This is a genomic window from Micromonospora sp. WMMD987, assembly GCF_029581435.1.
Lineage (GTDB): Bacteria > Actinomycetota > Actinomycetes > Mycobacteriales > Micromonosporaceae > Micromonospora > Micromonospora rifamycinica.
On record NZ_CP120861.1, the window covers coordinates 4599071 to 4656741 of the forward strand.

A 57671-nucleotide genomic window follows, 5' to 3' on the forward strand; every position below is an offset into this window, starting at 1 on the left:
CTGGCCGTGCCGCAACCCCCACGACACCAGCAACCGCGCATACCGCCACAGCACCTGAGGGCGCTCGGTGGCCTCCGGCACCAACCAGCCGCCAACCGGCCCGACCGACAGGGACTCCGCCACCAGCGACGACAGCACATCGAGGTCCACCTCCGACGCCCGGCACACCACGACCCGCGTCACGGCACATCCCCCGCCCGACGATCCTCCCCGGCCTCGCCGCCGGCCACTTCAGCGACCACCGTGTCAGCGTGACGTTGCCGCGACGCCCACGACACCACGTCGAAGCCATGCCGGAACGTCACCGCCAGACGCAGATCCTCAGAGGCCACCCCACCGACCAGCAACCAGGTACGGGCTTCCTCGATCAACTGCGGCGGACCACACACCACCACGGCCCGACCCGGCTCATAGTGGAGCAACACCGCACCCAACAAACCACCCGCCGCCAACGGATCAACACCCTCATCACCGGACACCAACACCACCGACAACCAACCGCCATACGCCCGCCGCAACCCCTCCAACCCCGCCATCTCACATAAAGCCGACAGGTCACGGGCACCGACCACCAACGTCACCCGCCGCCGCACCCGCGACGCGGCGAGCTGCTCCACGACCGCCCGCAACGGCGCAAGCCCCGTACCCCCGGCAACGAGCAGCAGATCCGCGTCACCGACGGTCGCCGCCGACAGGCCCACCTCACACGGCGGCCCCAACCACAGCGACTCCCCCACCGCCACCTGCCCGACCAGCACCGGTGAGACGGCACCACCGGGAATGGCACGAACATGGAACTCGACCGTCCCGTCCACACGCGGCGCGTTCGCCGGAGACAACCACCGCCACCGACCCGGCAACCGCGGCGAACACACCGGCAACGCCTCCCCTGCCACGAAGTGCAGCCGCCGCACCGGACGCACCGACACCACCGCAAGATCCGCACCCGCCGACACCACCGACTCCACCACACCGAACGTCACCTGCGGACCATCGCCCAGCATCTCGGCGGACTGCTCGGCCAAACCCAGCACCCGGAGACAGCCCTGCTCCCACACCCGGGCCGACTCCGACCCCCACGACTCCCCCGCGAACCGCCGCACCGTATCCACCACCGCCGCCGCGACCACCGCCCCATCACCCGGAAGCAGGTCGAACCGCTGGTACAGCCGGCCCAACACCACCAGCCCAGCCCGATACGCAGCAGGATCACCCCCACGCGCAATCAACTCCACCACCGTCGAGAAGAACACCGCCGCAAGCCGCCGCGGAAGAAACCGCACACCCCGAAGCAGCAGGAACGACCAGAAGTACGCCGCTGCTCGCTCATGATCAGCGGCAGCACCGGTCAGCGACTGGGCAAGATCAGGCGCGGGCATGAACCACTTCCTTCGGTGGATCGTCACGTCCACCCCTTTCGACGCTGGCATCGGACAACACCTCCCGCACCACCGCAGGTCCGCCTCCTTCGCAATGCACAGAAGGCGCGGAACCACGGTCGCTCGGCAACGGCATCCACGATCATTTACGTGGTCCCCATGCCGCCACCTGTGATCGTGGGGAGATTTCCTTACCGCCGATTCCCCGTGTCGCGGGGAAGTTACATAGACGGCCCGAATTGCGTACGGTGGTGCAGCAGCATCGACGGGCACGGCTGACGCGGAAGGGCCGCACATGACCGACGGGAATCCCGAAAGCCTGCGGCAGCAACAAACGCGCCTCGCCGCCGAACTACGGTCAGCGGGAAGAACATGGGTCGAGACCGCCGACGTCTTCCGCGACAGGTTCCGCCTCAACCCCCGCGTCGCGCTGCGCGTCGTTCGCGGATGGAGCCAGGCGAAAGCCGCCGAGGAATGGAACCAGCGCTGGCCCAACGAACCCAAGTCGTTCAAGAGCTTCTCGTACTGGGAGATCTGGCCCGGCAAGGGCGGCTACTCACCCTCCCAGGACAACCTGGCCCGCCTCGCCGAACTCTACGAATGCAGCGTCGCCGACCTCCTGGCCGACCTACCGAGCTTCCGCCACCTCGACTCCGCCACCGCATCGACTCCCGTCACGACCGAGGGGGTGAAACCCGGGCTCGCAGGTGAAATCATGGTGCCCAGCGAGGCAGAGATCCTGCTTCGTGACCTGCTCGGTCGACGCCCCAACGCCGACGCGGACGCCCCGCCACAAGCGGAAGCCGCCGGCCTGTACCGCCGACCCGAGGAGGTCAACTTCGCAGAGTTGGCGCAGGTCATCACCATGTGGATGCAACGAGTACCCCACCCCCAGACCCGACGCGACCTCCTCGGCAAACTCACCGCCGCACTGGCCGTCGCCGCGACAGCGCCCCTGACCGAGTTGACAGGCTTCACCGACAGCGCCACCGCCGCACCCACGCTCACCGATCCCGCACGGTTCGAGCCGGCCACCCTCGCGCACTGCGAAGCCATGATGCCCAACCTGCGTAAACAGGGCGACGTCCTCGGCGCTGCCGCCACCCTCCCCACCGCCCTGGCCTACCGACGCCTCGCCGAACAACAGGCCAAAGCCGCACCCCACGGCCCCCACCGCGACCACGCCATCGCCACCTACGCCGAACTCACCCAACTCGCCGGGTGGCTCTGCTTCAACACCGGCGACTACCACACCGCCCAACGCCTCTACGACGACGCACGCACCGCCGCCCACGACGCCCGCGCCGTCGAACTCGTCACCTACATCCTCTGCACCATGAGCCACCTCGCCACCTGGCAAGGCAAACCCCGCATCGGCATCGACCACGCCGCAGCCGCCTCTGCCTGGGCCGACCAGACCAGCAGCCCCTACGCCCGCGCCTACGCCGCCGACGTCACCGTCCGCGCCCTCACCGCCGACAACCAAAACCACCAATCCAAACAAGCCCTCGACCGCGAGTACGCCGCCCTGCAAGCAGCGTTGGCCGACCAGAGCCCCAGCCAGTCCTGGTGGTACTTCTACGACGAGTCCTTCTACTGGGCCACCAATGCCCAGAACGCACTGAAGTTCGACGGAGCTGATCGAATCATGGCAGCAACCGAGAAAGCCCTCAAGATCAGCGACCAAGGCAATCTCCACGAGCGCTCGTTCCGCCTGCTGTATCGCGCGGAGGCGTTCGCGCAACAGCAGAACATCGGTGTCGCCTGCCAGACCATCTCCGAAGTCGTGGAGCTGACCTCGGTGAACTCGACCCGCCGTATCGAACAGCGAGTGCAGCAACTGCGGCGCGGACTCGACCCGTGGAAGCGCACCCGAGCGGTACGGGAACTCGACCAGGCAATCAACGCCTACCGCTCGCCACCCCTCACCTAACGCAGGGGGCGCACAAACTTGACGTACTCCCGGTAATAAGCACCGGGACCTCCAGGAACGACACCAACCCGCTGCCAGCCCCACCCCTCATAGAGCGCATGAGTACCGGTCGCGGCAGGGTTGGCCGACAGCGTGGCGCGTTCCTCACGCCGTCCCCTCAGGAACGAATCATGCAGGCCGCGCCCGATCCCCCGACCCTGCCATGCCTTACGTACCTCGATCTCGGCCAGGACCACCGTGCGTTCGCCACCCCGCTCGTCGGTGAACCCCTCCTCCGGAGCCGGCTGAAGCCCCGCGAACCAGTCCCGGTCCTGCCGCAGGCTGTACCCGAAGACGAACCCCACCAGCTCGTCCCCCGCCCGCGCGGTGACCAGCTCGTAGTTCCGCGCACCCAGCGCCGCCGTGGCCCGCCCCCGGAACGCGTCAACCTTGACCGTCGCGTCCTCGCCAGGAACCTGCCCGTAGGCGTCCGCGTAGACCTCACACAGCTCATCCATCAACCCGCCAGCAGCCTCCGCACCGAGGCGGGCAAACGTCACATCGCTCACGCCCACCACCCTACGGATACCCCCGCACGCCGTCCTTCCCCGCGCCACGGGGAACTACGCTGAGCAAGCGCCGACGATTCTCGCCGGTCTTTGCGCCGTGCCGGGCTTTTCGACAGACGTCGCTATGAATTCCTACCTCGTCGAGGGTTGGAGTCGAAGCAGAAACAACCGTCACCCTGGGTCCGCGCCACCGCCGGTAGCCGCGTCGAGCTGCTGGCGCAGTTCTGCGGCCTCGTCGGCCCGGCCCAGTCCGTCCAGGATATCGGCGAGGGTCTGGTAGGCGGCGAACAGCCGCTCGGCGAACACGGCCGGCAGCTGTTCGGCCAGAGGCCCGTAGATGGTGATCGCCTCGGTGGTCGCTTCCAGCGCCTCGACGAAGTTGGCCTTCACGTTCACGTACACCCACCCGTACGCCCATAACGACGTCGCGAGGTCAGGTAGGTAGGCGGCAGGATTAACCTCCGCCAACCGCCGACGGATCGTGACAGCCTCCTCGCTGGAAACCAGCGCCTCCTCCCGCCGACCCAACTCAGACAGCAGAACGCCGAGGTTGTTCAACGACCCCGCGAGGTCAGGCAGGTAGGCGGCAGGATTAACCTCCGCCAACCGCCGACGGATCGTGACAGCCTCCTCGCTGGGAATCAGCGCCTCCTCCCGCCGACCCAACTCAGACAGCCAGATGCCGAGGTTGTTCAACGACCCCGCGAGGTCAGGCAGGTAGGCGGCAGGATTCACCTCCGCCAACCGCCGACGGATCGTGACAGCCTCCTCGGCGGGAGCCAGCGCCTCCTCCCGCCGACCCAACCCGGACAGCCGAACGCCGAGGCTGTTCAACGACATCGCAAGGTCAGGCAGGTAGGCGGCAGGATTCACCTCCGCCAACCGCCGACGGATCGTGACAGCCTCCTCGCTGGAAACCAGCGCCTCCTCCCGCCGACCCAACTCAGACAGCAGAACGCCGAGGCTGTTCAACGACCCCGCAAGGTCAGGCAGGTAGGCGGCAGGATTCACCTCCGCCAACCGCCGATAGATACCGGCGGCTTCCTCGGCGGGGGGTAGGGCTTGGTCGCGGAGGCCGGCGTTGGCCAGTCGCCACGCGTGGGTGGCGTGTAGGCGGGCGTGCGCAGCGGGGTCGGTAGTGGCGGCCAGCCGGTGCGGGGTGAGGGCGGTGGTGATGGCGGCGGCGGCGATGTCCAGGTCGACGTGCCGGTCAGTGGGCAGAACCCCGGCGATGGCGTCAAGGACATCGCGGTCGACACCCGGGATGGTGGCCAGTCGGGTGATGGAGGTGCCGCCGGCGGCCAGAGCCAGGTGTGGGTGTGTGCGCAGGACGGGGTACAGGATGTCGGTGGCCACGTGGTCCCAGCGGCGGGCAGTCTCCACCAGCACCGTGACGGCGTGCGCTGCCCACGGCGGCGGATCGGTGTCGAAGCGCAGCAGCTGCTCGACGGCGGCAGCGGCCCAGTCGTCGCTGTCCCAGCCGTCTTCGTCTCCGGTGTGCCGGTGGCCGGGTGTGGACAGGGCGATCAGGTCTTCGCCGAGCCGGTCGGGCTGCAACGCCTGGAAGACGGTGCGATCGTCCTCGGGTGGGTAGGAGAACCGGTGGTCGTCGATGATCGTGGTGGCGGCGGGTGCGGTGAGCCCGACCCGGTGCAGCAGGTCGGTGGCGGTGTCGCGGGGCACGGCGGCGGTGAGGGTGGCCAGATACACCGTGCGGCCCATCACCTCTGGTGGTGTCTGGCGCGGCTCGACCGGGCGGTGGTGCAGCGCGTACCAGTGGTCACGCTCGCGGTCCAACAGATACGACGACAACGCGTGCGGCCCGGTCGGCGCTGTCGTGTTGCGGCGGTGAGCGTCGACGGCGACCAGGGCCGCCATGTGCACGGACAGCACCTGCCGGAACGCGTCTTCGGCCAGGTTCGGCGGCGGTCGGAGCCGGTCGGCGTCGGTGACGTCCATTGCGGTGGCGAACCGGTCACGGGCCTGCCGGAACAACACCCCCCGGTCGACCTGTTCCCCCAATGGCGGCAGCGGCTGGCTGGTGGCCTCGACCTGGTGGTCGCTGCGCAGCCGGTTGCGCAGCGCCGGCCACCATGCCGTGGTGGAGCGGGCCAGCAGCAACACCCGCACCGTGACGCCGGCCTGCACGTTCATGCTCTTCAGGTGGGTCAGCAGGCTCTGTAGATGGGACACCGGCCACCGGTCGGCGTAGTCGGCGACGACCAGCAGCCCACCGCCGGCAGGCAGGTCCATCCGGTAGCCGCCGGTGAACTCCGGCTCGTGCAGCACCCGCCACACCGTCCACCCGGCCTGCGCGCACGCGTCGGCGACATGCCCCGCCATCCGGGTCTTTCCCTGCCCTCCGGCAGCGTGGAGCAGCCGCACCAGCACCCCACCCGGCCGACCCATCCACTGCGCCACCTCGGCGAGATCGCTGTCACGTCCGACGAACGGCACCACGCGATGCTGGGCCAACAACAGCTGGCTCGGACGCTGCCGCGCCTGCTCCACGGCCACCGTCTCCACCGTCGTGGGGAACGCCTCCGCCCGGTACGGCGGCCGAGCAGTGGTAATCGTGACGTCGCCGCCCACCCCCGACACCATGATCACATCACCGAACACGACCACGTTGTCGAGCCGCTGACCACCCGTCGACCCCGACCCGCTCGCCGGCTCAGGCGCCGCCCCCGCCGACCCCGGCGGCCCTGGCCACATGGGCAGGGTCACGAGCTGATGTCCGCGTCGCCGTCGACCCCGCGAATGATCCGGATCGCGCCGGTGGCGCGCACATCACGTACCTCCTGCTCGCCCGGCACCACCGGCGGCACCGATCCCGGCATCTGTCCGGCCGGGCCAGCCGGTGGGGTGGTCACCGACGGCGGCGCGGTTCCCACCCGCAGGTTGCCGCGCACCGTGTCAACCACATCCACGTCACGGCCGGCGTCCAACCGTTCGACTCGCTGCGGCCCCGCCACCGGTGCCTGCGGCGATGGCGGGCCAGGGGCGGGTCGGCCGGACACGATTCCCCACACCGTCGCGGACAGCGCGGCGATACCGACGAACAGCCCGATCACACTGGCGTACTTGTCCGCGTCGTCCAGTCCGGCCACCACCAGGAACACCGCCAGGCCACCCAGGACCACTCCTACCCCGACCCCGCCGAGCACCCTCACCCAGTTCCAACCCGTCACCCTCTCATCATCAACTGCCACTCCCACCACGGCACCCCCGCACCCGGTCGCCTACCCGACACCGGCAGGCCGGTGGGCAGTCGGGTGACCGGTCCGACGATCGGTGGTGGGATGGCCCAGCTTCGTGGGGTGAGCGGCGGTGCTGGGTGCCCTGCGCCGCCCCAGGGGTCGGCGGGTCGTGGGGCAGACGTGGGCTTGCGCGGTAGATGGCTTCCTGGGCGCAGGCGCGAGCGGCTTCATGCGGTGGTCAGGTGCCGGTACGGGGCGGTCATTCGCCGGCTGACTCTCGGGCGGCCTGGTACGCGGCGATGGCGGCCTGCCGGCGAACGCTGGCCTCCGCGATGGCCTGGGCGACCCGGTCGGATCGACGCAGCGGGTTGCGGGGCGGCGGGGGCACGTTTGCCGGGTGGACGCTGCGGGTGCCGTCCGGCTCGGGCCGGGTGGGGTCGCTTTCGATCACCCGCAGGTGGTCCGGTCGGCTTGGGTCGTCGAGGGTGGAGTCGGGGTCATGGAATCGACTTTCCGTTCCGGTGTCCGTACGCCAGCAGCGGTCATGAGTGCCCGACGGGCGGATCTTCTCGATCTCATGCTGTCCGCTCTCTACCGTTATGCGCCGCCCTGGATCTGAGTCGCCTCCGGATCGGCGGGTTCGGTTATGGTCGGTGACAGAGGGCTCGGCACGGCTTTGGTGGGGGTGGTGGCATGGCGAGAACGGTGCAGATCCGTATCTATACTGTCCGGGCGGGGCTGCTCGACGAGTGGGTGGACCAATGGCAGCGCCTGGTCGTGCCGCTGCGGCGTGATCTTGGTTTCGGCATCCACGGTTCCTGGAAGGACGCTACGCGGAGTCAGCACATCTGGGTGATCTCCCATGACGGGCCCGAGTCGTTCGAGGAGGCCAATGCCGCTTACTGGGCCTCGGACCGCCGCAAGACGCTGGGGCTGGACCCGGGCGACTACCTGGTGGATGAAGAAGCCCGTGAGGTCGAGCAGACGCTATGAGTTCCCGCTGCCCGGAAGCAGGTGGGTTCGCCGCTCGTCGTCGGTGAGCGCGCGGAACACCCGGGTGCGGGCTCGGGTGGTCAGCTCGTCCGGGTCGACGGAGTCGGCCCATACACGGGCGGTCCCGTCGGCCGAGCCGGTGACGACGTGGGCTCCGTCGGGTAGCCATGCCAGGCTGGTCACGCCGTCGCGGTGGACACCGATCACCTCACCCTGGTTGTCGTCGACGTCCCAGACCTGGACGGTACGGTCGTCGGAGCCGGAGGCCAGCCGTTGGCCGTCCGGTGCCCAGGCCACCGCGCGGACCCGCTTCTCATGACCGCTGAGCACGAGGGGACGGTCGGTGCCGGTGAGGTCCCAGACGCGGATGGTCCAGTCGGCGGAGCAGGTGGCGAGTCGGTGTTCGTCCGGTGCCCAGCTGAGTCCGTCGACGTAGTTCTGGTGCCCGGAATGGACGGTGCTGTCGCCGGGGTGTTCGATGTCCCAGACACGCACGGTCCGGTCGTCGGAGCCGGACGCGAGATAACGACCGCTCGGTGACCATGCCAAGGCACTCACCCAGTCGGCGTGGCCGCGCAGCACGCCTGCGGAACTGCGGGTGTGGATGTCCCACACCCGCACGGAGTTGTCCTTGCAGCCGGCCGCCAACCGCGATCCGTCCGGGGACCAGGCCAGCGACTCGGCCTCGCCGTCGAGACGTACGTCGTCGTCGGTGCCGATCAGGTGAACCGCACCGTCGCGCAGGGCGACGGCCAGTGTGTCAGCCGTCGGTGAGCAGGCCAGTGCCACCACCGGCTCGGACCAGCTCGACACCACGGCGGTGCCGTCCGGCTGCCAGACCCGCACGGTACCGTCGGCGCCCCCGGTGACGATCCGCGCCGTGCGGTCGAGCACCAGGGCGGTGACCGGCCCTTCGTGGCCGGTGAGCACCTGCTGTTCGGCCCCGCGTGGTTGGATCGTCCATATCCGGGCGGTGCCGTCACCCGAGCCGCTGGCCACCCGTCGCCCGTCGGGCGACAGGGCGACGGACCAGGCCACCTGCGCGTGTCCGCGTAGTGCGGCCACCTCCCGCAACCGTCGTACGTCCCAGACGTGGATGTTGCCGTCGCCGGTGGCGAGCACGATCGTGCGGTCGTCCGGTGCCCAGGCGACCGACCACACCGGTGCGCCCTGACTACCGATCACGTGCCGGGTCTCGCCGGTCGTCACGTCCCACACCCGGACGGTCTGGTCACCGGACCCGGTGACGAGCCAAGTACCGTCGGGAGACCAGGCGACGGCCTCGACGAAGTCGCCGTGTCCCGTCAGCCGCTGCTCGGGGCGGCCGGTCGTGAGGTCCCAGACGATGACGGACCGGTCGTGGGAGGCGGACGCCAGCCGTTGCGAATCGGGAGCGAACCGCAGACCCCACACGTCACCCTCGTGGCCGAGTAGACGGGTGGTGAGCTGCCAGGTCGTGGTGTCCCACACCTGCACCGCCTGGTCCCGGCTCGACCCGCCCAGAAGCGAGCCGTCCGGTGACCACGCGACCCCACGGGCCACCTCACCGCAGGGCAGCACAACGACCGTAGCCGCTGTGGCGGCGTCCCACACCCGGACCGTGCCGTCCCGGGAGGCGGTGGCCAGCCGGCGGGCATCCGGCGACCAGTCGACGGCCTCCACCATCCCGGAGTGCCCCCGCAGCACTCGCACCACCGTGCCCGTGTCGGCATGCCAGATCCGGGCGGTGCCGTCCCGCGACCCGGTGGCCACGTGCGCGCCGTCCGGCGACCACGCGACCCCTCGGACAGCGTCTGTGTGTCCGGCCAGCACCGCCTCGGTGTGGCTGAACGCCAGCGCAGCCATCAACGCGCGACGCGCGACCGGTGTGGGCGGGCATTCCCGCAGCGCGGCCGACGTCAACAACACCGCCAACTCCGGGAACCGGTCCACGTTGCCGAGCGCGAACCGGCCGATCGTTTCCGACACCCGATGTAGGAACGCCGTGTCCCTGCTCCGCGACGCGTCCACCAGCGCACGAGCGGCCGGGCTGTCTTGGCCGGCCGACTCCATCGCCTCCAGCCAATGGCCGGCCAACGCCAACCGATCCCCGGTCAACAGGTAGTCGCCGCTACGACCGGCATGCACCCAGTCCGCCGCCCACCGCTCCAACTCGGTACGCCGCCGCAACTGCTCCGCCCGCGCTTGCACCTGCTGCCGCAGCGGCACCCACCGACGGAACAACGCCTCATGCGCCACCTGCACATACGGTTCACCGTCAAGCACATCGGTGGTCAGCAGCCGCGCATCAGTGAAGACATCGAGCACTCGCCGTTGCTCAGCGGACAACTCCCGCAACGGCACCCGACGACGGGTCGGCTCGACACCGTCCATCGCCACCAGCCGCAACAGGGTGGCCAGGACATCGTCGGTGCTGCTGTCACGACGTACCTCCGCCAGCACCACGTCGGCCTGCCGGCCCAACGCCCCCGCTACTCCCCCGAGCGCCTGGTATGCCTGACGCGTGGCCACCCGGCCCGGACCGGCCGCGAGGTACAGCTCCTGGAGGAGGTACGCCAGCAGCGGCAACGCATCCGGCGTGGCCGTATCGGCGACGATCTGATCGACAAGGCCGTCCTCGAACCGCATTCCGGCGAGTTGGGCAGGCTGCTCAACGACCGTGACGAGATCCGCCGGGCGCATGGTGCCCAACGCCACCGGGTTCGCGAACAGCTCCGGATGCGACCCCGCAAGCAGGTCGGCGAGGAACTCGACCCGGATCGTCGCCAGAACCCAGACCCGACGGTCGGCCTCCAAAAGGGCGGCGACCTGCCCCAGGAAGGCGGCCCGCTCGGCGGCACTGGACAAGGTGACGAGTTCTTCGAGCTGGTCAAGAGTCAGCAGGACACGTCCACGCCGATGCCCCGTTCGGGTCCGCCACGCCGCCACCTGACGGGCGAGGCCATCGGGACGGGTCCGCACCTCACGCAACGCGGAAGCCCGGTCCGCGGCGCCCAGCGTGACCGCCAGGTCAGCGAGACCACCCAGCGGCTCACCCGCCGGGGTGACCGCCGGCAACACCTGCCACCGGTCCCCACGTAGGCGAGGAACGACCCCCGCATGTACCAACGACGACTTGCCACTGCCAGACGCCCCCGTGACACAGCGGAACCGGTCAGCCCCCTCCACACCCAACTCGTGCAGCCGTCGCACCAGCTCCGTGACCTGCTCGCCTCGGCCGAAGAACACCGACGCGTCCTGCTCGGTGAACGCGGACAGCCCGGGATAGGGACTGCGATCCGCCCGCCACACCGGCCGAGGGCTACGCGGCGCCTGCCACCACAACACCAGGCCGTTACCGACAATCAGCACCACCAACAAGATGATCAACGCCGGACCGGCGGCCCCACGGATGCCGGCAGCCAGCGGCGACGACTCATCGTTGGCGAAGAAGTTCGCCGTGATCTCCAGCAGGACCGCGATGATCAGGAGCGACAGCTGGAGGAAGATCGGTGGACGTCGACTCGGCCGCACCAACCCACCCCCAGCGATGATCTGATGACACCACGTTAACCGGTGCGTGCTCCCGTCAGCAGACCGGCATCGTCCACATCAATGCCATACGGACACTCCGATGTGTATGAGTTTGTCGAGGCGTGAGGACGCCCAGTCCGGCATCGCACACCTGCCTGTCCGGCTCACCGCAGGCCAGGCCAAGAAACGTCTGCCCCGAGTCCCGCCAGGTGAACCTTAACGATCTATACATACGTCGGTGCACTTCGATGTCCAGGTCAGCGTGTGCCGTCACGGCTACGGGCGGGGAGACGGTTCCACGGTCCGGCCAATACGCCGCCGCTTTGCTGGCGGGCCGGCAGCAACGGCACGACCGGAAAAGCAGTCGGCGGCGGCCCGCTCGCCCGGCAGGCGATGTTACTGCCGATGCCGTGGTCCGGAGATGGAACGCAGATCCCGCGCGCTGCGGGGTCGCCGCCACCGGACCCGCAGTCGTCTACTCGACAGACGCCCGTCTAAACGGACCATCCCGCCACCTCGACCACCACCAGCACACTCGGCCGGCAACGAAAGCACTCACCACCAAACAAACCATCGGCATCACCCTCGCCGGACTACTCGGCGTGTGCTGCTGCGGCAGCAGCCTTATGGGCGCATTCAGCGACAACGACGAAACGAAGCCGGTGTCAGCGCCGACCGTGTCCGCGACGGTGGAGGTACGGAAGCTCGGCGGGGCACTCGCCACCGTCAGCCCCACCCCTGCCGACACGCCAACCCCAACCCCGAGCCCGACCCCGAAGAAGACCAGCAAGCCGAAGCCTGCTCTCTACTACAAGAACTGCGACGCGGTCAGGGCGGCCGATGACGCCCCGTTGTTCGAGGGGGATCCCGGCTACCGGCCCGAGTTAGACCGGGACGGCGACGGGGAAGCCTGCGAACCGGGCGGCGGCAACGGCGACCTGGGCGGCTACGACGACACCAACGGCAACGTGTACTACGCCAACTGCACGGCGGTACGAGCGGCAGGTGCGGCCCCGATCCGACGCGGCGACCCCGGGTACTCACGGAAACTGGACCGGGACGGCGACGGGATTGGCTGCGAATAGTCCCAGGCCGGTTGCAGAGGATGGTGTTCGCCAACTCAGAACCCGTCAGCGACCGCAACGCAGTCCCTCCGCCTTCAGTGCCCAGTCCACCCCCTGAGCGAACTGGCCACCGTCGTCACCTCCACGCGCACCTGCCGAGACCGCCCCGCTCTCCCCTTCGGACTCAGGCGGAGGGGTTCCACGAGCCGGACCAGCCTTGATTCTCGTGCGTGATCAGGAGGTGACTTGAATGGGCATTCATGTTTGACTACGTGCATGGGGGCGGGGGGAGCGCGGCTGTCGATCGACTGCGGTAGCGCGAGCACCGTGGCCGTGTTGGCGTGGGCTGATAGTGGGGCTTCGGTGTTGCCGTTCGATGGCCTGCCGTATCTGCCCAGTGGCCTGTTCCTGGCCGAGGGCGGGCAGGTGTGGACGGGGCGGAGGGCGTGGCAGGCCGCCGAGGCGCAGCCGCACCGGTTCGTATCGAATCCAGGTCGTACCGGCGATGGCGAGTCGGTCGTCGACGGCGCTGAGGCGGTGGAGTTGGCGGCGGCGCCGTTGCGGCGGGCTGCTGCGGAGGCCGAGGGTGTTGTTGGTGAGCCGGTGCGGGATGTGCGGTTGGTGGTGCCGGCCGGGTGGGGGCCGCGTCGGCGTACCTGGATGCGACAGGTCGCGCACCAGGCAGGTCTCGGGCAGCCGCGCCTGGTGGAGGCTCCGGTGGCCGTCGCGGAGCACCTGGTGGCCACCGGTGTACGGCTGACGGTCGGATCCTTCGTTGTCGTGTGTGATGTCGGCGCGGGTGCCGAGGTGACGGTGCTGCGCCGAGGCCCGGCAGGGTTCGAGGTCCTCGCCACGCTCGCCGACCCTGCAGCCGGTGGTGCTGCCGTCGACCTGGCATTGACCTCTGCTGTGCTCCACGGCCGGGAGGTACCTGCCGGCGGTATGGGCCAGTGGACGATGGCGGAAACCGTCCGGGTCGCGAAGGAAACCCTAGGATCGCACCCGGCGGTAACCGTGCCGGTCGCCGGCCACCACCCGGTGATCGCGGGCCGCGCCATGCTCGACGCCGCCGCCCAGCCGGTTGTACGACGGGTCGCGGAGTTGACCCAGCAGTGCATCGCCGCCGCCGAACTGACCCCCGGCGACCTCGCGGGAATCTACTGCGTCGGGGGCAGCGCCCAACTTCCACGCTTGGACACCGCCATCGCCGAGCACACAGGGATCGCTCCAGTGCTGGTGGCGGAGCCTCAACTCGTCGGAGCGCGGGGCGCCGCCGAGGTGGGCGCTCCCGCAGCGGGGGTGACCGCGGTGGAGGTGCCGGTGCCGCCGATCCAGCGGGCCGTCGCTATCGCGGTGCCCGGCCTCGCGTCCCTGGCGCTGCTGTGGCAGGCGCTGCTGACCGCCGAACGCAACAACACCCTGAGCGTGCACTACTACGTCCTGTTCAACCTGGGCGAGTTGACGATGGCAGCGGTGTTCGCGCTGGTGGCCTGCATCGCAGCCGGCACCGTCCTCGGCTCGTTGATCGCCGCCCGCAGCCCCACCCCCGAACTACGCACCGAAGGCGGGAAGGTCAGCATCGGCATCCTCGCCGGGGTCTCCCTCGGCGTCGCCATCGCCGCCCTCTACGCCGTCGTCATCAGCCAGTACTTCGGCCTACCCCTGCGCGGCTTCCTGACCTGGGCACTCTGGCCGATTGCCCCCACCGCCATCCTCGCGGTGGTCATGGCGATGATGGCCGCCCGACAATGGCGTACACCCTCCGGCGGCTGGTCCGCGCTCCTGGCCACACCGACCGGCTCGGTCGTCACCGCCGCTGTGGGCATGGGACTCATCCAGTACGCGCGCACCGCCGACCGATGGCCGCACCTGGTGGTGTGGATCGACCTCACCGCCCGCATCGGCGGGCTCCTCCTCGGTATCGGCATCGTCATGGCGCTCGTGACACCACTGATGTTCCGGATCGTGCTCGCCGCCCCGGTAGCGGTGATCAGCGCCGCGATCGTCACCGGACAATCCACCGGCATCCTCGGCGTCAGCTACGCCATAGCCATCACCGTCTGGTGGGCAGCACGCGTGTGGACCCGCCTCCTCCACCCCGCCACCGGCCCCACCGCCCTCAGCCCACCAGGTCGAGGCGGATGACATGCGCTGGCCACGACAGTTGATGTCGCTGCTGCTCGTCCTGGCGTTCCTGGTCGGCCCGCCGGTGGTGCTCCTGACCGTGATCGGCCCGCCCCTTCGCGGCTGGCCCACCACGGACCAGTTACGAGCCTGGTTGCAGCAGCCGTTGACCGAAGAGACCCTGACCGCCGGACTCGCCATCGGCGCGTGGTTGATCTGGCTGCTCGTCGCCTACACCGTCGCGGTCCGGACCATCGTCCGCCTCCGCGCGACCACGGCATGGCTACGGCGGGTACCCCTTCCTACCCCTCTGCAGGCGACGGCCAGCGGGATGGCCGGTGCAGCCGTCTTCGGCGTCACCACCAACACCGTCACCACCACGCCACCGCAACCGCCACAGCCCACAGCAACAGGCACCGCTACCTTCCACGACGAGAGCACCCCGGACGACCATCGCGACCAGGCCGTACGCGAGGAGGGGGTCACGGTTGCCGGTGGCTGGCTGCCCCGGAACGTCGCCGAGCAGGTCACCGCCGCCGCAGCACTGATCTGGCTACGCCGCCGCCGCGACTACCAACCCCACCCCACCCACCCCGACGACACCGACCTCACCCCACTACCGCCCACCGTCACCGCCGTCCAAGCCGCCCTCGCCGACACTCCCCCAGCACCGCCGTCGGACGGAAGCACGGCCCCCTTCGCAGCCCTGCCGGCTGGCGGCGTGGGCCTAACCGGACCGGGCGCACTGCCCGTCGGACGAGGACTGCTGGTCACCGCCATCCTGGCCGGGCGAGACCCTAGCGCGAGCTCGTTGATCATCACCAAGGCAACGCTGGCACACCTTCTCGGACCGGCCGCGGAGACGCTCGGGCCACGCCTGCCGCTGACGATCGTCGACACCGTTGACGAAGCAGCATACCTACTCCAACCAGACGGCCCTGCCACTGAGGAGTCCTCCCCTGGTCAGCGTCCAGACGAGCTGTCGAGTGGGCCTAACCATCGGACGATCGTGCTTCTCAACGAACACGACGGCGACGAAGAGCAGTTGACACAACTCGCCGCGACAGGCACCGCCACCGCTGCCCTCTTGGTCGTTCTGGGGAAACGGCCGGATGGGCCGAACTGGCACGCCGACTCCACCGGTCACCTGCACGGCCCATACCACCCCGGTAAGCCGAGCCCGCGGCTGTGCGTCCTGGACCAGACGGCAACCACCGACCTCCTCACCGTCATCGCCGGTCCCGACTCGACACCACCCCACCCCGACAGCGGACGCTCACCACTCCCCTACGCGAGACCACCAGAGCTGCCACTGTCACGACAGGTCGCCCGGCACGGAACTTCACGCCTGTCCCCGACGTCCCGGCAGCGGCTCTATCTGCGCGTCCTGGGTGACCCGCAACTGCTCATCGACAGCGAACCCCTGACCATCCGCCGCAGCGCCGGCCTCCAAATCCTCGTCTACCTCGCTGTCCACCCCAACGGGGCCGACACCGCACAACTCACCGACGCCATCTGGCCGGGACTGCCGCGCCACTCCCTCACCGGCCGCCTCTACACCGCCCTCAGCGACCTCCGCCGCACCATCCGAAGCACAAACGACCTACCCGTCATCGACCACTCCGATAACCACTACCGCCTCAACCCCGCGCACATCGACGTCGACCTGTGGCAACTTCACGCCACCATCCACCAGGCTGCCGCCACCCTCACCCTCACCCACACCGCCACTGCCTGGCAGACCGTGCTCGACGCCTATCCCGCGGACCTCGCCACCACCCGCACCTGGCCATGGCTCGACCCTCACCGCGAAGCAACCCGCCGCCGTATCATCGACCTGTGCGCCACCCTCGCCGCCAAGGAACCCGATCCGCACCGCTTTCTACAGTTGCTGCAGGACGGCATCCACATCGACCCGTACAACGCCGACCTACATGGGCTCGCCGGCCGTGCCCTCATCGACTTGGGTGAGCTGGAAGCAGCCGTCGAGCTGCAGCAACGGCATCAGCAGTCCCTCTCACGAGTTGGGCTCGACAGCGAGTTCTCTCCCCGCGTCTCGTTCACCGCACCAGACGCCGGTAGGTGATGCTGTCGCAAGCCATGACCGGCTGGCCGCGCTACAGATCTTGAATGGTCAGGTTCGTCCGATGTGGCCTGTGTGGCGACGTTGGGTTGGGGTAGTTCGATGGGATGAGGTATCCCGATGGAGGTGGGTTGTCTGCGCGGGGGCGGGCGAAGCGTGAGGCGGTACGGCGGCAGGCTGCCGGGTGGTTCGCCGAGGATGTGTCGGTGCCGGAGATCGCGCGGAGGCTGCGGGTGTCGCGGACCGCGGTGTACGGGTGGCGTAAGCGGTGGCGGGCCGGTGGTGAACAGGCTCTGGCGTCGAAAGGGCCTGGCGGGTCGCGGTGTCGGCTGGACGAGGGGCGGCTGCGGCGGCTGGCTGACGCCCTGGACGAGGGGCCGGCGGCGCACGGGTTCGGCGTCGATCAGCGGTGGACCCTGGCCCGGGTGTCGGACCTGATCGCCCGGAAGTTCCACACCCGGTACACGTTGCGCGGGACGGCGAACATCATGTACCGGCTGGGCTGGTCGGTGCAGGTCCCCGCGCATCGTGCGGTCGAGCGTGACGAGGCCGCGATCATCACGTGGCGGCGGGAGACGTGGCCGGCGGGAAAACGGTAGCGGCGCAGCGGCAGGCGTGGCTGGTCTTCGAGGACGAGGCCGGTCAGACGTTGCGCCCACCGAAGGCCCGCACCTGGGGACCACGCGGGCACACACCCGTGGTCCCGGTGTCGGGCAAGGGCTCCGGCCGGGTCTCGATCGCCGGCCTGACCTGCTACCGGCCCGGCCAGCGGTCGCGGTTCATCTACCGCACGATCGTGCACCGCCGCCGCAAGAACGAGCGGCGCAGCTTCAGCGAACGCGACTACATCGCCCTCCTCGACGCCGCCCACCAACAACTCGACGGCCCGATCGTGCTGATCTGGGACAACCTCAACACCCACGTCAGCGCCGCCATGCGGCAGATGATCGACGCCCGGGACTGGCTGACCGTCATCCGACTACCCGCTTACGCCCCGGACCTGAATCCCACCGAGGCCGTGTGGTCCCACCTCAAACGCAGCATCGGCAACCTCGCCGTCACTGGCGTCGATCACCTCCAGGCGATCATCAAGAACCGTCTCAAGAGCATCCAGTACCGCACCGACCTACTCGACGGCTTCCTCGCTCACACCGGCCTGACACTCGAACCCGACACAACCTGACCATTCAAGATCTGTAACAGCCTCTTCCGCAGGGAGCGGCTGTCGTAGCGACTGCCTGCGGGGGACTCGATTACCGCTGGGCACCGGTGTTGGCGTCGCCACCTTCCCCGGTCGCCTTCGCCGTACCGGTCTTTCTGATCTTGATCGGCCGTCTCGTGCCCGGATCACCGGACAGGCCGGTGTTGGCCCTTCCGCCGTCGCGTGCCTCGGCGTCGCCGGTGCCGGACACTTCGATCGCGGAGTCGTCGCGCCTGGCGTCGAGGGCCGCCCATACCGCTACGCCGACGGCGGCGACTGCGGCCAATGCCGATACCGCCGAGGCCATCCGGCCGGTCTCGTCCCAGCCGACGATCGCGAAGGTCGCCGCGAGGCCGGCCACGGCCAGGCAGGTGATCAGCAGCGCCAGACGACGTGGACTCATGCCTCCAGTGTCCACCTTTGACGGGCCGAATCTAACCACCTGAATCGACACTTCAGACGCCTTGCCCGCTGTGCCACGATGGATAGCGTGTGGGAGTGGCTGCGGCGACCGCGGGTGATCGTCCGCGACACCGGGAAAGCCACCGCCGACAGCGGTGGAGTTGCAGTCACCGGAGCTGTGTTCGGTGACATCTCGATCAACGTGCTCACTCCACCGGTGCGATCGGCCTACCTCGAACAGGTCCGGCGTATCGCACCTGACAGCCTGACGGGCCGCGACGGCGACCTGGCCGATCTGGCAGCCTTCTGCACCGCCGATGGCCCTGCCTACCTGAGGCTGAACGGCGACGCCTGGGCCGGAAAGTCGGCCCTGATGTCCTGGTTCGTGCTGCACCCGCCGCCGGGCGTACGCGTGCTGTCGTTCTTCCTCACCGCACGGTTCGCCGGCCAGAGCGATCGCCGCGCCTTCACCGATGTCCTGCTCGAACAATTAGCGGACCTCCTCGACCGACCGATACCCGCCTTCCTGACCAACGCCACCAGAGAGGTCCACCTGCTCGCGATGCTGCGCGACGCAGTCGACGTGCACACCGAACAGCGACAGCGCCTCGTGCTCGTCGTCGACGGTCTCGACGAGGACCGGGGAGTGACTCCGGAAGCCGACTCCTACAGCGTCGCCGCGCTGCTGCCGTCCCACCCGCCACCGGCGCTGCGCATCATCGTGACCAGCCGGCCCGATCCTCCGCTGCCCGACGACCTGCCCGAAGATCATCCACTGCGTGACCCGGCGGTCACCCGCACGCTGGCCCCCTCCCCCGAGGCCCAGGTGATCCGCGAGGACGCCCTGCGCGAGTTGCGCAGGCTGATCCACGGCACCGAGCGGGAACGGGATCTGCTGGCGCTGGTGGCCAGCGCCGGAGGCGGTCTGAGCGGCCGAGACCTTGCGGAGCTGATGGGTGTTCCCGCCGTCGACGTGCTCGACCAGCTCAACACGGCGTCAGGGCGGACGTTCACCCGCCGACCGACACGCCGCTCCGTTGACGTCTATCTGCTCGCCCACGAAGAGCTACAGGCAGAGGCCCTGACCCGGCTCGGGGACGAACGGCTGATCGCGTGCCGGAGCCGGTTGCACCGCTGGGCGGAAGGCTATGCTTCGCTCGGCTGGCCGGACGACACACCCGAATACCTGTTCACCACCTATTTCCGGATGCTGAGCGACACCGGTGATCAGCAACGACTGATCCACCTGGCCGGTGACCAGCAACGGCAGGACCGCATGCTCACCGTGCTCGGCAGCGACGCGGCCGCGCTGGCCGAGATCCGATCGGCCCTGCAGGCCGCTCTCGCCGCCGCGGAGCCCGACCTGACCCGCATGGCGCAACTGGCCCTGCGGCGCGGCGAACTGGTCAGACGTAACGTCGCGCTGCCCGGGTCACTGGCCGTGGCCTGGGCCGAACTGGGCGACCTCGACCGCGCACAGGCAATGGGCATCACCCTCCGAGCGGACGAAACCCTGGCGCAGGTCGCCGCCGAGGCAGCCCGGCAAGGACAACTCGGCCGGGCTGGCGACATCTGCCGCGACATCGCCACCCCGCACCATCTCGCCACGGCACTCAGCGCGATCGCTGCAGCCTGCGATCGCGGCTCCCCCGCGACCGGGGAGGCCGTCGAACAGATCACCCGGATCGCCGACCAGGTGACCGACGGACACGACCGGGCCGTCATCCAGACCGCACTGGCCGTGGCAACCGACGCTCACGGCGAGCAGGAACAGGCACGCTCACTACTGAACACGGCCTGCCACACCGCCGATGCAGTCGAGGACGCACTCCTCCGCGAGGCCGCGCTGAGGACGGTCGCCGCAGCCGGTGCCGCCATCAGCGATCTGGACCAGGCGATGAACGCCGCACACTCGATGCGGTTCCTCGCCGAAGAAGCCCTTGTCACCCTGGTTCGACCACTGATCACCGCCGGGCGGACACCTACCGCCCAAGCCATCGTCGACCGCACGATCGGCGTCGGCGCCCGGATCCTCGGAGCCGCCGCGCTGGCCCACGGCCTCGCCGAAGGCGGTCGGCCGGAGCAGGCCGCGCTGGCGCTCGACGACGCCGAGACAAGGGCACGCGCGTTCGCTGAGCGCGGCGCCGCCGAACTGGCGACGCCGTTTCTCATCGCTGTCGCGGAGGCCGCGACCACCGTGGACCACGACCGCGCCGCAGTGCTACTCGACATCGCCGAGCAGACCGCCCGCCGGGCAGACACCGCCCGCCACCGCGCCGAGGCCCTCGTCGTCGTCGCCCGTTCCATCGGCCGCCTCGGCGACCGCGATCGCGCCGGCACCCTGCTGCGCGACGCCGAGACGGCCACCCGGGCGGAGTCGTCCGCGATGGACCTCGCAACCCTGAGCAGTCTCGCCACGGCGGTTGCCGTGATCGACTTCGACCGTGCGGTCGAACTCGCCAGGCTGCCCACCGGCCCCTACGACCGGTTGCAGGTCCTGAACTCCATACTCGCGGTCGCCGGACCCGACGATGCCGGCCGCGACCGGCTGATCGAGCACGTGGCCCTGGCACAGGCGGAGACATCCGGCACCAACGTCGCCGACTACGCGGCGGGCCTGGCAGCCCGCATCGCCTTGCGGCTCGACGTACCCGATGCGGTCACCCGGGCGATCGACGCGGCCACGCAGACCGCCCGCGACGGGATCGTCACCGATCTCGCCGTCCTCGCCGCGGAACTGGGCCGAGTCGACCAGGCGCGACGATTCCTCGATCAGATCGACGCACCGATGTACCGGGGCAAAGCGTTGGGGGCTCTCGTCACCGCGACCGGTCCCGGTGAGCAGGCCACGGCGCTGGCCGGTGAACTCGTCCGCCTCGCCGAAACCGGTGCCGGGTCATGGCCCACACTGCTGGCGCTACCCGCCGTGGACGCCCTCACCGATGCCGGGGACTTGACCGGAGCGCTGAGCTTCGCCGAATCCCTAGGCTATCCGCCGGATCGCGACAAGGCTCTGCGTGTCGTGGCCCGGGCCACAGCCGTCCACGGGGACATCAAGGCAGCGATCTCCCTCATCGAACGCATCGATGATCCACAGGAACGCATGACGGCGCTGGCAGAACTGGTCGGCCCTGCCGCCGCTGCGGGCGAATGGTCGCTGGCAGTCCAACTCGCCACCGGCGAAGCGGTACCCGCGTGGCTCAAGGCCCACGCCCTGGCCGACCTGGTGGAAATTCTCGCCGACGCTGGGAACGAAGAACTCGCCGGATCCATCACTGCTGCCATCGGCGACGACATCCCATGGCAGCGAGCTATGCGGGCACGCATCCGGCACTCCGGTTCGCTGCAGCAGTCCCGGCGGCTGATCGCCGAACTGCTGACCCAGGCACCCGTAACGGTAGGGCTGAGCCTGCTCGGCGCTACCGAGCCCGCGGCACTGCTCTCCCTGCTACCCGATTGACCAACTCGATCATCACCTTAGGTTATTGCAATGTGACGTCATGTCGGCTCTCGGCGCAGAACACGCCGGACGGAGGCGACAGCCGGGGAACAAACCGGCGCGGCTTCCTCGCTCACACCGGACTGACCCTCGAACCCGACACAACCCGACCATTCAAGATCTGCATCGCTCCTGTTCAGGTAGGCGGCGGGCAACACGCCATCGTCAACGCAGGCTCTGGCTTCCAATCCGAGGTCCAGATTTGTAATCCCTTGGTGTCAGCGCTCGTCGGCGGACGTGGCCCACACGCCATGCCTGAACCCAGCTCCACCGCTCCCGGTGACCGGCCTCAGCCGGTACCGGTTGGGTTGCTCATCCCCCACACCCGCACACCGCGAACGCACGGCCTGGAAGTGCCGGACTGGCACGGACTGTCCCCGAACCATCTCGCCTACCTCATCCGCCGGTACACCGACGCCGGAGATGTGGTTCTCGACCTCGGCACGCACCCCACCGCCCTCGCCGCGACCACCTACCTGCACCGGATACCAGCCCAGCTGCTCACCGACTCCCACGGTCTACGCCTGCAGCTCCCACCTACCGCACGCCCGAACTCCGATGTGCCTCATCAGCCCGATCGGGATGTCGACCTGATCCTGGCGGCGCTACCACAGGCGATCGAGAGGCTTCCCCACGACGACCTGACCACCGCAATGAGCACCTGGCGGGAACTGCTGCGCCCCGGCGGGTTCCTGATCGCCGGACTCACCACCACACCACCCCCACCCGGTGGGTTCAGCTACCGCGCGACGGTCATCGCCGCCGCCCGCGCCGCCGGCCTCTTCTACCACCAGCACATCCCCGCCGTCCTCGTTCCGCTACCCGAGCACGAACCGCGCACCACCCCGGAACCCCCCGACGAAGGCGATGACGGGAGGCGCCTGCTCGCCGGCCGTCACCTTCCGGCATTTCGGAACCTGCTCGTGTTCGGGACCACCGCCACCGGTGAGGAGAACACCCATGCCTGAGCCGCATTGGTCGGCGCAGACCCCCGGTCTGCACGACTCCGCGCCACACCCCGACGGGTCCGATCTGCCGGCACTGCTCGCCGAGGGCTATCTCGGCTCGGTGTGGCTCACCGGCCAGCATCCGTCCCGCGACCTCCGTCGCGGCCGATACACCCCGGAGTCGCTGGCCCACCCCGGCAAGATGCTGCCCACCATCGCCCGGTACGCCATCCGCACCTACACCAACCCCGGCGACGTGGTCCTCGACCCCATGGCCGGCATCGGCACCACCATCATCGAGGCCATGCACCTCGGCCGGCACGGCGTCGGGGCCGAGTACGAACCCGAATGGGTCGCCAGCGCAGCCGCCAACATCCACCACGCCGGCCAGACGGGTGCGTCAGGTCGGGGCGAGATCTACCAGGGGGACTCGACCGCGCTGCCGGCACTGCTGCCGGCCAGCCTGCACGGCCGGGCCTCCCTCGTGATCACGTCCCCGCCCTACGGGTCGTCCACCCACGGCCACGTCCGCACCCCCGGCCCGAGACGCGGCAAAGTCCGCAAGATCAACCACAAGTACGGCAGCAGCGACAACCTCGCCTACTGCAGCCACGGCCAACTCGCCGACGGGTTCACCGCGATCCTCGCCGGCTGCCGCACGCTGCTCCGTCCTGGCGGACACGTCATCGTCACCGCCCGGCCCTACCGCCGCCACGGCGAACTCATCGACATCCCCGGCATGGTCACCGCCGCCGGCATCAACGCCGGCCTCGAACTCGTCGAGGAATGCATCGCCCTGGTCTGCGGCGTCCGCAACGGCTCGATCATCCCCCGCGCCTCGTTCTTCCAGCAGAAGAACACCCGTGACGCGATCACCACCGGCGACCCCCAATGGCTCTTGCAGCACGAAGACGTGGTTGTACTCCGCGCCCCGCTTCTGCCTCACGCGGGCTCCAGGGTCCAGCCGGGTTCGCCCGTGGGCGGTCTAAAGGGGCCGGGCGACGACGACCACCCGCACCGGTCGCCAAGTCCACTCCGTCCCACCAGCGCAGGGAGCAACGACGGGCTTGACACCTTCGGGCAGGAACGGATGGATCGACGTCCACATCTGGCGCACCCCGCGGTCGTGCCTTACCACGGCAGCGCCGTCGACCCCCGCTCCCAGCCAGGCTGGGATCCTGAATGGAAGTCAGGCCCATGCACGACCATCCCCCAACCCGCTCCCGTACCGGTGCCCTCAGATGCCGCCGGCTACCGGCGACGGGTCAGCCGCGCCACATCAGGTCAGCAGCCCGATCCCGCCAACACGATGGGCCGCCAATGAGCGCTCCCGCCGTCCCCGAATGGCGGCCCGACCCGCTACTGACCATCGACGACCTCGCCGCCTGGCTGGGCAAGCCCAAGAACACCCTCTACGCCTGGCACAGCCGGGGCAAGGGCCCCCGCGCCATCCGCGTCGGCAACACCCTGCGCTACCGGCGTAGCGAGGTCGAACGCTGGCTCGACGACCACACCGACTCGGAGCGGTGAGTCATGGCCCGACCCGAACTTCCCATCGGCACCTGGGGCACCATCCGTACCGAGAAGCTCGCCGCCAACCGGTTCCGCGCACGCGCCCGGTTCCGTGACTACGACGGCAAGACCCGTGACATCGAGGCCACCGACGCCACCCGCGCCGCAGCCGAACGGGCGCTGAAGGTCAAGCTGCGTGACCGCACCACCCCCAACGACGACGAGATCACCCGGGAGACCCGCGTCAGCCGCCTGGCCGAAGTGTGGATCGAAGAGATCACCGCCGAGGAACGGATCGCACCTCAGACCATCCACCGATATGAGACCAGCGTGCGTACCGCGATCCTGCCCGCCCTCGGCAACCTCCGCATCCGAGAGGCCAGCGTCGGGCGCCTGGACCGGTTCCTCCGCGAGATCGCCAAGGACCGCCCCGCAGCGGCCAAAGGCGTCAAGGTGGTCCTCAGCCAGATGTTCGCGCTGGCCGTCCGCCACGGAGCGATCCCCACCAACCCCGTACGCGACACCGGGCGGCTCCGTAAACCCCGCCGCACCGTCGTCGCCCTCTCCGACGAACACCTCCACGCCGTAAGAACCGCCATCCGCGACTGGCAGCGACCGGTCCCCGGCAAACCCGGACCCCGACACACCGGCGACCTGGCCGACGTCGTCGACCTCATGCTCGCCACCGGCGCTCGCATCGGCGAGATCCTCGCCCTGCGCTGGGAAGACCTCGACCTCGCCACCGAACGCCCCACCCTGACGATCTGCGGCACCCTGGTCTTCGTCACAGGCCAGGGAATCTTCCGACAACCCTGGACCAAGAGCGACGCCGGCCACCGGATGGTCGTTCTGCCCCGATTCGCCATCGGCATGCTCATGGACCGCAAACTCGACGCCTCCGACAACCCCCACGATGCGATCTTCGCGTCCCGGCGCGGCACCTGGCTCTCCCCCAACAATGTCCGCCGCCAGTGGCGTCAGGCCCGCGCCGACACCGACCTCGGCTGGGTCACCCCGCACACCTTCCGCAAGACCGTCGCCACCCTCATCAAGGAAGAGAAGGACACCAAGAGCGCGTCCGCGCAGCTCGGACACTCCAGCGAGGAGGTCACCGACACCTACTACATCGCCAAAGCCGTCCAAGCCCCGGACGTCTCCGACATCCTCGAACGGCTGGGCACCCACCACCACCGCCGTTCCGCACCACCAAATCCCAACGATGCACATGGATGACAGAACCTGACCGCCGACCCCGGTAAACGGGGGGTTTTCGGGGGGAGGTTCAAATCTCCATAGAAGAAAGTCGAAGCCCTGACCAGCGTTCCCGCTGGTCAGGGCTTTTTGTCTGTCGGGACGGCCGGATTCGAACCGACGACCCCTTGACCCCCAGTCAAGTGCGCTACCAAGCTGCGCCACGTCCCGTTGCTCGCCGCGGGGTTTCCCCTGCGGCAGCCGGTACAGCTTAGCGCAGGATCTTCGCGCCGCGCGCACAGGCCCCTGCCGCACCACGCGACCGCCGCCACCTCGCCTAAAGCATCCTAGGAAAGGGGGGTCGGGGTGGACCCGACCCCCCTTTCGCCGGAGGTTGGTCAGCCGTGCGCCTTGCCTCGGCCGCCGGGGCCGAGCTTCTTGCGGGGGCGTACCGAGATCTCCACCGGGCTGCCCTCGAAGCCGAACTCCTCGCGGAGCTTGCGCTCGACGAAGCGCTGGTAGCCGGCGTCCAGCGGCGCGGTGGTGAAGAGCACGAACCGCGGCGGCGAGACCCCCGCCTGGGTGGCGAAGAGGATCTTCGGAGCCCGACCGCCACGCACCGGGTGCGGGGTGGCCTGGACCAGGGCGGTGAGCCACTGGTTGAGCTGTGCGGTCGGCACCCGGGTCTCCCAGCTCGCCAACGCCCTACGCAGCGCGGGGGCGAGCTTGTCGACGGCCCGGCCGGTCTGCGCCGACAGGTTGAGCCGGATCGCCCAGGGGATCCGGCGCAGCTCCCGGTCGATCTCCTTGTCCAGGTAGTACCGACGGTCGGCGTCGACCAGGTCCCACTTGTTGAAGACGATCACCAGTGCCCGGCCGGCCTCGACGACCATGGTCAGGATCCGCTGGTCCTGCTCGCTGATCGGCTCGTGGGAGTCGAGCAGCACCACGGCCACCTCGGCCGCCTCGATGGCGCCGGCGGTCCGCAGGCTGGCGTAGTACTCGGTGCCGCTGGCCTTGCCGACCCGCTTGCGCAGCCCGGCGGTGTCGACCAGTTGCCAGGTCTCGCCGCCGATCTCGACCAGGCTGTCCACCGGGTCCACGGTGGTGCCGGCGACCGCGTCGACGACCGCCCGCTCCTCGCCGGAGAACCGGTTGAGCAGGCTCGACTTGCCGACGTTGGGCCGGCCCACCAGGGCCACCCGGCGCGGGCCGCGCGGCCGGTTCTCGACGATCTTCGGCGCGTCCGGCAGCGCGTCCAGGATCGCGTCGAGCAGTTCGCCGGAGCCCCGGCCGTGCAGCGCGGAGACCGGGTACGGCTCGCCGAGGCCCAGCGACCAGAGCGAGGTCGCCTCCATCTCGATGGCGGTGTTGTCGGTCTTGTTGGCCACCAGGATCACCGGCTTGGCGCTGCGTCGCAGCATCTTCACCGCGGCCTCGTCCACATCGGTCGCGCCGACCATGGCATCGACCACGAAGATCACCACATCGGCGGTGACCACCGCCGTCTCGGCCTGGGCGGCGATGGCCGCCGCCCGGTCCTTCGCGTCCGGTTCCCAGCCGCCGGTGTCCACCACGGTGAACGTCCGGCCGTTCCACTGCGCGTCGTACGGCACCCGGTCCCGGGTCACCCCGGGGACGTCCTCCACGACCGCCTGCCGGCGGCCGATGATCCGGTTGACCAGCGTCGACTTGCCCACGTTGGGGCGGCCGACCACGGCGACCACGGGCTGCGGCCCGGTTGGCTCCTCGACGGCGGCCTCCGGTTCGCGCAGCTCCACCCATCCGTCGCTCATGCCACGCCCCGCTCGGCGAGCAGCTCACGCAGCCGGGCGACGACCTCGTCGATGCCCAACTCGGTGGTGTCCAGTTCGACGGCGTCGGTGGACTGCCGCAGCGGGTCGACCGTGCGGGTGGAGTCGAGCCGGTCCCGCCGGGCCAGGTCGGCGGCGGTCGCCGCGACGTCGGCGGCGTCCTCGGCACTACGCCGCCGGGCCCGGGCCGCCTCGGAGGCGGTCAGGTAGACCTTCAGGTCGGCGTCCGGGGCCACCACGGAGCCGATGTCCCGACCCTCGACGACGATCCGGCCGGCATGGGCGATCATGTCCCGCTGCCGGGCGACGAGCAGCGTGCGTACCGCCGGCACGGCGGCCACCGCGGAGACCGCGCCGGTCACCTCCGGCCCCCGGATGTCCGCATCGACACCCACCCCGTCGACGGTCACGCCGTACCCCCGGGGATCGGTGCCGATGCGCAGCTCGACCTCACCGGCGACCTTGCCCACGGCGGCGGCGTCGGCCAGGTCGACGCCGGAGCGCAGCACCGCCCAGGTGATCGCCCGGTACATCGCGCCGGTGTCCAGGTAGCGGGCACCGAGGTCGACGGCGAGCCGCCGCGAGACGGTGGACTTACCCGAACCGGACGGCCCGTCCACAGCGACCACGCAACGCCCGGCCCGTACGTTTTCCTCCACCGTTGTCCTCCTCAGCCCGTACCTCGCGGGTCGCCGGTTCCTCCGGCGCCGTTGAGCGGTCGTCGATCGTCGTCCATCATCCCGCGCCCCGCGGGTCGGCCCCACGCGCCGCCGCCGGGGGCGACGCACGCCACCCGCCGGCCCGTGGGCCGCGTGGAAGCCTACCGGCACACCTACCCGCTACGACCGGGTCAGTCACCCACGGCCTTGAACAGCGCGGCGACCTCCGCGTTGGTCAACCGCCGGATCCGCCCGGTACGCAGGTCACCGAGCTTGATCGGTCCGATCGAGGTACGCACCAGCCGGGACACCGGGTGCCCGACCTCGGCCAGCAACCGGCGGACGATGTGCTTGCGCCCCTCGTGCAGGCTCAGCTCCACCTGGGCGGTTCGGCCCAGGGTGTCCACCACCCGGAACGCGTCGACCTTCACCGGCCCGTCCTCCAGCTCGACGCCGGCCAGCAGCCGCTTGCCCAGGTTGCGCGGGATCGGCCCGGCCACCTCGGCCAGGTAGGTCTTGAGCACCCGGTACGACGGGTGCATCAGCTTGTGGGTGAGGGTGCCGTCGTTGGTGAGCAGCAGCAGGCCCTCGCTGTCCGCGTCGAGCCGCCCGACGTGGTAGACCCGCTGCTCCACCCGGTTGCCGATGAACTCGGCGAGTTCGTTGCGGCCCATGTCGTCGGCCATCGTGGTGACCACCCCGCGCGGCTTGTTCATCGCCACGTACACCAGGCGGTTGTCGGCCTGGAGGCGTTCGCCGTCGACGTGGATCACGGCGGTGGCGGGGTCGACCTTGTCCCCGAGCTGGGCGACCCGGCCGTCCACGGTCACCCGACGCCGGAAGATCAGGTCCTCGCAGGCGCGGCGGGAGCCGACACCGGCGGCGGCGAGCACCTTCTGGAGACGTTCGGCGCCCTCGTACACCGGGGCGTCGGGCTTGGGGGAACGGTTATCGCGTGGCATCGGCAAGCTCTTCTACGTCGTCGGGGAGGAACGGGGCAAGCGGGGGCAGGTCGGCGACCGAGTCCAGGCCCAGCTTCTCCAGGAACATCGTGGTGGTCCGGTAGAGGAACGCCCCGCTGTCCGGTTCGGCGCCGCACTCCTCGACCAACCCACGCGACACCAGGGTACGGAGCACCCCGTCACAGTTGACACCCCGGATGGCCGAGACCCGCCCCCGGGTCACCGGCTGCTTGTAGGCGATCACCGCGAGCGTCTCCAACGCGGCCTGGGTCAGCCGGGCCGCCTGCCCGTCCAGCACGAACCGTTCCACATGTGCCGCGTATTCCGGCCGGGTGTAGAGCCGCCAGCCCCCCGCCGCCCGGCGCAGTTCGAAGCCGTGCCCGGCGGCGGTGTAGCCGGCGGCGATGTCGTCGAGCACCGGCCCGATCCGTTCCGGCCGCTGCTCGAGCACCTGGGCCAGCAGCAGCTCGCTGACCGGTTCGTCGACCACCAGCAGGATGGCCTCCAACGCGCCGCGCAGCTCCGCGTCGTCCAACTCGGGTGCGGGCTCCGGCACGACCGCCGCCCGCCGCCGCCCCGCCGACTGCCGCCTCGGTACGCCCGCCGTGCCCCGCTCCCCCGCCGCCGTCCCCGGCCCGCCGGGCACCGCCCCGACCGGGGTGCGCTCCGGTGCGGCGGGTACCGCCCCGGCCGGTATCCGGTCCGGTTCCGGGGGTGCCTCGGCCGGGGTCCGGTCCTCCGGGGGTGCCGCCCCGGCCGGGGTCCGGTCCTCCGGGGGTGCCGCCCCGGCCGGGGTCCGGTCCTCCGGGGGTGCCGCCCCGGTCGGGGTGGGAGCGGGGTTCTGCCGGGCGGTGGGGCGTTCCCACGGGGGAACCCAGGCGGCGGCCTGGTCGGCCAGCGAGTCCTGGCGCTCCTCGTCGCTCATCACGTCTCCTGCGTCGGTGCGGGCTCGTCCACCGGCCCGGCGGAAGCCGGGGCGGCGGGTCCGGCCGGTACGGGGTCGGCCACGGCGGGCGCGGAACCGGCCGGCTGTCCGGGGTCGGGAGCCGCCGGGGCGGGGTCGGCGGGGCTGCCGGCGTACTCGTCGATCTGCAGGTCGGCACCCCCGTCGGCCGGTCCGGTCCAGCGTACGGTCAGCTCCTCCAGGGCCTCCTCCTGGACGAAGGCGACCAGGCCCTCCCGGTACAGCTCCAGCAGGGCCAGGAAGCGGGCCACCACCTCCAGGGTGATCCCGCAGTCGGCGCAGAGCAGCGTGAAGGTGGCCACCCCGGCCCGACGCAGCCGCTCGGCCAGGATCGCCGCGTGCTCCCGGACGCTCACCCGGACCAGGTGCACGTGCGCGATGGAGACCTCCGGCACCGGTTTCGGGGTCATCGCCCGGACCGCCAGCTTGAGCAGCCGCTCAGGGCCGATGCCGAGCACCAGGTCGGGCAGGGCTTCGGCGTACCGGGGCTCCAGGGTGACCGCGCGCGGGTACCGCCGACCGCCGACCGCCTCCAGCTCGGCGATGTGCGCCGCCGCCTCCTTGAACGCCTTGTACTGCAACAGCCGGGCGAAGAGCAGGTCCCGCGCCTCCAGCAGGGCGAGGTCCTCCTCGTCCTCCACCTCGGCCGAGGGCAGCAGCCGGGCGGCCTTCAGGTCGAGCAGGGTGGCGGCGATGAGCAGGAACTCGCTGGTCTCGTCGAGGTCCCACTGGTCGCCCATGGCCCGGATGTAGGCGATGAACTCGTCGGTGACGGTGTGCAGGGCCACCTCGGTGACGTCCAGCTTGTGTTTGCTGATCAGTTGCAGCAGCAGGTCGAACGGGCCGGTGAAGTTCGCCAGCCGGACGGTGAAGCCGGTGCCCTGACCGGTCTGCGGCCCGTCCGTCGGACCGGTCGCCGCCTCGGCGGCCCCGGCGGCCGGCACGGGCGGCGGCTGCGGGGGCGGCGGCGGGTGCAGCGGTGGCGCGGTCACCGCACGACCGTAGTGCACGCCCCGGCAGCGCAGGTGGTCGCCGTCGGGGGCGGGTCGGACGTGGCGCGGCGACGGCGCATCCCGGCCTACCGGTCGGCCTGGGCGGCGATCACCTCACGGGCCAACTGCCGGTAGTTACGCGCCCCGGAGGAGGCCGGGTCGAGGGTGGTGATCGGGGCGCCGGCCACCGTGGACTCGGGGAACTTCACGGTCTTGGTGATGACGGTCTGGTAGACCTTGTCGCCGAACGCCTCGACGACCCGCTGGAGCACCTGGCGGCAGTGGGTGGTGCGGCTGTCGTACATGGTGGCGAGGATGCCCTCGAGTTCCAGGTCGAAGTTGAGCCGTTCGCGGACCTTGTCGATGGTGTCCAGCAGCAGCGCCACCCCGCGCAGGCTGAAGAACTCGCACTCGAGCGGGATGAGCACACCGTGTGCCACGGTCAACGCGTTGATCGCCAGCAGGCCCAGCGACGGCTGGCAGTCGATCAGGATGTAGTCGTACTCCTTGCGCACGTTGCGCAGCACCCGGGCCAGGGCCATCTCCCGGGCGACCTCGTTGACGAGCTGTATCTCGGCGGCGGAGAGGTCGATGTTGGCGGGCAGGATGTGCAGTCCGGCCACGTCCGTCTTGATCAGGACGTCCTCGGCCATCACGTCGTCCTGCATGAGCAGGTTGTAGACCGACAGGTCGAGGTTGTGCGGGTTCACGCCCAGCCCCACCGAGAGCGCGCCCTGCGGGTCGAAGTCGACCAGCAGCACCTTGCGGCCGTACTCGGCCAGGGCCGCGCCCAGGTTGATGGTGGTGGTGGTCTTGCCGACGCCACCCTTCTGGTTGGCCATCGCGATGATCCGGGCCGGACCGTGCCGGTCGGTGGGCATCGGCTCGGGGATCGGCTTGCGCATCGTGTAGGCGGCCGGGTCGGCCGGGCCCAGGTCGGCGCCGAGCGACGCCTGCTGCTCACGGAGCTCCGACGTCCAGGCGTCGGCACGGTCACCGTTGCCAGCCATGTCCTCGTTGCCCCCTCCCGACGACCACCCGGCGTCGGAGCAGTCCGACGTCCTTCGCGGCGCCGCTGCGCACCCCGGTTGTCGCCCAGGAGGTCCGCGCCGATGCCGACTCTACGCCACCGACGACCAGCGCGTTCGGCACCGGTCCGGCGTGTCGGGTGTATCGGCCGGTCAGCGGTCCGAGGGGCGGGTACCCGCCCGACCCTCGGCGGCCGTGGGCGGGCGGGTGTCCCGGGCGCGGGGGTGGGTGGTGGCGTACACCTCGCGTAGCCGGTCCACGGTGACCAACGTGTACACCTGGGTGGTGGTGACCGAGGCGTGGCCGAGGAGTTCCTGCACCACCCGCACGTCGGCGCCGCCGTCGAGCAGGTGGGTGGCGTACGAGTGGCGCAGGGTGTGCGGGGAGACCGCCTGCGGGCCTTCCACCGGCAGCCCGGCCCGTCGCGCGGCCCGTCGCAGCACGGTCCACGCGCCCTGCCGGGTCAGCGGCCCGCCCCGGGTGTTGACGAAGACCGCCGGGTTGCCCCGGCCGGCGGCGACCAGCCCCGGTCGGGCCCGCACCAGGTAGGCCCGCAGCGCCCGCACGGCGTACCCGCCGACCGGCACCAGCCGGGTCCGCCCGCCCTTGCCGCGCAGCAGCGCGGTGCCCTCCACGACGTCCACGTCGGCCATGGCCGCACCGCCGACGTCCACGTCGGCCATGGCCGCACCGCCGACGTCCACGTCGGCCATGGCCGCACCGCCGACGTCCACGTCGTCCACGGCCGCACCGACCGCCTCGGAGATCCGCGCGCCGGTGCCGTACAGGAACTCCAGCAGCGCCCGGTCGCGCAGCATGACGGCGGCCCCGTCGCCGGTGGCGGTGACCTCGCCGGCGGCTTCCAGCAGCCGGACCACGTCCTCGACCGGCAACGCCCGGGGCAACCGGCGGGCGGCGACGGGCGGCCGGACGTCCCGGCTGGGGTCGGCACCGGCCAGCCCCTCCCGGAGGGCGAACCGGTGCAGCCCGCGCACGGCGGAGGCGGCCCGGGCGGCCGAGGTCACCGCCAGCGGGGGGTGGTCCTCGTCGCCGGCACGCAGCCGCGCGAGGTGCGCCTCGACCTGCCCGGTCCCGACGGCGGCCAGCTCGACCACCCCGGCGGCGGCCAGGGTGGCCAGGTACCGCTCCAGGTCCCGGCGGTACGCGGTGAGGGTGTTCGCCGCCAGCCCCCGCTCCACGGTGAGGTGGTCGAGGTAGCCGCGCACGGCCCGCCGCAGGGCCGGTGCGGGTTCCCCGGCCCCGTCGTCGCGGCTCCGGTCGGTCAGGCCAGCACCTCGGCCAGGGGAAGGGTCGTCAGGCCGTGCGCCTCGGCGACCGGGCCGTAGACCACCCGGCCGTCGTGGGTGTTCAGGCCCAGCGCCAGGGCGGGGTCGCGGCGCAACGCGTCGCGCCAGCCGTGGTCGGCCAGTTCGAGGGCGTACGGCAGGGTGACGTTGGTCAGCGCGTAGGTGCTGGTGTGCGGCACCGCGCCGGGCATGTTCGCCACGCAGTAGAAGATCGAGTCGTGCACCTGGTAGGTCGGCTCGGCGTGCGTGGTGGGACGGGAGTCCTCGAAGCAGCCGCCCTGGTCGATGGAGATGTCGACCAGCACGCTGCCCGGCTTCATCCGGGAGACCAACTCGTTGGAGATCAGCGTCGGGGCCTTCGCCCCCGGGACGAGGACCGCCCCGATGACCAGGTCCGCGTCGAGCACCGCCCGCTCGATCTCGTACGCGTTGGAGGCGACCGTCTGCAGGTGGCCCCGGTAGATGGCGTCGGCCTGCCGCAGCCGGGCCACGTTCATGTCCAGCAGCAGCACCTCCGCCTGGAGGCCCAGGGCGATGGCGGCGGCGTTCATGCCGGACACGCCCGCGCCGATGACCACGGTCTTCGCCGCGTACACCCCGGAGACGCCGCCCATCAGGATGCCCCGCCCGCCGCCCTGCCGCTGGAGGTGGTACGCGCCGACCTGCGGGGCGAGCCGGCCGGCCACCTCGGACATCGGGGCGAGCAGCGGCAGCGACCGGTCGGGCAGCTCGACGGTCTCGTAGGCGATGCCGGTGACCCGCCGGTCGACCAGCGCGTCGGTGCACTCCTTGGAGGCGGCCAGGTGCAGGTAGGTGAAGAGCACCTGCCCGGCCCGCATCCGGTGGTGCTCCTCGGCGATCGGCTCCTTGACCTTGAGCACCAGCTCGGCGGTGTCCCACACCTCGTCGGCGGTGCCGAGGATGGTGGCCCCGGCCGCGACGAACTCGTCGTCGGTGAGGCTGGACCCGACACCGGCGCCCGCCTCGACGAAGACCTGGTGACCGTGGCGGACGAACTCGTTGACGCCCGCCGGCGTGATCGCCACGCGGTACTCGTGGTTCTTGATCTCGCGTGGGATTCCGACCTTCACGATGCCGACACCTTCCTCCGGGGTGCCGCACCCCGGACTGCGCGGTGCCCGGTCGGCTCCGTTGCCGACGCGGTCCACCGGTTCCGCCGGCGGCAGTCTAGGCGTGTCGCCACCCGCCGACGGTAGGCACAGTGACAACCGGTGCCCGTTGTGCCTGACAATGTGTCAGGCATACCGCACGGGCCTGCCGTTCGCCTCCCTGAAATGGTCGCACCGGTCGGCCCGGTCCGCCGGTCGGGAAACCCGCCCGGCGTCCCGTGTCCCGCCACCGCCCCGGTGTCCGTGGTGCCCGGCCGGGTGCCGCCGCGCCCGGCGGGAGACGCCGCGGGGGCCGGCGCGGCGGACCGCGACGGCCCCCGCGGGGCGTACCGGATCAGCGGTGCAGCGGGGTGTCGGCCCGGCGCAGCACCGACCACCCGGCGTCCCGGGCGCGGGCGGCGGCCAGCAGCCCGACCGCGCACGGACCGTTGGTGACCTCCCCGGCCAATACCATGCCGACCGCCTCGTCCAGGTCGATCCGGACGGTCTGCAGGTCGGCCTCCTCGTCGTGCCGCTCGTGGCGCTGCCCGACCGGTACCTCGGCCAGCTCCCGGGCGAGGAACACCCGGACCACCTCGTCGGTGAAACCCGGCGAGGTGTGCACGTCGACCAGCAGGTCCCACCGGCCGGCGGTGAGGTCGGCCTCCTCGGCCAGCTCACGGGCGGCGGCCACCGGCAGGTCCTCGCCCGCCACGTCCATCAGCCCCGCGGGCAGCTCCCACAGGTGCCGCCCGACCGGCTGCCGGTACTGCCGCACCAGCACCACCCGACCGGCCCCGTCCAGGGCGACCACGGCGACCGCGCCGACGTGCCGCACGTAGTCACGGGTGGCGGTGCCCCCGCCGGGCATGGTCACCTCGTCGCTGACCACGGTGAAGATCCGGCCGGCGTACCGCTCGGCGCGGGAGCGCAACTCGTAGCGGTGCTCGACGGCGCTCACGACGCGGACGACGCCTTCGTCGACGCGCCGTTGCGGGCCGCGGCCTTCGGCGTCGGCGCCTCGTTCTTCGACGGCTCGGCCGGTGAGGTCCCGGCCGGCGTCGTCCCGGCCGGCGTCGTCCCGGTCCGGGCTTCGACCACCGGGTCGAGGTCCACCGGCAGCTGGTCGGCCTGCGAGTACGCCACCGCCGCCTTGACGAACCCGGCGAACAGCGGGTGCGGGCGGGTCGGCCGGCTCTTCAGTTCCGGGTGCGCCTGGGTGGCCACGAAGAACGGGTGCAGGCCGCGGTCCAGCTCGACGAACTCGACCAGCCGGCCGTCCGGGGAGGTGCCGGAGATGTGCAGGCCCGCCCTGGTGAGCTGGTCCCGGTAGGCGTTGTTCACCTCGTACCGGTGCCGGTGCCGCTCGCTGATCTCGGTGGTGCCGTACGCCTCGGCCACGATCGACCCCGGGGTCAACGTCGCCGGGTACGCCCCGAGGCGCATGGTGCCGCCCAGGTCGCCCCGGCCGGCGACGATGTCCTCCTGGTCGGCCATGGTGGCGATGACCGGATGCCGGGCCTCCTCGTCGAACTCCAGCGAGTTCGCCGCGTCCAGACCGGCCAGGTGCCGGGCCACCTCGATGGTCATGCACTGCAGGCCGAGACAGAGCCCGAGCAGCGGTACACCGTTCTCCCGGGCGTACCGGGAGGCGCCGATCTTGCCCTCGATGCCGCGTACGCCGAAGCCGCCGGGGATGACGATGCCGTCCACGCCGGACAGGGCCGACGCCGCCCCGGCCGGGGTGACGCAGTCGTCGCTGGGCACCCAGCGCAGCTGCACCCGGGCCCGGTGGCCGAAGCCGGCGGCCCGGATCGCCTCGCTGACCGACAGGTAGGCGTCGGGCAGGTCGACGTACTTGCCGACCACCGCCACGGTGACCGTGTGGTGCGGCTGGTGCACCCGGTCCAGCAGGTCGTCCCAGCTGGTCCAGTCGACGTCCCGGAAGGACAGGCCGAGCCGGCGCACCACGTACGCGTCGAGACCCTCGCGGTGCAGCACCTTCGGGATGTCGTAGATGCTCGGGGCGTCCGGGGCGGCGACGACCGCCTCGGAGTCCACGTCGCAGTAGAGGGAGAGCTTCTCCTTCAGCTTCTGCGGGATCTCCCGGTCGCAGCGCAGCACGATGGCGTCCGGCTGGATGCCGATGTTGCGCAGCTGGGCCACCGAGTGCTGGGTCGGCTTGGTCTTCAGCTCACCGGACGGGGCCAGGTAGGGCACCAGCGACACGTGCAGGTAGAAGCAGTTGTCCCGGCCGAGGTCGTGCCGGACCTGGCGGATCGCCTCCAGGAACGGCAGTGACTCGATGTCGCCGACGGTGCCGCCGACCTCGGTGATCACCACGTGCGGGATCTGGCCGTCGGCGTCCGGGTCGGCCATGCCGAGGATCCGCGCCTTGATCTCGTTGGTGATGTGCGGGATGACCTGGACGGTGTCGCCCAGGTACTCGCCGCGCCGTTCCTTGGCGATGACGTCGGAGTAGATCTGGCCGGTGGTGACGTTCGCCTTGCCGGAGAGGTCGCGGTCGAGGAACCGCTCGTAGTGCCCGACGTCGAGGTCGGTCTCCGCGCCGTCCTCGGTGATGAAGACCTCACCGTGCTGGAACGGGTTCATCGTCCCGGGGTCGACGTTGAGGTAGGGGTCGAGCTTCTGCATCACCACCCGCAGCCCGCGCGCGGTGAGCAGATTGCCGAGGCTGGAGGCGGTGAGGCCCTTGCCGAGCGAGGAGGCGACGCCCCCGGTGACGAAGATGTGCCGGGTCGTCCGTGCTGTTGGGGCCAAGGCCTGCTCCCGTGTCGTCCGTAGCGGTCGTGCGAACCGCCGTGCCGATCAGCAAAGTGATCACGCGATCCACGGGATTCCACGGTAACACCTCGCCGGGGTCCACCCGGCGTCGCACCCGACCCCGGGCTATCCGGACCCCGGGCCGGACCGGCCGGCCACCACCTCGATCGACGCCGGTTCCGCCGGCGCGGGGGTACGCGCCGCCGGCACCGCAACCGCCTCCCGCCCCGCCGGCCGGTCCCCACGGTCGGGCGGCGCACCGCCCCGGTCGCCGTCGGATTCCGTCACCCGCCGCTGCGGCCCGCCGGCCGGGGCGTCGCCGTCGGAGGACGCCGCCGGATGCCGCTGCGGCCCGGCGCCCGGGGTGTCGGCGGGCCGTCCGCCGGGCGGGGCGTCGCCGTCGGTGGGCCGTCCGCCGGGCGGGGCGCCGTCGGGTGGGCGGACCCCGGGCGGCCCGCCCCGGGCGTCAGGCCGGGGATGGCCCGGATCGGGCACCGTACGGTCGGTGGAGTGGTCGAGCACCCGCAGCGAGGCCAGCGCCGCCATCGGCACCACCAGCGCCCCGGCCGCCCCGGCCACGTCCAGGGCGGTGCCGCCCAGCAGTCCGGCGATGACCGCCGCGACCGCGGTGCCGGCCAGCGCCGCCCGGATCGCCGGATAGATGCCGAACAGCCGCATCAGCCCGCCCCAGGGCTGGAGCAGCGCGAACCAGACCAGCAGCAGGCCGACCACCGCCAGCACGGTCAGGGGGCTGTTGACCAACGTCTGGAAGTTCGCCGAGCTGGACCGGTGCACGGTCAACCCGCCGGTGCCCTCCCCCAGGGCGGTCAGGAAGCGGCCCAGCGCCCCCCGCTCCTCCACCGGCCGGCGCAGGTCCACCACCGCGAAGCCGATGGTCAGCGCCAGGCCGGCCATGGTCGCCCAGACCAGCCGGCTGACCGTCAGCCAGCCACCGGTGCTGATCGCGGCGGCCACCGCCACCCCGGCGGTCAACGCGATCGCGCCGATCGAGTCCGCGCCCAGGTAGGGGCTGCCGATCACCACCACGGCCAGTCCGCCCACCGCGACCACCACCATCGGCCGCCACTGCCGGCGGACCCGCTGGGCGAGCCAGCCGGCGCTGAGCAGCGAGCCGGCGAGGAAGACACCCAGCCCCACGGTGCCCAGCCCGGAGAACCGGCCGCCCTCCAGCGCCGAGTAACCGACCACCCCGTTGAGCTGCAACCGGGCTCCGCTGAGCACATCCGCGCCGACCACCAGGGTGGCCAGGCCGGCGACCGCGCCCAGCGGGCCGAGGGTGCGGTCGTGGCCGGGGGTGAACCGGACCAGGGCGGTCGCACCCACGATCAACGCGACCGTCACCCCGGCGAAGTACACCCCGGCGTGGTCGCCGCGCCACCACGGCACCGCGTCGGCGAGCAGGGCCGCGGGCACCGCCAGGGCGACGGCGATCAGCAGCAGTTCCACGGTCGCCACGATGCGGCGGGAGACCGGCGGCGGGCTGTGCGGGCCGGCGAGCCGGCGAGCCCGGCGCAACAGCGGCAGCACCGCGAGGGCGAGGCCGATCTGGGCGGCGGCGAGCAGGGCGAAGAACCACCCGGCCACGGCCCGCTGGGCGGCGGCCTCCCGGTCGGCGTCGGCCGGCGCGGTGATCGCGGTGGCCAGGTCGTCGGGGCGGTCGTCGACCTTGACAGCGGGACGGCCGAGGAAGATCCGCTCGGGCATCGGCCGGCCCAGTGCGATCAACGCGGTCGGCGCCAGGTCCACCAGTTGCAGGTAGCCCTCCCGGCCGGTGCTGGGCGAGGTCAGCCAGCCGTTCTCCCAGCCGGGTCCGTCGGCGACCACGACGTGCAGCCGGGACGGTGCCTCGGTGTCGGACACCCCGGCGACCAGCACCAGGGAACGTTCCGGCCGGGCGGCCAGCACCTTCGCCAGCGCCTCGTCGGCCCGCCGGGCCGCCGCCCGTCGGTCCGCCGGATCCTCGCCGCTGACCGTGCCCAGGTCGACGATGCTCAGCACGCAGGAGCCGAGCAGCTCGGCCGGGTCGGCCGGCAGCTCCGGGGCGTACCGGTCGACGCGGCCGAAGGGCCGGGCGGCGGCGACGGCGGCACCGGGGCCGATCGCCACCGAGCAGCGCACCGACTCCGACAGCGAGCCGGGCACCGTGCCCCAGGGCTGCCGGTCGGCGTTGTAGGCGACCACGCCCTCCTGGTCGGGCAGGTTCGCGCCGATCCCGTCGGGCTGCTCGATCGTCACCTCCGTCGACGGGCAGCCGCCGGCCGGGCGGCTGCCGTTCCAGCCGGCGTAGCTGCCCGCGCCGAGGGTGAGCCAGCCGTCCACCGGGCAGGTCGGGCGGTGCGCGGAGCGGGTCGACAACGACCCGATGGACCCCTGTTGGGCCATCCGCCACAGCGTCGGGGTGGCCTGCGGGTCGACGTCGGCCCAGCGCAGCCCGGCCACCCCGGCGAGCACCACGTAGTCGGCGGTGCGCCGGGGCGGGCTGGTGTCCGGGCGGGCCGCCAGCGCGGTGACGCCGAGCACCACCACGACCAGGGTGAGCAGGACCGGGGTGAATCGGCGCAGCATCAGGAGCGTCCCGTCGAGGGGCCGTCGGTGCCGGAGGCAGCCGGACCGGTGCGGCCGGCGGCGTCCCGGTGCCCGGGGACACCGGCCGGGTCGGTGTCGAGTTCGGTGTAGAGGGCGCGCAGCGTGGCGACGGTGTCGGCCTCGGTGGGCCAGCCGGCGGCCCGGGCGACGCCCCGGCGGGCCAGGTCGGCCCGCAGGCCCGGGTCGTCCAGCAGCGACCGGACGGCCGTGTCGACCGCGTCCACGTCGCCGGGCGGGACCAGCAGCGCGCCGTCGCCGACCAGTTCGGGCAGCCCGCCGACGGCGGTCGCCACCAGCGGCACGCCGGCCCGCAACGCCTCCTGGGCGAACAGTTGCCGGGCCTCCCAGTCGCTGGTCACCACCGCCAGGTCGGCACCGGCGAGCAGGTCCGCCACGTCGGTGCGGTGCCCGAGCAGGGTCACCGGGGCGCGGGCGGCGGAGATCCGGGCGGCCAGCGACAGGTACGCCGGGCCGCTGCCGGCGACCACCACCACGGGCGGCGGCCGGCGGGTACGCCACCGGGCGGCGGCGTCGACGAGCACGTCGTAGCGCTTCTGCGGGTGCAGCCGGCCGACGGAGAGCACCAGCGGCTGGTCCGCGGCCACGCCGAACTCGGCGCGGACGGCGGCCCGGCGACGCCGGGGAGCGGGCAGGGCCGGCGCGGCGACCGGGGCGAGCCGGGCGTCGGCGGCGCCCAGCGCGGCGGCCCGGTCCACCAGGTCCGCCGACGCCCCCAGGGCGACCCGGGCGGACCGTGCGACCACCCGCTCGGCGAGCCGGGACAGCCGCCCGCGCAACCCCCTGGCGAGCACCGCGTTGTGCCAGGTGACCACGAGTGGCGCGGTGGGCCGGGCGAGCGCCGCGACCAGCCCGGCGCGCAGCCCGTGGGCGTGCACCACCCGGGCGTTCGTGCCGGCCAGCGCCCGGCGCAGCGCGGTGACCGCGCGGGCGTCGGCGGGGGTGGGGTTGGCCGAGATCTCCACCGGAGTGAACCGTGCCCCGGTGCCGGCGAAGTCGAACTGCTCGTCGGTGGCGGCCGGGCCGCAGACCAGCACCGGCTGGCCGGCCTCGACGAGCCCCCGGGCCACCGACCGGACGTGTTGCCCCACCCCGCCGGTGCTGGAGGCGAGCAGCAGCACCACCGTGCCCCGGGGGTCGGGGGCGGGCGTCGCGTCGGTCATGGGGAGAGGGTCTCCTTCCCGTCACCGGCGTCGCGGGGGACGCCGTCCTGCGGGGCACCTGCCGGTCGCCGGCCGCCCAGCCGGCGACGGACGCCGGTGAGCAGCGGCCCGACGTCCCGCCGGTCCACCAGCCAGGCGACGGCGAGGAACAGCACGCCCACCACGGCCCCGGACAGCATGCCCTGAACGAGTGCCCCCGCTGTCGTCGGGGTGCCGCCGTCGGCGAGCAGCCGGGCGGTGAGGACGCCGGCCGGGGCGGCGAGCAGCGCGGCCAGCAGACCCGCGAGGGCGGCCCGACCGGCACCGGCGAGCGCGGCCCGACCGGCGGCCCGGGACACGGCACCGACCAGGAGCACCCCGAGGACCAGCATGCCGGCGGAGTTGGCCAGGGTGACCGCCAGCACCCGGTCAGCGCGGGGCAGCAGCGCCGCCAGCGGTACGGCCACCAGCGGCACCACCAGCCAGCCGGTGGTGATGGCGGCGGTGGCCGCCCGGGTGGCCCCCCGGGCGTAGAGCGCCCGGGACAGCACCGCGAAGAGACCGTAGCCGACCAGTCCGGGGGCGAACCCGGCGATGGCGGCGGCGGTGGGCTCCGCGCCGAGCGGGAAGAACCGGCCGACCGGTTCGGCGGTGCCGACCAGGGCCGCCGCGCCGAGGAAGCTGCACAGCAGCACCCCCCGGGTGGTCGCGGCGACCGTGGCGCGGTAGCCGGTGACGTCGCCGGTCGTGGCGGCGGCCGACAGCCCCGGGTAGGCGGCGACGGCCAGCGGCACCGCGAGCACCGCCCAGGGCAGCAGGTACATCGTCTGGGCCAGGTTGTAGACCTGCGGGGAGCCGGTCGGCCCGCCGGATACCCGGTTGAGGATGACCACCAGGGCGAGTTGCTGAGCGGTGACGGTGACCGCCCCGGCGACGGCGAGCCCACCGACGCGGGCGCGGGCGTCGGCCGGGAACGCGTAGCCGGGCCGCCAGGCCAGCCCGAGCCGACGCAGCGGGACCAGCAGCGACAGCGACAGCACCACCACGCCCAGGGTGGTGCCGCCGGAGAGGACCAGCTCGCCGGCCCGGCTCACCTGGGCGATGCTCGCGTCCCGGCCCTGGGTGAGACCGAAGACGAGGTAGACCACCACGACGGTGAGGCTGGACAGCAGCGGCGCGACGACCGGCCAGGCGAACCGGCGGTGCGCCTGGAGCACCCCGGTGAGCACGATCCCGATGCCGTAGAGCGGCAGTTGCGGGGCGAACACCCGCAGCATCCGTGCCCCGGCGGCCAGTTCCGCCGGGGAGCGCCCGTCGGAGATCACCGCCACGATCGGGTCGGCGAAGAGCGCCACCAGCACCGCGAGCGGCACCAGCAGGGTCACCGTCCAGGTCAACAACGCGCCGGTGGTGGCGGCCACCGCCCGCCGGTCACCCGCCGCGACCGGCCCGGCCAGCAGCGGTACGACGAGACTGGCCAGCGCCCCACCGGCCACGATCTCGAAGATGATGTTGGGCACGGTGTTGGCGATCACGTACATGCCGCCGAGGTCGCTGCCCTCCACGACCCAGGTGAACACGGCGGTACGACCGAACCCGGCGAGCCGGGCCAGGACGGTCAGCACGGCGATCAGGGCGGCCGCGCCGGCCACCCGACCGGCGGCGGCGAGGGGTGCCGGTCTGGTCACGTCAGTCGGATCGCCGGCCCAGCGCGTCGAGTTCCCGCAGCACCGGGGTGCGCTGGATGACCGCCGTGAAGCTGACCTTCTCGCTGGCCGCGGTGAGGCCGGCGAGGACCGCGAGCAGACCGGCCCGGCCGACGGGGCCGGTCCGGGCGGCGAGCGCCACCCCGAGCAGCGCGCCGACCGCGTTGGCCCCGCTGTCGCCGACCATCACCCGCTCGCCCAGGTCCTCGTCGAGCAGTCCACCGGCGGCGCCGACCGCCCCGGCGGCGATGCCGGCGTGCGGGCCACCGGCCAGCGGGACGCCGAGCAGCACAGCCGACTTCAACGCCCGGCCGGGGCGCAGGTCGAGCAGGTTGAGCAGGTTGGCGGTACCGGCCACCACGCCCGCGCCGAGCAGTACGTCGACGGTGCGGCCGAGGGTGCGGTGGCGCTGCCGGCGCGGGTGCGCGGCGACCCGGGGGTCGGCGGCGAGCAGCGCGGCGGCGGCGAGCCCGGCCGCGCCCACCCCGGCGACCTTGACCAGGCCGGCGGTGACCCGGCCGGCACGCAGGGCGGCGAGGTGACCGGCGAAACCCTTGGCGGCCTTCTGTTCCGGCCGGGCACCGACCACGTCGTCGTAGAGGCCGACCGCGCCCGCGCCGAGGCCGGCGACGAGGACCGCCGCACCGGCCGGGGCGCTGCCCGCGCCGAGCGCCCCCGCACCGGACGCCCCGACGGCCAGCGCCGGCCCGGCGGCGAGGCTGACGGTGCGGCCACGGAAGTTGGTGCGTTCCAGCGCCGGCCCGACCGGGGCGGTACGGATCTCCCGCAGCGCGTACCGGGCGGTGGCGGCTCCGGCGGCGGCGGCGAGCAGCCGCCCGAACCCGCTCATACGGCACCGCCGGACGGGGCGGTCGGGTGGTAACCGGTCACCGGGGCAGTTGGTTCGTTCACTGGGGCAGTCTAGGCACCAGCGTGGCGTTGTCGCCGACGCCGTACTGACCGGCCCGCTTCTCGGTGAGCTGTTGGACCAGCGCCAGGCTGGTGACCAGCTGACCCTGCACGGTGTTGGCGTTGTCGACGGTGGAGATGGTCTGCGCCAGCACCGGGTCGCCCCGGACCACGGCCACCAGGTTGCCCCCGGCGGAGCCGTTGCCGCCGACGACGATCGCGCCGGTGCGGTCGAACTGCTCGGCGATCTTCACCACCGACTCGTCCTTCTTCGCGGAGTCCTTGTCGACGTAGGGCTGCCCGCTGACCACCACGACCGCCTCGGCGGTGCCGGTGACCTTCTCCTCGCTGGTGAGATATCCGGCGTTGGCGTACGCGGCCAGCACCGCCCGCCGGTCGGCGTCGGTCACCGCCGGGGTGCCCTGCGGGCGGTCGAGCAGGACACTGGCCAGCAGGGCGCTGGAGGTCTCCACGCCGTTGCCGTTGCCGGGCAGGGTCGAGGCGGGCGCGGTGGGCCGGGCCGCGGTGACGGCCAGCTCCATCAGGTTGGTGTTGTTGTCCGGGTTGACGAACTTGTCCTGCACGTCGACCCGGCCGGTCACGGTGGCCCCGGCGGTCTGCAACGACTTCAGCACGCCGTCGGTGTGCTCCCGTCCGGTGGGCAGGCTGAGCACCATGACCCGCTTGCCGGTGAGCTTGCCCGGCAGGATGATCTGCGCCATCTCGGCGGCGAAGTCCTCCTCCAGGTCCAGTTCCTTCTGGAGGCTGTTGACCGACTGACGCATCTGCTGGTTGTCCTTGCGCAGCGAGTTGACCGTCTCCTTGAGCGAGTCGGCCACCGGGCCGTTGAGGGCGGCCGTGCCGACCACCAGGCCGATCGCCAAGGCCAGGAAGACCGCGGTCAGGGACACCACGTGGTATCGGAAATTGATCACGCTTGCAGCCTCTTGATCGGTCGGGAGCTAGAAGAGCTGGCCGAGCTGGAACACGAAATTGTCCCACCACTCCGAGACCACGCCCAAATACGCCTTGCCGACGGTGGAGACCGCCACGGCGGAGGCCATCGCGGCGATCGCCGAGAGGACCAGGAGGAGCAGGGACGAGCCGGAGATGTTCTGCCGGTAGAGCCGGCTCACCCCCTTGGCGTCGACCAGCTTGCCGCCGACCTTGAGCCGGGTGAGGAAGGTGGAGGCCATCCCGCCGCGGCCCTTGTCCAGGAACTCGACAAGCGTGGCGTGGGTGCCGACCGCGACCAGCAACGAGGCGCCCTTCTCGTCGGCCAGCAGCATGGCGAGGTCCTCGCTGGTGGCGGCGGCCGGAAAGGTGATCGCCGGCACCCCGAGGCCGTTGACCCGGGCCAGGCCCGGCGCCCGGCCGTCCGGGTAGGCGTGCACGATCACCTCGGCGCCGCACCGCAGCACGTCGTCGGTGACCGAGTCCATGTCCCCGATGATCATGTCGGGGGTGTAGCCCGCCTCGACCAGGGCGTCCGCCCCACCGTCCACGCCGATCAGCACCGGCTTGAACTCCCGGATGTACGGGCGCAGCACGTCCAGGTCGGCCTTGTAGTCGTAGCCCCGGACCACGATCAGGCAGTGCCGGCCCCGCATCTGGGTCTGGATGTCCGGGACGCCGACCCCGTCGAGCAGCAGGTCCCGTTCCTGGCGCAGGTAGTCCATGGTGTTGGCGGCGAACGCCTCCAACTGCACCGACAGGCCCTCCCGGGCGTCGGCCATCGCCTTGGCGACCGTCTCGGCGTCCTGGAGGTCACCGTGCGCCACCGGCTCGTCGCCGACGAAGACGGTGTTGCCCTCGATCCGGACGGTGTCGCCCTCCCGGAGCCGCTCGAAGATCCCCTCGCCGAGGTCGTCCAGGAGCAGGATGCCGGCACCGATCAGCACCTCGGGGCCGAGGTTGGGATAGCGGCCGGAGACCGACGGCTTGGCGTTGAGCACCGCGGCGACCCCGACCGCGACCAGCGAGTCGGCCGCCACCCGGTCCAGGTCGACGTGGTCGATCACCGCGATGTCGCCGGGGCGGAGCCGGCCGACCAGCCGCTTGGTACGGCGGTCGAGACGTGCGGTGCCGAGAACTGAGTCCGGTTCCGCGTTCCGGGTCCGGCGCAACGTGGGTAGACGCATCGTGACCATCCTGGCATGGGAGGCTGGTTTTTCCGGTGCGACATGCCTGAGCAGGGCCGCCTACCCAGGGAAGCACACCAGGGCACGGCCCGGTGTGCCTCCGCTCACAATCGTCGCGGTCAGGGCCGTCTTTCCTTCGCCGCGACGGCCAGGAGTTCCTCGGCATGGGCGATACCCAGATCCGAATCCGGCAAACCTGCCAGCATCCGGGCCAGCTCCCGGGCCCGTTCGGTGTCCTCCACCACCCGTACCCCGCTGGTGGTCACCGCGCCACCGGTGTCCTTCGCCACCACCAGGTGCCGGTCGGCGAACGCGGCCACCTGCGGCAGGTGCGTCACCACCAGCACCTGGTGGCTACGGGCCAACCGCGCCAACCGCCGGCCGATCTCCACCGCCGCCTGACCACCCACCCCCGCGTCGACCTCGTCGAAGACCAGGGTGGGCGGGCCGCCGGAACCGGCGAACACCACCTCGATGGCGAGCATCACCCGGGACAGCTCACCGCCGGAGGCACCCCGCTGCAACGGCAGCGACGGCGCTCCCGGGTGGGCCAGCAGGCGCAGCTCCACCTCGTCGGCACCGTCCGGGCCGACCCCGCACTCGACGCCGTTGACCACCAGCGTGGGCTCCGAGCGTCCCGCCGGCCGGGGCAGCACCGCCACCTCGATCCGGGCGTGCGGCATCGCCAACCCGGCCAGCTCCACGGTGACCTGCTCGGCGAAACGGACCGCCGCCTCCTGCCGGGAAGCCGACAGCCGACCGGCCAGCTCGGCCACCTCACCGGCGAGGCGGTGCGCCTCCCGGTCCAGCTCGTCGAGCACCTCGTCGGAGGTGTCCAGGTCGGACAGCCGGGTCCGGGCCCGCTCGGCCCAGGCGATCACCCCGTCGACGTCGTCGGCGTACTTGCGGGTCAACCCCCGCAGCGCGGCCCGCCGCTCGTAGATCGTCTGCAACCGGGCCGGGTCGGCGTCCAACGCCGCCAGGTACGTCGACAGCTCCGCCGAGACGTCCGCCACCAGGGTGGCCGCCTCCTCCAACCGACCGGCCAGCTCACCCAGCGCCGGATCGGTGCCGGCCTGCGCCTCCAGGGTGCGCCGGGCCGTGCCGAGCAGCACCGTCGCGTCCGGCGTGTCGTCGGCCGCCTCCACCCCGCCGGCCACGCACACGTGCGCCAGCTGGGCCGCCGTCCGCAGTCCCTCGGCGTGCTCCAACCGCTGCGCCTCGGTCTTCAACTCGTCGTCCTCGCCGGGCTGCGGGTCGACCCGGGTGATCTCGTCCAGGCCCAGCCGCAGCAGATCGGCCTCCTGGTGCCGGGCACGGGCGTTGCTGCGCCGGTCGGCCAGGTCGTCGACCACCTGCCGCCACCGCCCGTACGCCTCCCGCAGCGCGTCGACCAGCTTCTCGTGCCCGGGGCCGGCGAACCGGTCCAGCGCGGCCCGCTGCTCGGCGGGCCGCAACAGCCGCAGCTGGTCGGACTGGCCGTGCACCGCCACCACCTGCTCGCCGACCTCACCGAGCATCGACACCGGCATGCTCCGGCCGCCCAGGTGGGCGCGGGACCGGCCCTCCACGGTGACCGTCCGGCTCATCAGCAGCGAGCCGTCGTCGTCGGGTCCGCCCCCGGCGTCGACGATCCGGGCGTGCACCACGTCGGCGACCCGCCCGTCGAGTCGCAGCCGCCCCTCGACGGTGGCCCGCCCCGGCGCGGCGCGCACCCGACCCGCGTCGGCCCGGCCGCCGAACAGCAGGCCGAGGCCGGTCACCACCATCGTCTTGCCCGCACCGGTCTCACCGGTGATGACGTTCATCCCGCCGGCCAGCGGCAGGGTGGTGTCCTCGATGACGCCCAGTCCGGTGATGCGCAGCTCTTCCAGCACAGCACCCGACAGTAGACGCGTGCTGGGACAGTTGACCAGCCGGCACGGCTGACCGGCCGGACCGGCATGAGCCACCCCGCCGGCCGCCGGGACGGTCCCGCAGGTGGACGCCCCGGAAGCCGCCGCGGGAGCCCGGACGGGATCAGCGGCGGCTGCCGCGCCAGCCCTGCACCGGCAGGTCGAACTTGGCCACCAGGCGATCGGTGAACGGCCGGTCCCGCAACCGCACCACCCGCACCGGCAGGGCGCCCCGGCGCACCGTCACCGTGGCGCCCGGCGGCAGGTCGTAGACCCGCCGCCCGTCACAGCAGAGCACGGCCAGGGTGGTGAACGGGTCGACCGTGATGACGAACGTGGAGGTCGGCGCGGTCACCAGCGGACGGCTGAACAGCGCGTGCGCGCTGATCGGCACCAGCAGCAGCGCCTCCACCTCCGGCCAGACCACCGGCCCCCCACCGGAGAACGCGTACGCGGTGGAGCCGGTGGGGGTGGCACAGACCACGCCGTCACAGCCGTACCGGGACAGCGGGCGACCGTCCACGTCGACCAGCAGTTCCAGCATCTGGGCGCGCTCGCCCTTCTCGACGCTGATCTCGTTAAGCGCCCACGACTCGATGGTCGGGCCGCCGTCGAACTCGGCGGTGACGTCGAGGGTGAGCCGTTCGTCCACCGTGTAGTTGCGCCCGACCACGTCCCGCACGGCGGTGTCGAGATCGTCGATCTCCGCCTCGGCGAGGAAACCCACCTTGCCCAGGTTGATGCCGAGCAGCGGCGCCTTCGCCGGACGGGCCAGTTCGGCGGCGCGCAGGAAGGTGCCGTCCCCGCCGAGCGCGAAGACGATCTCGGCCCCCTCGGCCGCCCGCAGCCCGGCCATCGGCACCACCCCGGGCAGGTCGAGGTCCTCGGCCTCCTCGGCCACCACCCGGACCTCGAAGCCGGCCGCGATCAGGTCGGCCGCGACCGCCCGGGCGTGCTCGGTGCTCCGTCGCCGGCCGGTGTGCGTCACCAGCAGCGCGGTCCGGCTCACCGGTGCCACCGCCCGTGCCGCACCCGGCCGGTCAGGCCCTCGCTGAGGTCCACCGGACCCGCCTCCCGTCCACCCTCGTGGGACACCGTCCCGACGCCGCACACCACGCTCACCCTGCCACCTTCCCGGACGCCGCGGCCGGTCCGGGGCCGGTCGGCCCGGCGACCACCACGGCGTGCACCCGTTCGGGGTCGGCCGCCGGCGCGTCCCGGCGCAACCATACGAAGAACTCGACGTTGCCACTCGGGCCGGGCAGCGGGCTGGCCGCCACGTCGGCCAGGCCGAGGCCGAGCCCGGCGGCGCTCGCCGCCACCTCCAGCACCGCCTCGGTCCGCAGCGCCGGATCGCGGACCACTCCGCCGGCCCCGACCCGCTCCTTGCCGACCTCGAACTGCGGCTTGACCATCAGCGCCAGGTCGCCGTCGGTACGGGTACAGCCGGCCAGCGCGGGCAGCACCAGGCGCAGGGAGATGAACGACAGGTCGGCCACGGTCAGGTCGACCGGCCCGCCGATCGCCTCCGGGGTGAGGGTGCGCACGTTGGTGCGGTCCAGCACCCGGACCCGTTCGTCGGTACGCAGCGACCAGGCGAGCTGGCCGTACCCGACGTCCACGGCGACCACCTCGGCCGCACCCGCGCGCAGCAGCACGTCGGTGAAGCCGCCGGTCGACGCCCCGGCGTCCAGGCACCTGCGGCCGGCGACGGTCAACCCGGTCGGGGCGAAGGCGGCGAGCGCGCCGGCCAGCTTGTGGCCGCCCCGCGATACGTACTCGTCGATCGGGTCGGCACCGGTGACCAGCAGCGGGTCGGCCGGGTCGACCATCGCGGCCGCCTTGCGCGCGGGCACCCCGCGCAGCTGGACCCGGCCGGCCTCGATCAGCGCGGCGGCCTGCTCACGGGAACGGGCCAGGCCGCGGCGGACGATTTCGGCGTCGAGTCGGGTACGACGTGCCATGGGGGTGGTTCTCTCCGGTCCGGTCAGGCCTGGTCGATGGTGGCGAGGGTCTCCCGCAGTGTCTGGTACGCCGCCTCGTACTGGGCGATCTGGTCCGCCGGCGGCAGTCCCTCGGCGTTCGCCATCGCCCGGACGGCGGCGTCGACGGCCGGATGACGGGCCTCGTCGAGGTCCTCGTCAGCGACGGTGGACGGTGCCGCCGACCGACCGGCGGGCGGCGGACCCGGACGACCGACGACCGCCGGCGGACCAGGCCGCCCAGCGGGCGGCGGACCCGGGCGATGGGCGGACGGCGGACCGACCGACGGTGCACCCGGGCGACCGGCGGAGGGCGGACCCGGGCGACCGGCCGGCGGCGGGGCGGGGCGGAACGGGCCGGTCACGACCGGCTCCCGGGGAAGCCGCTCACCCGGCACCGCCGGAGGACCCCCGGCCGGGAGTGGCCTTACGGGGTGGTCGGGACGGCGCTGCCGGGTCCTCGCCGGGCGTTCCCGACCCGGCGGACGGGTCCGCCGGCACGGCCTTCTTGGCCACGGCCTTCTTCGCCACGGCCTTCTTCGCCACGGCCTTCTTCGCCACGGCCTTCTTCGCCACGGCCTTCTTCGCCACGGTCCGCGGCGAGGGCGTGACGGCACCGGACTCACCACCGGCCGGCGGCACAGCGCCCCCGGCCGCGTCCGCAGTGCCGCCGGAGGACCCCGCAGCGGCACCGGACGTCCCGGCCGCACCACCGGAGGCGCCCACCACGGCACCGGACGTCCCGGCCGTGCCAACCGCCGGAGCGGTGGTGTCGGGCGCGGCGTCGCCGCCCGGTACCGCCACCGGTCCGTTCCTCGCCTCGCGGAGCTGCCGCTCCAGTTCGTGCACCCGGCGGGTCAGCTCGGCGACCTCGTCGGCGGTGGCGAGCCCCACCGCGCCGAGCGCCCGGTCGACCTCGAACCGGACCAGCTTGGTCAGCGCTTCCCGGTTGGCCGCGCCGGTGGCCAGGAGTTCCTCGGCGAGCGCCTGGAGTTGGACGGCGGTCGCGCCGCCCGTGCCGGCCAACCGCCGGGCGGCGTCCTGGGCTCTCTTCCGGGGCGCTTCCGTCAGGCCCAGGGCCAGCTCCAGGTAGGCACGCCACGCGTCCTGCATGACTGAGTCCTTCCGCGGGGGGAGTGTCCGGCCCTCACGCTACCGGGCGCCCCGCGCCGCCCATTGCGGTACGGTGCCGGGAAACGGCGTGGCGGGTGCAAGGAGGACGATGTGGCCAGCGTGGACGAGTGCCGACAGGCGCTGCGGGATCTTGCCGACCGCCTGGACCGGCACGCCGAAGCGTCCAGCAAGATCGATCTGGATCGCACGCTGGCCTGCCGGATCACCGATCTGGAGACCGCCTTCCACGGCCGGATCACCGGCGGTCGGCTGGTCGACCTCAGCGACGGCGACGACCCGAAGGCGAAGATCGCCCTGATCACCACCAGCGACGACCTGGTGGCCCTGGTGCACGGTCAGCTCGACGTCACCAAGGCGGTGGCCGCCCGCCGGGTCTCCATCAAGGCCAGCCCCTTCGACCTGCTGAAGCTCCGCAAGCTGCTCTGACCGGGTCCGGGTGCCGGGCGGCACCCGCGCCGCCCGGCCCGGCGGGTCAGCGGGTCAGGCCGAGCCCGGCCAGCACCCGCTCCGCCTCCGGTGAGACCGGTCGTACGGCGGCACCGGTACCGGCCGACCAGGCGACCGCGCAGAGCGCCGCCACCGCGTCCAACGGTCGCCCGGCACCGCTCAACTCCACCACCCCGTCGGCGGCCGTCGCCGACCACCCGCCGGCCCGCGGATCGCCGGGAACCCGGACCACCGCCGCCGGATCGAAGAGCCCGGCCAGGTCGGCCGCGACGTGGGTCGGCCGGCGCAGCTCGGTGGCGGCCAACAACTCGGGGACGTCGCTGACCCCGGTGAGCACCAGCAGGCTGTCCAGCCCGGCCCGGCGGGCACCCTCGATGTCGGTGTCCAGCCGGTCACCGACCACCAACGTGCGGCCGGTGCCGGCACGCCGGGCGGCGGTGGCGAAGAGCGCCGGTTCGGGTTTGCCGACCACCACGTCGGGTTCCCGGTCCAGGGCGTGCCGCAGGGCGGCCACCAGTGAACCGTTACCCGGCAACGGGCCGCGTCCACTCGGCAGCGTCCGGTCGGTGTTGGTGGCCACCCAGGTCGCTCCGGCCCGGATCGCCACCGACGCCTCGGCCAGGTCCACCCAGCCCACCTGCGGGCCGTACCCCTGGACGACGGCGACCGGCGCGGCGTCGGCGCGGTCGACCGGGGTGAGGCCGACGGCGCGGATCTCGGCCCGCAGCGCCTCCGCGCCGACGACGAGCACCGCGGCCCCGGCGGGGAGCCGGTCCCGCAGTAGTTCGGCGGCGGCCGCCGCCGAGGTGAGCACCTCCGCCGGATCGGCCGGTACGCCCATCCCGGTGAGCAGGTCGGCGACCTCACTGGAACGCCGTGAGGCGTTGTTCGTGGCGAACGCCACCGCCCGACCCTCGGTCCGCAACGCGCCGAGGGCCTCGACCGCGCCGGGGATCGGCCGGTCGATCAGGTAGATCACTCCGTCCAGATCGAAGGCGACCAGGGCGTACCCGTCGACCAACCGGTCCCCGGCGACCCCGGTCATCGCGGGTCCGCCGCCGACCCGGGCCCGTCGGCCGGCCGCGCCTCGACCGGAGCCACCGCGTCACCGGTCCGCCCGGTACCGGGCCGGGTGTCCGCAGCGGCGTCGGGGGCGTCGCCCGCGTCTGCCGGAGCACCGGCACGGTGGTCGGTGTCGGCCGGCTCGTCGTCCTCGTGGACGCCAGCGTCGGGACCGTCCTCCCGGTCGGCGTCGCCGTTGTCCCGGCTCAGCGCGGCGGCCTCGTCGCCGTCGTGACCGTCGCCGTCGCGACCGTCGCCGTCGCGACCGTCGGTGCCCTCGTCGTCGGCATCCTCGTCGCGGCCGGCGCGAACCCCGTCGCGACCGGCGACGTCGTCCTGGTCCCCGGCGTCCTGGTGGTCGGCGTCACTCTGGTCGTCGGCGTCGTTCTGGTCGTCGGCGTCGTTCTGGTCGTCGGCGTCGTTCTGGTCGTCGGCGTCGTTCCGATCGTCACGGTCCCCCGGCGTCGCTGCGGCTGCGGTGTCCGGGGCGGCCGGCAGCGCAGCGGTGGTCTCCGCCTCGGCCGGCTCGTCGTCCTCGTCGTCGCCCTCGATCACCACACCGTCGAGTTCCAGCAGCCGCTCCGGGGCGTCGGTCTCCCCGTCGGTGTCCACCTCGGCGGCTCGGGCGAACCACTCCCGGGCCTCCTCGCGCCGACCCACCGCGAGCAGCGCGTCGGCGTACGCGTAACGCAGCCGGGCGGTCCACGGCTCAGCCGCCTCGGCGGTCAGCTCCGGAACCTGGAGCATCGCCACGGCCGCGTCCTTCTGCCCCAGGTCGCTGCGGGCACCACCGGCGACGATCAGCAGCTCGACCGCCACGGCCTTGTCCAGCTTGTCGCTGTCGGCCCCCCGGAACAGGTCGATCGCCCGCTCCGGACGCCCCAGGGCGCGCTCGCAGTCGGCGAGCACCGCCAGATGGCTCTGCAACCCGGTCATCCGGTGGTACGTGCGCAGCTCGGCGATCGCCGTCTGCCACTCCCCCGCGTGGTACGCGGCCAGGCCGACCGCCTCGCGCACCGCCGAGATCCGGGCGGCCAACCGGCGGGCCGCCATCGCGTGGGCCAGCGCCTCGGCCGGATCCTCGTCGATCAGTTGACCGGTGGCCACCAGGTGCCGGGCGACGGTTTCCGCCACCGGCTTGTTCAGCGAGAGAAGTTCGGCACGGACCGCCGTGTCGAGGTCGCTCGCGGAGATCTCGTCCGGCAGGGCCGGCGCGACCGAACGGGCGTCGGCCTCGTCCCGGCGCTCCCGGTCGGGGCCGAACCCGCCCTCACGACGACGGTCCTCGCCACCCCGCTGGTCGTCGCGGCGCGGCCGGTCGTAACCGTCACGCTCGCCGCCCCGGAAACCACCCTCACGACGGTCGCCACCACGCGAATCGCCGCCCTGGAAGCGCGACTCCCCGCCCCGGAAACCACCGTCCCGACGGTCGCCGCCCCGGAAGCCACCCTCGCGGGAGTCACCGCCACGGAACCCGCCGGGCCGGGAATCGCCGTCGCGGGGACCGGACCGGAAACCACCCTCACGACGGTCACCACCCCGGAAGCCACCCTCGCGAGGACCGGACCGGAAACCACCCTCACGACGGTCACCACCGCCGAAACCACCGGGACGACGCTCACCGCCCGGGCCGCCCTCGCGACGGTCGCCGCCACGGAAACCACCCTCGCGGGGACCGGACCGGAAACCACCCTCGCGACGGTCGCCGCCCTGGAAGCCACCCTCGCGGCGGTCACCACCGAAGCCGCCTTCGCGGCGGTCACCACCACGGAAACCACCCTCACGACGGTCACCGCCCTGGAAGCCACCCTCACGACGGTCACCGCCCCGGAAGCCGGGCCGGGAGTCGCCGTCCCGGCGGAAGCCACCGGGACGGAAATCACCGTCGCGGGGACCGGACCGGAAACCACCCTCACGGCGGTCGCCACCGCCGAAACCACCGGGACGACGCTCACCGCCCGGGCCGCCCTCGCGACGGTCGCCGCCGAAGCCACCTTCGCGGCGGTCACCACCACGGAAACCACCCTCACGGGAGTCACCGCCACGGAAACCACCCTCGCGGGGACCGGACCGGAAACCACCCTCACGGCGGTCACCACCGAAGCCACCTTCGCGGCGGTCACCACCACGGAAACCACCCTCACGGGAATCGCCGCTGCGGAGGCCGCCCTCACGCGGACCGGACCGGAAGTCACCACGGTCACCGCCACGCGAATCGTCACGCCGGTCCCCACCGCGGAACCCGCCGGGTCGGGAATCACCGTCGCGCGGACCCGACCGGAAACCACCCTCACGACGGTCACCGCCACGGAAACCGCCGTCACGACGGTCGTCGCTACGGAAGCCACCCTCACGACGGTCGCCACCGCCGAAACCACCGGGACGACGCTCACCGCCCGGGCCGCCCTCACGGCGGTCGCCACCGAAGCCACCTTCGCGGCGGTCGCCACCACGGAAACCACCCTCACGACGGTCACCACCACGGAAACCACCCTCGCGGGAGTCACCGCCACGGAAACCACCGGACCGGGAATCGCCGTCGCGCGGACCGGGCCGGAAACCACCGCGGTCACCACCACGCGAATCGTCACGCCGGTCCCCACCGCGGAAACCACCCGACCGCGAATCACCGTCCCGACGGAAACCACCGGGACGCGAATCACCATCGCGCGGACCCGACCGGAAACCACCCTCACGACGGTCACCGCCACGGAAACCACCCTCGCGGGAGTCACCGCCACGGAAGCCCCCGTCGCGGGAGTCGGAGTCCCGACGGAAACCACCGGGCCGAGCATCGCCGGTACGGGAACCAGATCGGAAACCTTCCCCACGACGATCACCGCCACGGAAGCCGCCCTGCGAAGCACTGCGGTCGTCACGGTCACCCCGGTACGGCGGACGGTCGTCACGGCGTGGGCCGGCGTCCCGCCCCTGGGGTCGGTCCGAACGGTCTTCGTATCGGCGCGGACGATCTCCGCCCTGCGATCCTGAACTCACAGGTACATCCTTCCTGATTGCGTCACCGACGACGCTACGCAGTCGAGGGCCGACCCGGATGGGGCGGCCCTCGACTGAAAGATTGTCCGGCGGTGTCCTACTCTCCCACACCCTCCCGAGTGCAGTACCATCGGCGCTGGAGGGCTTAGCTTCCGGGTTCGGAATGTAACCGGGCGTTTCCCCTCCGCCATGACCGCCGTAACCTTATGAACATATCAAACAACACACACACCCACACCGTGGGGGGTTGCCGATCATTTGTTCAGAGTTGCACAGTGGACGCGTAGCAGCTTCGTAGTCAAGTCCTCGGCCTATTAGTACCGGTCAACTGAACCCGTTACCGAGCTTACATTTCCGGCCTATCAACCCAGTCGTCTAGCTGGGGGCCTTACCCCCACAACGTGGGGTGGGATACCTCATCTTGAAGCAGGCTTCCCGCTTAGATGCTTTCAGCGGTTATCCCTTCCGAACGTAGCTAACCAGCCGTGCCCCTGGCGGGACAACTGGCACACCAGAGGTTCGTCCGTCCCGGTCCTCTCGTACTAGGGACAGCCCTTCTCAAGTATCCTACGCGCACGGCGGATAGGGACCGAACTGTCTCACGACGTTCTAAACCCAGCTCGCGTACCGCTTTAATGGGCGAACAGCCCAACCCTTGGGACCTGCTACAGCCCCAGGATGCGACGAGCCGACATCGAGGTGCCAAACCATCCCGTCGATATGGACTCTTGGGGAAGATCAGCCTGTTATCCCCGGGGTACCTTTTATCCGTTGAGCGACACCGCTTCCACACGCAAGTGCCGGATCACTAGTCCCGACTTTCGTCCCTGCTCGACCTGTCAGTCTCACAGTCAAGCTCCCTTGTGTACTTGCACTCAACACCTGATTGCCAACCAGGCTGAGGGAACCTTTGGGCGCCTCCGTTACCCTTTAGGAGGCAACCGCCCCAGTTAAACTACCCACCAGACACTGTCCCTGAACCGGATAACGGTCCGAAGTTAGATACCCAAATCAACCAGAGTGGTATTTCAAGATTGCCTCCACCCATACTGGCGTACAGGTTTCACCGGCTCCCACCTATCCTACACAAGCCCATTCAGATACCAATGTCAAGCTATAGTAAAGGTCCCGGGGTCTTTCCGTCCTGCCGCGCGTAACGAGCATCTTTACTCGTACTGCAATTTCGCCGGGCCTGTGGTTGAGACAGTGGGGAAGTCGTTACGCCATTCGTGCAGGTCGGAACTTACCCGACAAGGAATTTCGCTACCTTAGGATGGTTATAGTTACCACCGCCGTTTACTGGCGCTTAAGTTCTCCGCCTCGCCCTTACGGGCTAACAGGTCCCCTTAACGTTCCAGCACCGGGCAGGCGTCAGTCCATATACATCGAATTACTTCTTCGCATGGACCTGTGTTTTTAGTAAACAGTCGCTTCCCCCTGCTCTCTGCGGCCATACAACGCTCCACCCGCACGGGGCTTCACGTCTCCGGCCCCCCTTCTCCCTAAGTTACGGGGGCAATTTGCCGAGTTCCTTAACCACAGTTCGCCCGATCGCCTCGGTATTCTCTACCTGACCACCTGTGTCGGTTTGGGGTACGGGCCGCTCAGAACTCGCTAGAGGCTTTTCTCGGCAGCATAGGATCACTGACTTCACCTGAATCGGCTCGGCATCACGTCTCAGCCCCATGACATGCGGATTTGCCTACATGTCGGCCTACACGCTTACCCCGGCACAACCACCGGCCGGGCTCAGCTACCTTCCTGCGTCACCCCATCGCTTGACTACTACCCACCAGGTTCCCAGCCTCCCCCACATCAATCCGAAGACATCAGCAAGTTCAGGTGGTTAGCACAGCAAGGTTCATCACGGGCGCTCCTTCGCGGGTACGGGAATATCAACCCGTTGTCCATCGACTACGCCTCTCGGCCTCGCCTTAGGTCCCGACTCACCCAGGGCGGATTAGCCTGGCCCTGGAACCCTTGGTCATCCGGCGGAAGGGTTTCTCACCCTTCTTTCGCTACTCATGCCTGCATTCTCACTCGTGCCGCGTCCACAACTAGGTCACCCCGCTGCTTCACCCCCGGCACGACGCTCCCCTACCCATCCACACACCTGCACCAGACACCAAAATGCCTGACGAAGTATCATGTGAATGCCACAGCTTCGGCGGTGTGCTTGAGCCCCGCTACATTGTCGGCGCGGAACCACTTGACCAGTGAGCTATTACGCACTCTTTAAAGGATGGCTGCTTCTAAGCCAACCTCCTGGTTGTCTATGCGACCCCACATCCTTTTCCACTTAGCACACGCTTAGGGGCCTTAGCTGGTGATCTGGGCTGTTTCCCTCTCGACTACGAAGCTTATCCCCCGCAGTCTCACTGCCGCGCTCTCACTTACCGGCATTCGGAGTTTGGCTGATTTC

General features: G+C 71.4%; 43 protein-coding genes, 1 tRNA gene, 2 rRNA genes and 1 pseudogene (2 of these 47 running past the window's edge). 14 read left to right on the forward strand and 33 right to left on the reverse strand.

Going from position 1 to position 57671, the window contains the following annotated elements; translation table 11 throughout:
- Both O7612_RS19270 and O7612_RS19275 read right to left on the reverse strand, forming a co-directional pair.
- Window positions 1-183, reverse strand: partial view of an N-acetyltransferase gene (locus tag O7612_RS19270; RefSeq protein ID WP_282266223.1) — the beginning only. Its footprint begins 504 nt before the window's first position; the window shows 183 of its 687 coding nt (coding positions 1-183); its start codon is at window positions 181-183; its stop codon lies beyond the left edge, outside the window.
- On the reverse strand, window positions 180-1412 hold the full coding sequence (locus O7612_RS19275; RefSeq protein ID WP_282266225.1) for an FAD-binding oxidoreductase: 1233 nt from the start codon (window positions 1410-1412) through the stop codon (window positions 180-182). The genes O7612_RS19270 and O7612_RS19275 overlap by 4 nt, the downstream gene beginning before the upstream one ends.
- 262 nt (window positions 1413-1674) lie before the next feature.
- Between O7612_RS19275 and O7612_RS19280 the strand changes: the two genes are divergently transcribed.
- The gene (locus O7612_RS19280) at window positions 1675-3312 is read left to right on the forward strand and encodes a helix-turn-helix transcriptional regulator (protein WP_067315739.1); all 1638 of its coding nucleotides are present in this window, start codon (window positions 1675-1677) and stop codon (window positions 3310-3312) included.
- Here O7612_RS19280 and O7612_RS19285 read toward each other — a convergent pair.
- The 4 genes from O7612_RS19285 to O7612_RS19300 form a co-directional block, all read right to left on the reverse strand.
- Entirely contained in the window at window positions 3309-3809 is a 501-nt protein-coding gene (locus O7612_RS19285; protein ID WP_157517691.1) for a GNAT family N-acetyltransferase, read from the reverse strand. The two genes, O7612_RS19280 and O7612_RS19285, sit on opposite strands and share 4 nt — an antisense overlap.
- Before the next feature lie 222 nt (window positions 3810-4031).
- Window positions 4032-6482, reverse strand: coding sequence for a tetratricopeptide repeat protein (locus O7612_RS19290; RefSeq protein WP_282266231.1), 2451 nt, complete (start codon window positions 6480-6482; stop codon window positions 4032-4034).
- Window positions 6483-6583: 101 nt separating this feature from the next.
- Entirely contained in the window at window positions 6584-7051 is a 468-nt protein-coding gene (locus O7612_RS19295; RefSeq protein ID WP_157517482.1) for a hypothetical protein, read from the reverse strand.
- A 268-nt stretch (window positions 7052-7319) separates the two neighbouring features.
- Window positions 7320-7511 carry a hypothetical protein gene (locus O7612_RS19300; RefSeq protein ID WP_067304562.1) on the reverse strand — a complete coding sequence of 64 codons (192 nt, stop codon included), beginning with the start codon at window positions 7509-7511 and terminating at the stop codon, window positions 7320-7322.
- A gap of 242 nt (window positions 7512-7753) precedes the next feature.
- Here O7612_RS19300 and O7612_RS19305 point away from each other — a divergent pair, with 242 nt between their 5' ends.
- Complete coding sequence (locus O7612_RS19305) at window positions 7754-8053, forward strand: NIPSNAP family containing protein (protein WP_282266240.1); 300 nt, start codon at window positions 7754-7756, stop codon at window positions 8051-8053.
- Here the strand turns inward: O7612_RS19305 and O7612_RS19310 are convergent.
- The gene (locus O7612_RS19310) at window positions 8048-11566 is read right to left on the reverse strand and encodes a hypothetical protein (protein ID WP_067304570.1); all 3519 of its coding nucleotides are present in this window, start codon (window positions 11564-11566) and stop codon (window positions 8048-8050) included. The genes O7612_RS19305 and O7612_RS19310 overlap by 6 nt on opposite strands.
- A gap of 662 nt (window positions 11567-12228) precedes the next feature.
- On the opposite strand from O7612_RS19310, the gene O7612_RS19315 reads away from it, so the two are divergent.
- The 5 genes from O7612_RS19315 (at window position 12229) to O7612_RS19335 (ending at window position 18020) form a co-directional block, all read left to right on the forward strand.
- Window positions 12229-12651 carry an excalibur calcium-binding domain-containing protein gene (locus tag O7612_RS19315; RefSeq protein ID WP_231932592.1) on the forward strand — a complete coding sequence of 141 codons (423 nt, stop codon included), beginning with the start codon at window positions 12229-12231 and terminating at the stop codon, window positions 12649-12651.
- A gap of 342 nt (window positions 12652-12993) precedes the next feature.
- On the forward strand, window positions 12994-14775 hold the full coding sequence (locus O7612_RS19320; RefSeq protein WP_282266244.1) for an Hsp70 family protein: 1782 nt from the start codon (window positions 12994-12996) through the stop codon (window positions 14773-14775).
- Window positions 14776-14797: 22 nt separating this feature from the next.
- Complete coding sequence (locus O7612_RS19325) at window positions 14798-16840, forward strand: hypothetical protein (protein ID WP_282266246.1); 2043 nt, start codon at window positions 14798-14800, stop codon at window positions 16838-16840.
- 128 nt (window positions 16841-16968) lie between these two features.
- Complete coding sequence (locus tag O7612_RS19330; RefSeq protein WP_231932599.1) at window positions 16969-17436, forward strand: winged helix-turn-helix domain-containing protein; 468 nt, start codon at window positions 16969-16971, stop codon at window positions 17434-17436.
- Window positions 17415-18020 carry an IS630 family transposase gene (locus tag O7612_RS19335; protein ID WP_282265593.1) on the forward strand — a complete coding sequence of 202 codons (606 nt, stop codon included), beginning with the start codon at window positions 17415-17417 and terminating at the stop codon, window positions 18018-18020. The genes O7612_RS19330 and O7612_RS19335 overlap by 22 nt, the downstream gene beginning before the upstream one ends.
- Window positions 18021-18090: 70 nt before the next feature.
- Here the strand turns inward: O7612_RS19335 and O7612_RS19340 are convergent, their stop codons facing one another.
- Window positions 18091-18492 (reverse strand): hypothetical protein, encoded by a 402-nt coding sequence (locus O7612_RS19340; RefSeq protein WP_282266248.1) that lies wholly within the window; start codon window positions 18490-18492, stop codon window positions 18091-18093.
- Window positions 18493-18528: 36 nt separating this feature from the next.
- Here O7612_RS19340 and O7612_RS19345 point away from each other — a divergent pair, with 36 nt between their 5' ends.
- The 5 genes from O7612_RS19345 to O7612_RS19365 all read left to right on the forward strand — a co-directional run bounded on the left by O7612_RS19345 (window position 18529) and on the right by O7612_RS19365 (window position 25631).
- Window positions 18529-21900 (forward strand): NACHT domain-containing protein, encoded by a 3372-nt coding sequence (locus O7612_RS19345; RefSeq protein WP_282266250.1) that lies wholly within the window; start codon window positions 18529-18531, stop codon window positions 21898-21900.
- A gap of 290 nt (window positions 21901-22190) precedes the next feature.
- Entirely contained in the window at window positions 22191-22907 is a 717-nt protein-coding gene (locus tag O7612_RS19350) for a hypothetical protein (RefSeq protein WP_282273956.1), read from the forward strand.
- Window positions 22900-24210, forward strand: a complete 1311-nt coding sequence (locus tag O7612_RS19355; RefSeq protein WP_282266252.1) for a DNA methyltransferase — start codon at window positions 22900-22902, stop codon at window positions 24208-24210. The genes O7612_RS19350 and O7612_RS19355 overlap by 8 nt, the downstream gene beginning before the upstream one ends.
- Entirely contained in the window at window positions 24207-24416 is a 210-nt protein-coding gene (locus O7612_RS19360; protein ID WP_067304616.1) for a helix-turn-helix domain-containing protein, read from the forward strand. The genes O7612_RS19355 and O7612_RS19360 overlap by 4 nt, the downstream gene beginning before the upstream one ends.
- A 3-nt stretch (window positions 24417-24419) precedes the next feature.
- The gene (locus O7612_RS19365) at window positions 24420-25631 is read left to right on the forward strand and encodes a site-specific integrase (protein WP_282266254.1); all 1212 of its coding nucleotides are present in this window, start codon (window positions 24420-24422) and stop codon (window positions 25629-25631) included.
- Window positions 25632-25746: 115 nt separating this feature from the next.
- Here O7612_RS19365 and O7612_RS19370 read toward each other — a convergent pair.
- The 21 genes from O7612_RS19370 to O7612_RS19470 all read right to left on the reverse strand — a co-directional run bounded on the left by O7612_RS19370 (window position 25747) and on the right by O7612_RS19470 (window position 50722).
- Window positions 25747-25820, reverse strand: a tRNA-Pro gene (locus tag O7612_RS19370).
- 167 nt (window positions 25821-25987) lie between these two features.
- On the reverse strand, window positions 25988-27385 hold the full coding sequence (gene der / locus O7612_RS19375; protein ID WP_067304620.1) for a ribosome biogenesis GTPase Der: 1398 nt from the start codon (window positions 27383-27385) through the stop codon (window positions 25988-25990).
- Window positions 27382-28062, reverse strand: a complete 681-nt coding sequence (cmk, locus tag O7612_RS19380; RefSeq protein WP_282266256.1) for a (d)CMP kinase — start codon at window positions 28060-28062, stop codon at window positions 27382-27384. Before cmk ends, der begins: the two co-directional genes overlap by 4 nt.
- A gap of 191 nt (window positions 28063-28253) precedes the next feature.
- Window positions 28254-29024, reverse strand: a complete 771-nt coding sequence (locus O7612_RS19385; protein WP_282266257.1) for a pseudouridine synthase — start codon at window positions 29022-29024, stop codon at window positions 28254-28256.
- The gene (scpB, locus tag O7612_RS19390) at window positions 29011-29949 is read right to left on the reverse strand and encodes an SMC-Scp complex subunit ScpB (RefSeq protein ID WP_282266258.1); all 939 of its coding nucleotides are present in this window, start codon (window positions 29947-29949) and stop codon (window positions 29011-29013) included. Before scpB ends, O7612_RS19385 begins: the two co-directional genes overlap by 14 nt.
- Window positions 29949-30980 (reverse strand): segregation/condensation protein A, encoded by a 1032-nt coding sequence (locus tag O7612_RS19395; RefSeq protein WP_282266260.1) that lies wholly within the window; start codon window positions 30978-30980, stop codon window positions 29949-29951. The genes scpB and O7612_RS19395 overlap by 1 nt, the downstream gene beginning before the upstream one ends.
- Before the next feature lie 86 nt (window positions 30981-31066).
- On the reverse strand, window positions 31067-31990 hold the full coding sequence (locus O7612_RS19400; protein WP_067315071.1) for a ParA family protein: 924 nt from the start codon (window positions 31988-31990) through the stop codon (window positions 31067-31069).
- A gap of 171 nt (window positions 31991-32161) precedes the next feature.
- On the reverse strand, window positions 32162-33295 hold the full coding sequence (locus tag O7612_RS19405) for a site-specific tyrosine recombinase XerD (RefSeq protein WP_282273957.1): 1134 nt from the start codon (window positions 33293-33295) through the stop codon (window positions 32162-32164).
- Entirely contained in the window at window positions 33292-34407 is a 1116-nt protein-coding gene (ald, locus tag O7612_RS19410) for an alanine dehydrogenase (RefSeq protein ID WP_282266262.1), read from the reverse strand. The genes O7612_RS19405 and ald overlap by 4 nt, the downstream gene beginning before the upstream one ends.
- A 373-nt stretch (window positions 34408-34780) precedes the next feature.
- Complete coding sequence (locus tag O7612_RS19415; RefSeq protein WP_282266264.1) at window positions 34781-35386, reverse strand: NUDIX hydrolase; 606 nt, start codon at window positions 35384-35386, stop codon at window positions 34781-34783.
- A complete protein-coding gene (locus O7612_RS19420) occupies window positions 35383-37206 on the reverse strand; it encodes a CTP synthase (RefSeq protein WP_282266266.1) in 1824 nt (607 codons plus the stop codon). The genes O7612_RS19415 and O7612_RS19420 overlap by 4 nt, the downstream gene beginning before the upstream one ends.
- A gap of 129 nt (window positions 37207-37335) precedes the next feature.
- Entirely contained in the window at window positions 37336-39795 is a 2460-nt protein-coding gene (locus O7612_RS19425) for a hypothetical protein (RefSeq protein WP_282266268.1), read from the reverse strand.
- Window positions 39795-40997 carry a glycosyltransferase family 4 protein gene (locus O7612_RS19430; protein WP_282266270.1) on the reverse strand — a complete coding sequence of 401 codons (1203 nt, stop codon included), beginning with the start codon at window positions 40995-40997 and terminating at the stop codon, window positions 39795-39797. The genes O7612_RS19425 and O7612_RS19430 overlap by 1 nt, the downstream gene beginning before the upstream one ends.
- Window positions 40994-42664, reverse strand: coding sequence for a lipid II flippase MurJ (locus tag O7612_RS19435; RefSeq protein ID WP_282266271.1), 1671 nt, complete (start codon window positions 42662-42664; stop codon window positions 40994-40996). The genes O7612_RS19430 and O7612_RS19435 overlap by 4 nt, the downstream gene beginning before the upstream one ends.
- Window position 42665: 1 nt before the next feature.
- The gene (locus tag O7612_RS19440; protein ID WP_282266273.1) at window positions 42666-43532 is read right to left on the reverse strand and encodes a hypothetical protein; all 867 of its coding nucleotides are present in this window, start codon (window positions 43530-43532) and stop codon (window positions 42666-42668) included.
- 58 nt (window positions 43533-43590) lie between these two features.
- A complete protein-coding gene (locus tag O7612_RS19445) occupies window positions 43591-44526 on the reverse strand; it encodes a copper transporter (RefSeq protein ID WP_282266275.1) in 936 nt (311 codons plus the stop codon).
- 27 nt (window positions 44527-44553) lie between these two features.
- Entirely contained in the window at window positions 44554-45732 is a 1179-nt protein-coding gene (steA, locus tag O7612_RS19450) for a putative cytokinetic ring protein SteA (protein WP_067313369.1), read from the reverse strand.
- Between the two features lie 119 nt (window positions 45733-45851).
- The gene (gene recN / locus O7612_RS19455) at window positions 45852-47609 is read right to left on the reverse strand and encodes a DNA repair protein RecN (protein ID WP_282266281.1); all 1758 of its coding nucleotides are present in this window, start codon (window positions 47607-47609) and stop codon (window positions 45852-45854) included.
- A 142-nt stretch (window positions 47610-47751) separates the two neighbouring features.
- Window positions 47752-48636, reverse strand: coding sequence for an NAD kinase (locus O7612_RS19460; protein ID WP_282266283.1), 885 nt, complete (start codon window positions 48634-48636; stop codon window positions 47752-47754).
- Window positions 48637-48745: 109 nt separating this feature from the next.
- The gene (locus O7612_RS19465) at window positions 48746-49591 is read right to left on the reverse strand and encodes a TlyA family RNA methyltransferase (RefSeq protein WP_282266285.1); all 846 of its coding nucleotides are present in this window, start codon (window positions 49589-49591) and stop codon (window positions 48746-48748) included.
- Window positions 49592-49996: 405 nt separating this feature from the next.
- On the reverse strand, window positions 49997-50722 hold the full coding sequence (locus O7612_RS19470; protein WP_282266287.1) for a hypothetical protein: 726 nt from the start codon (window positions 50720-50722) through the stop codon (window positions 49997-49999).
- Window positions 50723-50833: 111 nt separating this feature from the next.
- Between O7612_RS19470 and O7612_RS19475 the strand changes: the two genes are divergently transcribed.
- Window positions 50834-51169, forward strand: coding sequence for an SCP2 sterol-binding domain-containing protein (locus tag O7612_RS19475; RefSeq protein WP_282266289.1), 336 nt, complete (start codon window positions 50834-50836; stop codon window positions 51167-51169).
- Between the two features lie 46 nt (window positions 51170-51215).
- Here O7612_RS19475 and O7612_RS19480 read toward each other — a convergent pair whose 3' ends face one another.
- Window positions 51216-52235, reverse strand: a complete 1020-nt coding sequence (locus tag O7612_RS19480; protein WP_282266290.1) for an HAD-IIA family hydrolase — start codon at window positions 52233-52235, stop codon at window positions 51216-51218.
- 545 nt (window positions 52236-52780) lie between these two features.
- Window positions 52781-53359 (reverse strand): annotated as a pseudogene (locus O7612_RS19485) (hypothetical protein); the annotation flags it as partial.
- 3 nt (window positions 53360-53362) lie between these two features.
- On the opposite strand from O7612_RS19485, the gene O7612_RS19490 reads away from it, so the two are divergent.
- Entirely contained in the window at window positions 53363-55243 is a 1881-nt protein-coding gene (locus O7612_RS19490) for a hypothetical protein (protein ID WP_282266292.1), read from the forward strand.
- A 90-nt stretch (window positions 55244-55333) separates the two neighbouring features.
- Here O7612_RS19490 and rrf read toward each other — a convergent pair.
- Window positions 55334-55450 (reverse strand): 5S ribosomal RNA (gene rrf, locus O7612_RS19495).
- A 93-nt stretch (window positions 55451-55543) separates the two neighbouring features.
- Window positions 55544-57671, reverse strand: a 23S ribosomal RNA gene (locus O7612_RS19500) (it continues 982 nt past the right edge of the window).

What these genes read in the sequence shown, in the direction of transcription:
- steA (WP_067313369.1), bottom strand. Translation starts at nt 45,732, where the DNA reads ATGCGTCTACCCACGTTGCGCCGGACCCGGAACGCGGAACCGGACTCA.
- O7612_RS19440 (WP_282266273.1), bottom strand. Translation starts at nt 43,532, where the DNA reads ATGAGCGGGTTCGGGCGGCTGCTCGCCGCCGCCGCCGGAGCCGCCACC.
- O7612_RS19400 (WP_067315071.1), bottom strand. Translation starts at nt 31,990, where the DNA reads ATGGCTGGCAACGGTGACCGTGCCGACGCCTGGACGTCGGAGCTCCGT.
- O7612_RS19360 (WP_067304616.1), top strand. Translation starts at nt 24,207, where the DNA reads ATGAGCGCTCCCGCCGTCCCCGAATGGCGGCCCGACCCGCTACTGACC.
- O7612_RS19365 (WP_282266254.1), top strand. Translation starts at nt 24,420, where the DNA reads ATGGCCCGACCCGAACTTCCCATCGGCACCTGGGGCACCATCCGTACC.
- O7612_RS19470 (WP_282266287.1), bottom strand. Translation starts at nt 50,722, where the DNA reads ATGCAGGACGCGTGGCGTGCCTACCTGGAGCTGGCCCTGGGCCTGACG.
- scpB (WP_282266258.1), bottom strand. Translation starts at nt 29,949, where the DNA reads ATGAGCGACGAGGAGCGCCAGGACTCGCTGGCCGACCAGGCCGCCGCC.
- O7612_RS19305 (WP_282266240.1), top strand. Translation starts at nt 7,754, where the DNA reads ATGGCGAGAACGGTGCAGATCCGTATCTATACTGTCCGGGCGGGGCTG.
- O7612_RS19430 (WP_282266270.1), bottom strand. Translation starts at nt 40,997, where the DNA reads ATGACCGACGCGACGCCCGCCCCCGACCCCCGGGGCACGGTGGTGCTG.
- der (WP_067304620.1), bottom strand. Translation starts at nt 27,385, where the DNA reads ATGAGCGACGGATGGGTGGAGCTGCGCGAACCGGAGGCCGCCGTCGAG.
- O7612_RS19355 (WP_282266252.1), top strand. Translation starts at nt 22,900, where the DNA reads ATGCCTGAGCCGCATTGGTCGGCGCAGACCCCCGGTCTGCACGACTCC.
- O7612_RS19350 (WP_282273956.1), top strand. Translation starts at nt 22,191, where the DNA reads ATGCCTGAACCCAGCTCCACCGCTCCCGGTGACCGGCCTCAGCCGGTA.
- O7612_RS19480 (WP_282266290.1), bottom strand. Translation starts at nt 52,235, where the DNA reads ATGACCGGGGTCGCCGGGGACCGGTTGGTCGACGGGTACGCCCTGGTC.
- O7612_RS19385 (WP_282266257.1), bottom strand. Translation starts at nt 29,024, where the DNA reads ATGCCACGCGATAACCGTTCCCCCAAGCCCGACGCCCCGGTGTACGAG.
- O7612_RS19325 (WP_282266246.1), top strand. Translation starts at nt 14,798, where the DNA reads ATGTCGCTGCTGCTCGTCCTGGCGTTCCTGGTCGGCCCGCCGGTGGTG.
- O7612_RS19465 (WP_282266285.1), bottom strand. Translation starts at nt 49,591, where the DNA reads ATGGCACGTCGTACCCGACTCGACGCCGAAATCGTCCGCCGCGGCCTG.
- O7612_RS19425 (WP_282266268.1), bottom strand. Translation starts at nt 39,795, where the DNA reads ATGCTGCGCCGATTCACCCCGGTCCTGCTCACCCTGGTCGTGGTGGTG.
- O7612_RS19285 (WP_157517691.1), bottom strand. Translation starts at nt 3,809, where the DNA reads ATGGATGAGCTGTGTGAGGTCTACGCGGACGCCTACGGGCAGGTTCCT.
- O7612_RS19280 (WP_067315739.1), top strand. Translation starts at nt 1,675, where the DNA reads ATGACCGACGGGAATCCCGAAAGCCTGCGGCAGCAACAAACGCGCCTC.